45 protein-coding genes are annotated in these 54,219 nt (G+C 71.2%); 15 read left to right on the top strand and 30 right to left on the bottom strand.

Annotated elements, in window-relative coordinates; all coding sequences use genetic code 11:
• Positions 1-286 precede the first annotated feature (286 nt).
• Positions 287-1,408, top strand: a complete 1,122-nt coding sequence (locus tag ABZ635_RS09165; RefSeq protein ID WP_357761298.1) for a PLP-dependent cysteine synthase family protein — start codon at positions 287-289, stop codon at positions 1,406-1,408.
• 66 nt (positions 1,409-1,474) lie between these two features.
• On the opposite strand, the gene ABZ635_RS09160 is transcribed toward ABZ635_RS09165, so the two are convergent.
• Positions 1,475-3,580 carry a DNA topoisomerase IV subunit B gene (locus ABZ635_RS09160; protein WP_357761295.1) on the bottom strand — a complete coding sequence of 702 codons (2,106 nt, stop codon included), beginning with the start codon at positions 3,578-3,580 and terminating at the stop codon, positions 1,475-1,477.
• Between the two features lie 494 nt (positions 3,581-4,074).
• On the opposite strand from ABZ635_RS09160, the gene ABZ635_RS09155 reads away from it, so the two are divergent.
• On the top strand, positions 4,075-4,299 hold the full coding sequence (locus ABZ635_RS09155; protein WP_026129396.1) for a hypothetical protein: 225 nt from the start codon (positions 4,075-4,077) through the stop codon (positions 4,297-4,299).
• 106 nt (positions 4,300-4,405) lie between these two features.
• On the opposite strand, the gene ABZ635_RS09150 is transcribed toward ABZ635_RS09155, so the two are convergent.
• Positions 4,406-5,098, bottom strand: a complete 693-nt coding sequence (locus tag ABZ635_RS09150; protein WP_357761292.1) for a GNAT family N-acetyltransferase — start codon at positions 5,096-5,098, stop codon at positions 4,406-4,408.
• 105 nt (positions 5,099-5,203) lie between these two features.
• Here ABZ635_RS09150 and yaaA point away from each other — a divergent pair, with 105 nt between their 5' ends.
• Positions 5,204-5,998 (top strand): peroxide stress protein YaaA, encoded by a 795-nt coding sequence (gene yaaA / locus ABZ635_RS09145; protein WP_357761290.1) that lies wholly within the window; start codon positions 5,204-5,206, stop codon positions 5,996-5,998.
• A 318-nt stretch (positions 5,999-6,316) separates the two neighbouring features.
• On the opposite strand, the gene ABZ635_RS09140 is transcribed toward yaaA, so the two are convergent.
• On the bottom strand, positions 6,317-7,987 hold the full coding sequence (locus tag ABZ635_RS09140; protein ID WP_357761287.1) for an RNA polymerase sigma factor: 1,671 nt from the start codon (positions 7,985-7,987) through the stop codon (positions 6,317-6,319).
• 196 nt (positions 7,988-8,183) lie between these two features.
• Positions 8,184-10,247 (bottom strand): SpoIIE family protein phosphatase, encoded by a 2,064-nt coding sequence (locus ABZ635_RS09135; protein WP_357761284.1) that lies wholly within the window; start codon positions 10,245-10,247, stop codon positions 8,184-8,186.
• A 579-nt stretch (positions 10,248-10,826) separates the two neighbouring features.
• Here ABZ635_RS09135 and ABZ635_RS09130 point away from each other — a divergent pair.
• Together ABZ635_RS09130 and ABZ635_RS09125 are read left to right on the top strand one after the other, a co-directional pair.
• On the top strand, positions 10,827-11,111 hold the full coding sequence (locus ABZ635_RS09130; protein WP_357761282.1) for a three-helix bundle dimerization domain-containing protein: 285 nt from the start codon (positions 10,827-10,829) through the stop codon (positions 11,109-11,111).
• A gap of 274 nt (positions 11,112-11,385) precedes the next feature.
• The gene (locus ABZ635_RS09125; protein WP_357761485.1) at positions 11,386-12,999 is read left to right on the top strand and encodes a hypothetical protein; all 1,614 of its coding nucleotides are present in this window, start codon (positions 11,386-11,388) and stop codon (positions 12,997-12,999) included.
• 6 nt (positions 13,000-13,005) lie between these two features.
• Here the strand turns inward: ABZ635_RS09125 and ABZ635_RS09120 are convergent, their stop codons facing one another.
• The 4 genes from ABZ635_RS09120 to ABZ635_RS09105 form a co-directional block, all read right to left on the bottom strand.
• Positions 13,006-13,803, bottom strand: a complete 798-nt coding sequence (locus ABZ635_RS09120) for a tyrosine-protein phosphatase (RefSeq protein ID WP_357761279.1) — start codon at positions 13,801-13,803, stop codon at positions 13,006-13,008.
• Positions 13,804-13,847: 44 nt separating this feature from the next.
• Positions 13,848-14,582: a nucleotidyltransferase family protein gene (locus tag ABZ635_RS09115; RefSeq protein ID WP_357761278.1), complete on the bottom strand. Its 735-nt coding sequence runs from the start codon at positions 14,580-14,582 to the stop codon at positions 13,848-13,850.
• Between the two features lie 35 nt (positions 14,583-14,617).
• Positions 14,618-17,119, bottom strand: coding sequence for an AAA family ATPase (locus ABZ635_RS09110; protein ID WP_357761275.1), 2,502 nt, complete (start codon positions 17,117-17,119; stop codon positions 14,618-14,620).
• Positions 17,120-17,333: 214 nt separating this feature from the next.
• Entirely contained in the window at positions 17,334-18,050 is a 717-nt protein-coding gene (locus ABZ635_RS09105; RefSeq protein ID WP_357761272.1) for a ribonuclease HII, read from the bottom strand.
• A 173-nt stretch (positions 18,051-18,223) separates the two neighbouring features.
• On the opposite strand from ABZ635_RS09105, the gene ABZ635_RS09100 reads away from it, so the two are divergent.
• The 3 genes from ABZ635_RS09100 to ABZ635_RS09090 all read left to right on the top strand — a co-directional run bounded on the left by ABZ635_RS09100 (position 18,224) and on the right by ABZ635_RS09090 (position 19,936).
• Positions 18,224-18,850 (top strand): DoxX family protein, encoded by a 627-nt coding sequence (locus ABZ635_RS09100; protein ID WP_357761269.1) that lies wholly within the window; start codon positions 18,224-18,226, stop codon positions 18,848-18,850.
• 74 nt (positions 18,851-18,924) lie between these two features.
• Complete coding sequence (locus ABZ635_RS09095; RefSeq protein ID WP_357761267.1) at positions 18,925-19,581, top strand: hypothetical protein; 657 nt, start codon at positions 18,925-18,927, stop codon at positions 19,579-19,581.
• A gap of 148 nt (positions 19,582-19,729) precedes the next feature.
• Positions 19,730-19,936, top strand: a complete 207-nt coding sequence (locus tag ABZ635_RS09090; protein WP_357761265.1) for a hypothetical protein — start codon at positions 19,730-19,732, stop codon at positions 19,934-19,936.
• Positions 19,937-20,041: 105 nt separating this feature from the next.
• Here the strand turns inward: ABZ635_RS09090 and ABZ635_RS09085 are convergent, their stop codons facing one another.
• Together ABZ635_RS09085 and ABZ635_RS09080 are read right to left on the bottom strand one after the other, a co-directional pair.
• On the bottom strand, positions 20,042-21,511 hold the full coding sequence (locus tag ABZ635_RS09085) for an SPFH domain-containing protein (protein WP_357761262.1): 1,470 nt from the start codon (positions 21,509-21,511) through the stop codon (positions 20,042-20,044).
• Positions 21,512-23,335, bottom strand: coding sequence for an SPFH domain-containing protein (locus ABZ635_RS09080; protein WP_357761259.1), 1,824 nt, complete (start codon positions 23,333-23,335; stop codon positions 21,512-21,514).
• Between the two features lie 309 nt (positions 23,336-23,644).
• Here ABZ635_RS09080 and ABZ635_RS09075 point away from each other — a divergent pair, with 309 nt between their 5' ends.
• Positions 23,645-23,950, top strand: coding sequence for a hypothetical protein (locus tag ABZ635_RS09075; RefSeq protein WP_357761256.1), 306 nt, complete (start codon positions 23,645-23,647; stop codon positions 23,948-23,950).
• A gap of 4 nt (positions 23,951-23,954) precedes the next feature.
• Here the strand turns inward: ABZ635_RS09075 and ABZ635_RS09070 are convergent, their stop codons facing one another.
• The 8 genes from ABZ635_RS09070 to ABZ635_RS09035 all read right to left on the bottom strand — a co-directional run bounded on the left by ABZ635_RS09070 (position 23,955) and on the right by ABZ635_RS09035 (position 31,432).
• A complete protein-coding gene (locus tag ABZ635_RS09070; protein ID WP_357761253.1) occupies positions 23,955-24,398 on the bottom strand; it encodes a CBS domain-containing protein in 444 nt (147 codons plus the stop codon).
• A gap of 96 nt (positions 24,399-24,494) precedes the next feature.
• Positions 24,495-25,691: a TetR/AcrR family transcriptional regulator gene (locus ABZ635_RS09065; protein ID WP_357761250.1), complete on the bottom strand. Its 1,197-nt coding sequence runs from the start codon at positions 25,689-25,691 to the stop codon at positions 24,495-24,497.
• Positions 25,672-27,267 (bottom strand): long-chain-fatty-acid--CoA ligase, encoded by a 1,596-nt coding sequence (locus ABZ635_RS09060; RefSeq protein ID WP_357761248.1) that lies wholly within the window; start codon positions 27,265-27,267, stop codon positions 25,672-25,674. Before ABZ635_RS09060 ends, ABZ635_RS09065 begins: the two co-directional genes overlap by 20 nt.
• Before the next feature lie 97 nt (positions 27,268-27,364).
• Complete coding sequence (locus tag ABZ635_RS09055; RefSeq protein ID WP_357761245.1) at positions 27,365-28,513, bottom strand: acyl-CoA dehydrogenase family protein; 1,149 nt, start codon at positions 28,511-28,513, stop codon at positions 27,365-27,367.
• Positions 28,514-28,527: 14 nt separating this feature from the next.
• Complete coding sequence (locus tag ABZ635_RS09050) at positions 28,528-29,358, bottom strand: SDR family oxidoreductase (RefSeq protein WP_357761242.1); 831 nt, start codon at positions 29,356-29,358, stop codon at positions 28,528-28,530.
• A complete protein-coding gene (locus ABZ635_RS09045; RefSeq protein WP_357761240.1) occupies positions 29,339-29,791 on the bottom strand; it encodes a MaoC/PaaZ C-terminal domain-containing protein in 453 nt (150 codons plus the stop codon). The genes ABZ635_RS09050 and ABZ635_RS09045 overlap by 20 nt, the downstream gene beginning before the upstream one ends.
• A complete protein-coding gene (locus tag ABZ635_RS09040) occupies positions 29,788-30,246 on the bottom strand; it encodes a MaoC family dehydratase N-terminal domain-containing protein (protein WP_357761237.1) in 459 nt (152 codons plus the stop codon). The genes ABZ635_RS09045 and ABZ635_RS09040 overlap by 4 nt, the downstream gene beginning before the upstream one ends.
• Position 30,247: 1 nt before the next feature.
• Complete coding sequence (locus tag ABZ635_RS09035; protein ID WP_357761234.1) at positions 30,248-31,432, bottom strand: lipid-transfer protein; 1,185 nt, start codon at positions 31,430-31,432, stop codon at positions 30,248-30,250.
• A 124-nt stretch (positions 31,433-31,556) separates the two neighbouring features.
• Here ABZ635_RS09035 and ABZ635_RS09030 point away from each other — a divergent pair, with 124 nt between their 5' ends.
• Both ABZ635_RS09030 and ABZ635_RS09025 read left to right on the top strand, forming a co-directional pair.
• Positions 31,557-32,435, top strand: a complete 879-nt coding sequence (locus ABZ635_RS09030) for an SMP-30/gluconolactonase/LRE family protein (RefSeq protein ID WP_357761231.1) — start codon at positions 31,557-31,559, stop codon at positions 32,433-32,435.
• A 12-nt stretch (positions 32,436-32,447) separates the two neighbouring features.
• Entirely contained in the window at positions 32,448-33,788 is a 1,341-nt protein-coding gene (locus ABZ635_RS09025; RefSeq protein WP_357761228.1) for a cytochrome P450, read from the top strand.
• Between the two features lie 69 nt (positions 33,789-33,857).
• Here the strand turns inward: ABZ635_RS09025 and ABZ635_RS09020 are convergent, their stop codons facing one another.
• Positions 33,858-36,605: a vitamin B12-dependent ribonucleotide reductase gene (locus tag ABZ635_RS09020; protein WP_357761226.1), complete on the bottom strand. Its 2,748-nt coding sequence runs from the start codon at positions 36,603-36,605 to the stop codon at positions 33,858-33,860.
• Positions 36,606-36,746: 141 nt separating this feature from the next.
• The gene (gene nrdR / locus ABZ635_RS09015) at positions 36,747-37,223 is read right to left on the bottom strand and encodes a transcriptional regulator NrdR (protein WP_357761223.1); all 477 of its coding nucleotides are present in this window, start codon (positions 37,221-37,223) and stop codon (positions 36,747-36,749) included.
• Between the two features lie 660 nt (positions 37,224-37,883).
• Here nrdR and lexA point away from each other — a divergent pair.
• Both lexA and ABZ635_RS09005 read left to right on the top strand, forming a co-directional pair.
• A complete protein-coding gene (gene lexA / locus ABZ635_RS09010) occupies positions 37,884-38,558 on the top strand; it encodes a transcriptional repressor LexA (protein ID WP_357761483.1) in 675 nt (224 codons plus the stop codon).
• 137 nt (positions 38,559-38,695) lie between these two features.
• A complete protein-coding gene (locus ABZ635_RS09005; RefSeq protein ID WP_357761480.1) occupies positions 38,696-39,697 on the top strand; it encodes an alpha/beta fold hydrolase in 1,002 nt (333 codons plus the stop codon).
• Positions 39,698-39,712: 15 nt separating this feature from the next.
• Here the strand turns inward: ABZ635_RS09005 and ABZ635_RS09000 are convergent, their stop codons facing one another.
• The 3 genes from ABZ635_RS09000 to leuS form a co-directional block, all read right to left on the bottom strand.
• Complete coding sequence (locus tag ABZ635_RS09000; RefSeq protein WP_357761220.1) at positions 39,713-40,384, bottom strand: hypothetical protein; 672 nt, start codon at positions 40,382-40,384, stop codon at positions 39,713-39,715.
• Entirely contained in the window at positions 40,381-41,016 is a 636-nt protein-coding gene (locus ABZ635_RS08995) for a hypothetical protein (protein WP_357761217.1), read from the bottom strand. The genes ABZ635_RS09000 and ABZ635_RS08995 overlap by 4 nt, the downstream gene beginning before the upstream one ends.
• Before the next feature lie 63 nt (positions 41,017-41,079).
• Positions 41,080-43,575 carry a leucine--tRNA ligase gene (gene leuS, locus ABZ635_RS08990; RefSeq protein WP_357761214.1) on the bottom strand — a complete coding sequence of 832 codons (2,496 nt, stop codon included), beginning with the start codon at positions 43,573-43,575 and terminating at the stop codon, positions 41,080-41,082.
• 277 nt (positions 43,576-43,852) lie between these two features.
• Between leuS and ABZ635_RS08985 the strand changes: the two genes are divergently transcribed.
• Positions 43,853-45,436: a long-chain fatty acid--CoA ligase gene (locus ABZ635_RS08985; protein ID WP_357761212.1), complete on the top strand. Its 1,584-nt coding sequence runs from the start codon at positions 43,853-43,855 to the stop codon at positions 45,434-45,436.
• A 32-nt stretch (positions 45,437-45,468) separates the two neighbouring features.
• Here ABZ635_RS08985 and ABZ635_RS08980 read toward each other — a convergent pair whose 3' ends face one another.
• The 7 genes from ABZ635_RS08980 to ABZ635_RS08950 form a co-directional block, all read right to left on the bottom strand.
• The gene (locus tag ABZ635_RS08980; protein WP_357761209.1) at positions 45,469-45,984 is read right to left on the bottom strand and encodes a histidine phosphatase family protein; all 516 of its coding nucleotides are present in this window, start codon (positions 45,982-45,984) and stop codon (positions 45,469-45,471) included.
• A 60-nt stretch (positions 45,985-46,044) separates the two neighbouring features.
• Positions 46,045-46,941, bottom strand: a complete 897-nt coding sequence (locus tag ABZ635_RS08975; protein WP_357761207.1) for a carbohydrate ABC transporter permease — start codon at positions 46,939-46,941, stop codon at positions 46,045-46,047.
• Positions 46,942-46,995: 54 nt separating this feature from the next.
• A complete protein-coding gene (locus tag ABZ635_RS08970) occupies positions 46,996-47,895 on the bottom strand; it encodes a sugar ABC transporter permease (protein WP_357761477.1) in 900 nt (299 codons plus the stop codon).
• 61 nt (positions 47,896-47,956) lie between these two features.
• Entirely contained in the window at positions 47,957-49,255 is a 1,299-nt protein-coding gene (locus ABZ635_RS08965; protein ID WP_357761205.1) for a sugar ABC transporter substrate-binding protein, read from the bottom strand.
• A 152-nt stretch (positions 49,256-49,407) separates the two neighbouring features.
• On the bottom strand, positions 49,408-49,893 hold the full coding sequence (locus tag ABZ635_RS08960) for a hypothetical protein (RefSeq protein WP_357761202.1): 486 nt from the start codon (positions 49,891-49,893) through the stop codon (positions 49,408-49,410).
• 122 nt (positions 49,894-50,015) lie between these two features.
• A complete protein-coding gene (locus ABZ635_RS08955) occupies positions 50,016-51,302 on the bottom strand; it encodes a cyclopropane-fatty-acyl-phospholipid synthase family protein (protein ID WP_357761200.1) in 1,287 nt (428 codons plus the stop codon).
• Between the two features lie 82 nt (positions 51,303-51,384).
• Entirely contained in the window at positions 51,385-52,869 is a 1,485-nt protein-coding gene (locus ABZ635_RS08950; RefSeq protein WP_357761197.1) for an FAD-binding oxidoreductase, read from the bottom strand.
• A gap of 257 nt (positions 52,870-53,126) precedes the next feature.
• Here ABZ635_RS08950 and ABZ635_RS08945 point away from each other — a divergent pair, with 257 nt between their 5' ends.
• A complete protein-coding gene (locus ABZ635_RS08945) occupies positions 53,127-53,912 on the top strand; it encodes an aspartate/glutamate racemase family protein (RefSeq protein WP_357761194.1) in 786 nt (261 codons plus the stop codon).
• Positions 53,913-54,219 lie beyond the last annotated feature (307 nt).

Genomic DNA, 54,219 nt, shown 5'->3' with positions numbered 1-54,219 from the left:
GGCCAAAGCGAAGCGGAGGCCCACAAAGGCACGACCGAGGCGCCGGAGAGGGTTCTGCAAGAGGAGTCAAGCCGCCAGCGAGGAACGAGCCAGGCACAGACGACGACGAAGAATCCCCCTGCAAAAACGCCGAACCCGGGCCAAAGCGAAGCGGAGGCCCACAAAGGCACGACCGAGGCGCCGGAGAGGGTTCTGCAAGAGGAGTCAAGCCGCCAGCGAGGAACGAGCCAGGCGCAGACGACGATGAAGAATCCCTCTGCAAGGGCGCCGAGGTACCCTCCTCACCATGGCTCCCAATCCTGACCCGCCCTGGGTCGACCGGTGTTCCGACAGTGCCCGCGCCTGGGCGGACGAGGCGGTCCGCAGGGTCGTGGCCGACGACACGCGTTCGGCCGACACGCATCTGCACGTGTTTCCGCTGCCCCCGGAATGGGGCATCGACCTGTACCTCAAGGACGAGTCGGTGCATCCGACGGGCAGCCTGAAGCACCGGTTGGCGCGGTCGCTGTTCCTGTACGGGCTGGCCAACGGGTGGATCACGGAGGGCACGACGATCGTGGAGGCGAGTTCGGGTTCCACCGCGGTGTCGGAGGCCTACTTCGCCCAGTTGGTGGGGTTGGACTTCGTCACGGTGGTACCGCGCCGGACGAGTCCGGAGAAGATCGCCCTGATCGAGCGTTACGGCGGGCGCTGCCACTTCGTGGACCACCCGCCGGACATGTACGGGGAGGCCGAACGTCTGGCGGCCGAGTCGGGCGGCCACTACATGGACCAGTTCACGTACGCGGAGCGGGCCACGGACTGGCGCGGCAACAACAACATCGCGGAGTCGGTCTTCGAGCAGCTGGCCATGGAGCGGCACCCCGACCCGGACTGGATCGTGGTGGGCGCCGGTACGGGGGGCACGTCGGCGACGATCGGCCGGTACCTGAGGTACCGGCGCCTGCACACGCGGTTGGCCGTGGTGGACCCGGAGAACTCGGCGTTCTTCCCGGGGTGGGTGACCGGTGCCGCGGACTACTCCACGGGGATGCCGTCGCGGATCGAGGGCATCGGCCGCCCGCGGATGGAGCCGAGTTTCGTTCCGTCGGTGATCGACCTCATGATGCCCGTGCCGGATGCCGCGAGCATCGCGGCGATGCGGCACCTCCACGACGTGACCGGGCGGTGCGCGGGCGGTTCGACCGGCACCAACCTGTGGGGGGTGTGGCACCTGGTCGCCAGGATGCTCCGTGAGGGCCGCAGGGGCAGCGTGGTCACCCTGATCTGCGACGGCGGGGAACGGTACCAGCACAGCTACTACAACGACGCCTGGGTGTCGGAGCGCGGGCTGGACCCCGCTCCCTTCCGTGCGGCGATCGACCGGTTCCTGGCGGACGGGGTGTGGGAGCCGCCGCGGACGCCGTGAGGCGGCAGCAGACGGGAGGGGGCCCGCACCGGTCGGTGCGGGCCCCCTCCCGTGCGCGGTGCCGGGTCAGGCGTCGATGCGCTCCAGGTCCAGTTCCTGCGCGCCCTCCTGGATGAACTTGCGGCGCGGCGCGACCTCGTTGCCCATGAGCAGGTTGAAGACGGCGGCCGCCTCCTCGGCCTGCTCCACCCGGATGCGGCGCAGGGTGCGGTGGCGCGGGTCCATGGTGGTCTCCGCGAGCTGGTCGGCGTCCATCTCGCCCAGGCCCTTGTACCGCTGCACCGGCTCCTTCCAAGAGATCTTGCGCTTCTCCAGGTCGAGCAGGGTGCGCCGGAGTTCGGCGTCGGAGTAGGTGTAGACGTACCGGTCCTCGGGCTTGGCCCCGCGCTTGCGCCGCACGTTGGTGAGTTCGATGCGGTGCAGCGGCGGCACGGCCGCGTACACGCGCCCGGCCTCCAGCATGGGGCGCATGTACCGGTAGATGAGGGTGAGCAGCAGGCACCGGATGTGCGCGCCGTCCACGTCGGCGTCGGCCATGAGGATGACCCGGCCGTAGCGGGCGGCGTCGAGGTCGAAGGTACGGCCCGAGCCCGCGCCGATGACCTGGAGGATGGCGGCGCACTCGGCGTTCTTGAGCATGTCCGCGACCGAGGACTTCTGCACGTTGAGGATCTTGCCCCGGATGGGCAGCAGTGCCTGGAACTCGGAGTCGCGGGCCAGCTTGGCGGTGCCCAGAGCCGAGTCTCCCTCGACGATGAACAGCTCGCTGTGCTCCAGGCCCTCGCTGCGGCAGTCCACCAGCTTGGCGGGGAGCGCGGAACTCTCCAGGGCGTTCTTGCGGCGCTGGGTCTCACGCTGCTGGCGGGCGGCCAGCCGGGCCTTGGCGGCGCCGACGACCTTCTCCATGACCGTGCGGGCGCGGGCCTTCTCGGCCTTCTTGGTGGAGGTGAGGAACTCGCGGAGTTCCTTGCCGACCACCTGGGAGACGATCCGGGAGGCGGCCGAGGTGCCGAGGATCTCCTTGGTCTGCCCCTCGAACTGCGGTTCGGGCAGGCGCACGGTGACGACGGCGGTCAGGCCCTCCTGGGTGTCGTCCTTGGTGACCGGGTCGTCGCTGTTCTTGAGGAGTTTGGTGGCGCGCAGCTGGTCGTTGATCACCCGGACCAGGGCGCGCTCGAACCCGTTGAGGTGGGTGCCGCCCTTGGGGGTGGAGATGACGTTGACGAAGGTGCGCACGGTGGTGTCGTATCCGGTGCCCCAGCGCAGGGCCACGTCGACGTCCAGGCGGCGCTCGACGTCGGCGGGGACCATGTGGCCGGACTCGTCCAGGACGGGGACGGTCTCGGTGAAGTGGCCCGCCCCCTGGATGCGCAGGACGTCGCTGATCGGTTCGTCGGGGGCCAGGAAGGTGCAGAACTCGCCGATGCCGCCGTCGAAGCGGAACTCCTCGGTGAAGGCGGGCTCGCCCTCGGCGCGCTCGTCGCGGACGGCGATGGTCAGCCCGGGGATGAGGAAGGCGGTCTGACGCGCCCGGTCGAGCAGGTTGTCCCGGGTGATCTCCGCGTCCTTGAGGAAGATCTGCATGTCCGGCCAGAACCGGATGCGGGTGCCCGTGATCTTCTTGGCGATCTTGCGGACCTGTTCGAGGCCGGACACCGGGGTGAACTCGGCGTCGGGGCCCGCTCCGGCGAAGCGTCCGGCGATGCCCCGGCGGAAACTGAGGGCGTGGGTGTGCCCCTGGCGGTCGATCTCCACGTCCACGCGGGCCGAGAGGGCGTTGACGACGGAGGCGCCGACGCCGTGCAGGCCGCCGGAGGCGGTGTAGGAGCCGGAGCCGAACTTGCCGCCCGCGTGGAGCTTGGTCATGACCAGTTCCACTCCGGAGAGCCCGGACTTGGGCTCGGTGTCCACGGGGATGCCGCGCCCGTCGTCGCTGACCGAGACGGAGCCGTCGCCGTGCAGGGTCACGTCGATGCGCCCGCAGTGGCCGCCCAGGGCCTCGTCGACGGAGTTGTCGATGATCTCCCACATGCAGTGGGTGAGGCCACGGCTGTCGGTGGACCCGATGTACATGCCCGGCCGCTTGCGCACCGCTTCGAGGCCCTCCAGGACCGACAGGTGCCGAGCGGAGTAATCCTCGGGATCGTGGACGGCTGCGGTCAAGGCGGTCACTCGGACATCTCCTGCGTCTTGAGGGCCATCGTGGCTGTGCGGTGCGTGCCCTTTGTACCGCGCCGCACCGACTGTTGAGGGGGTCAGGCTACGGCGAGCCGGGGACTTTGCCGTGGCACGGCCGTGTGTGGGCGGGGTCGTGTCCCCCGGGTGCGGTCTGCCGGAGTCGACACCGGGTCCGCCGTGACGGGGCTCACGCACCCGTGTGCGGGTGGGAGACCGGCCGGCACGGGGGCGGACGGGGCCTGCCCGCGCGAGACTACCACCTCTGGTGGATGCGACCTGGATACTCCCGTTTTCCGGGGATAGCCGGGCCTTCCCCAGGGGTACAACACCTACGAGGATGCGTGTCCGACGAACATGACCCATTGAGTGCCAGACGGACACGAACCGGGCGGATTCCGCTGTCGGCGTACACGGGAGCCGGTTGGGAACGTCTGGGTCGGGTTAGATGTTGTCAGAGGTGACTAACGCCGAGTATTGAGGATGGCGAAGTGACTGGAACCCTTGCCCCCACTCAGCCGCTGACGGCTGCTGACCGCTGCGACCGCTGTGGTGCACAGGCGTACGTCCGGGTGCTGCTGAACTCCGGCGGCGAACTCCTGTTCTGCGCGCACCACATGCGCAAGCACGACGACTCACTCCGCAAGATCGCCTCGGACATCCAGGACGAGACGGACAAGCTCACCAAGAGTGACAAGGACGCGGAAGAGCGTTAGCCACGACGACCACGAAACGTCGACGGCGGTCCCCGGATTCCGGGGGCCGCCGTCCTCGTTCCCGGCGGGTCGCACGCGACCGCCCGTCCCCTCCGCGGGACGGCGGTCAGCCCGCGAGGACCCGGTTGTGGTAGCGGGCGACCTCGGCGAACCCGGCCCGCCGGTAGAGCCGGAGCGCGGGCCCGTTCTCCGCCACCACGCACAGGTACGCCCGCCGGGCCCCCTTGTCGTGCGCCCACGCGAGGAGGTCCGCGAGCAGGGCCCCCGCGACACCGCGTCCGCGCGCGGCCCGGGCGGTGACCATCGAGCAGATCGCCACCGACTCCCCGTCCAGCACCGCGCAACCCCGCCCGTCGCCGTCCTCGTGGACGCCGTAGGCGGCGGTGACCCGCCCCAGGATGCGGACCACGCCCTCGGCCCACTCCGGAGCCGCACCGGTCTCCGCGAACAGCTCGGTCCAGCGCGGGGTCGGGGCGTCCGAGACCAGGGTGCGGCCCGGCCCCTCGGGTCGCTCCGCGAGCTCCCTGGCCAGGACCAGGGTGGGCTCCACCAGCGCGTAGCCGTGCTCGGCCAGTCGGGCGTCCACCGCCTCCTCACCGGGCCACACCTGCACACAGGGGTTCAGGCCGTGCTCGCGGTAGAACCGGGTGACCTCCACGACGTCGGCCCCCGGGTCCTCCACCAGGGCGCAGTTGGCCCGCTTGGTGAACCCGTCCGCGAGGCCGAACCGCCATCCCGCCCGGGACTCGGTCCGGAAGGCGGGCCAGTCCCTGGACACCCGTTCCGCCCACGTGTGCATGATCGTCCCCTCACTGTCCCGGCTGTCGGAAGCCGCACATCCTATCCGGCCGCGCACGCCCTACCATGGGCACGGTCCCGACCTCACCCCTGACCTGGAGAGTCCATGTTCATCCTGCTCCCGCCCTCCGAGGGCAAGGCCACCTCCGGCGAGGGGCCCGCCCTGGACACCGGGACACTGACCCTGCCGGAGCTGACCGGCGCCCGGGAGCGGGTCGCGGCCGCCCTGACCGACCTCTGCTCGGGGCCCGAGGACACCGCGCGCGAGGTGCTCGGGCTGTCGGTAACCCAGACCGACGCCCTCAAGCGCAACCTGGACCTGGCCACGGCACCCACGCTGCGCGCCGCCGACCTGTACACCGGCGTGCTCTACGACCGCCTCGGACTGCCCGGCCTGCTCGCCGAGCACGGCCGCGCGGTGCGCGACCGGGTCCTGGTCTTCTCGGGCCTGTGGGGCGTGGTGGGGCCGGACGACCGGCTGCCGCCGTACCGGCTGTCCATGGGCGTGAAGCTTCCGCCGTTGGGCGCCCTGGGCGCCTACTGGCGCCGGGCGATGACCGGGCCCCTCGGTGAGCTCACCCGGGACCACCTGCTCGTGGACTGCCGGTCGGCGGCCTACGCGGCGGCGTTCCGGCCGACCGGCGAGGCGGCCGAACGCACCGTGGCGGTACGGGTGCTGCGCGAGCGCGAGGTCGGCGGGCAGACCCGGAGGTCGGTGGTCAGCCACATGGCGAAGGCGACCCGGGGCGACATCGCGCGGTCGCTGGTGAGCGAGGGCGTCGGGGCGCGCACCCCCGAGGAACTGGTGGGGGCCCTGCGCGACCTGGGGCACACGGCGGAGCTGCCGCCGGCGGCGAAGCCGGGGACCGCCCGCACGATGGACGTCGTCGTCCGCGACTGACGCACCGGCCGCCCCGGGTGAGGGAACCCGGGGCCCGGTCCTGACCGGGACCAACGGGACGAACCACGACGGAACCGGGACCAGCTCGCCTTTATCCCACACCTACAGCGCGTGGGGCAGCATGGTGCGCGTCGGAGGGAGATCGGACTCCGTGCGGGGACAGTGAGTACCCGATGCCATGAGGGACACGCGGGCGTCGCCACACCCGTGGGCATGACGGGGGTACGAACACCGGGCGCGCCCTCCCGACTCACCTCGGGGGGACGCGCCCGTTCGTCTTCTCAGCCTGAAGCGTGGGTCCGCTCCTGGACCGGCTGACTAGTCCAGGTAGTCGCGGAGCACCTGGGAGCGCGACGGGTGACGGAGCTTCGACATCGTCTTGCTCTCGATCTGCCGGATGCGCTCACGGGTGACCCCGTAGACCTTGCCGATCTCGTCTAAAGTCTTCGGCTGACCGTCGGTGAGCCCGAAGCGCATGGAGACCACACCGGCCTCGCGCTCGGACAGGGTGTCGAGCACCGAGTGCAGCTGCTCCTGGAGCAGGGTGAAGCTAACCGCCTCGCCCGGCTGGATCGCCTCGGAGTCCTCGATGAGGTCGCCGAACTCGCTGTCGCCGTCCTCGCCCAGCGGAGTGTGCAGGGAGATCGGCTCGCGGCCGTACTTCTGCACCTCGACGACCTTCTCCGGGGTCATGTCGAGTTCCTTGGCCAGCTCCTCCGGGGTGGGCTCGCGGCCCAGGTCCTGGAGCATCTGGCGCTGCACGCGGGCCAGCTTGTTGATGACCTCGACCATGTGCACCGGGATACGGATGGTGCGGGCCTGGTCGGCCATCGCCCGGGTGATCGCCTGCCGAATCCACCACGTGGCGTACGTGGAGAACTTGAAGCCCTTGGTGTAGTCGAACTTCTCCACCGCGCGGATCAGACCCAGGTTGCCCTCCTGGATCAGGTCCAGGAACAGCATGCCGCGGCCGGTGTAGCGCTTGGCCAGGGAGACGACCAGACGGAGGTTGGCCTCCAGCAGGTGCTTCTTGGCGCGGCCGCCGTCCTCGGAGATCCACTCCAGCTCGTCGCGGAGCTCGAAGGTGAGGACGTCGCTCTCCTCGGAGAGCTTCTCCTCCGCGAACAGGCCGGCCTCGATGCGCTTGGCGAGCTCGACCTCCTGCTCGGCGTTGAGGAGCGGGACCTTGCCGATCTGCTTCAGGTAGTCCTTGACCGGGTCCGCGGTGGCGCCGGCCGCGACCACCTGGGCGGCGGGGGCGTCGTCGTCATCGTCGTACAGGACGAAGGAGTCGTCGTCCTTGCTGGGCTTGACGGGCGCGCCGACCGTCTCGGGCTTGGCGGGCTTGGTCTCCTTCTCCGGCTCGGCCGTGTCCTCGACCAGCTCCAGCTCGGCGCCGGTGTGCTCGAGGTCGTCGTCCAGGCCGTCCTCGGCGAAGTCGCCCTCGCCCGAACCCGAAGCGAGTTCGAGGTCCTTCTTCGTGGACTTCTTGGTCGCCGCCGCCTTCTTGGCCGGGGCCTTGGCCGCGGGCTTCTTCGCCGCGGCCTTCTTGGGGGCGGCCGCCTTCTTCGCGGTCGCCGCCTTCTTGGCCGGGGCCTTCTTCGCGGTCGTGCCCTCCGAGGCGTCGACGACGGCGGTGACCGTCTCCGGCTGGTCCTGGGCGGCCGCCGCACGGGCGGGTTTGGCGGCCCGGCTCGTGGTGGTGGTCGAGCGGGTGGTGGTGCTGGACCGAGGGGTCGCCGACTTGCGCCGCGTGGTCTTGCGCCGCGAGGAGGCCGACTCGGGAACGAGTACGGTCACGCCCTCCTTGGCGAGGCTGCGGAGCACGGACTGCGCCTGCGACATCGGGATTTCGGCCTCTTCGAAGGCACGGCGCACGTCCTCGGGCTCAAGAAAGCCCTGGGACCGCCCACGCTCGATCAGCTGCTGAATGACGGGCTCTTGCAGTGACTCGGACTGCTTCGAGCGAGTCGAACTGGCAGATGACACAAACACCTCTCGAACGGACGTGTGGCGAGAATTGATCGGACCCGGTGGTCCGGTTCGGCCGGGACCGGGCACTGCACCCTCTCCCACCTGCGGCCTGGGATCGTCCCCACTGGGCGGGGAAGCCGTGGTCACCTCCGCTTCGCGGGGCGCGGTGGCTTCTTCACTGTAGGCAAGGCAATGGACTTGTTCGTACGGTCTACCGCTCCGACGCGGAATCGATCACCGGAAGCTGAACGGCGAGCAGAGTGACATCATCGTCCTGCTCATACCCATCGAGCATGCTCTCAACAAGGTACTCCAGCATCTGCTGTGGATCGCCCACCACCTCGGGACGCGCCTGCAGGGCGGACGCGACCCTGACGAGCTCGTCCAGACCGGCGTCGACGGATCGTCTGCGGTTCTCAACCAGTCCATCGGAGTAGAGGGCCACGGTGTTACCGGGTTGCACGAAGAATTTGTGGTGGCCCCTCGGAGAGCTGACGCCGAGCGGGGTGTCCGGCTCGGTCTCCAGCAGCGAGGGCCCCGCGTTCCCGGCCACCACGAGCGGCGGGAGGTGGCCCGCGTTGCTGAGGTCGAGCTGTCCGGTGACCGGGTCCAGGACGAAGTAGACCAGGGTCGTCACCTGGTCCCACGTCTCCGTGGCCGAGAACATGCGGTCGAGCCCGGTCAGCACGTCGGCCGGCTCGGGCATCGAGAACGCCAGCCCGCGCAACGCGTTGCGGATGCGGCTCATTCCCGCCGCGGCGTGGATGCCCTTGCCCATGACGTCGCCGAGGACCCCGGCGACCCGGCCGTCGGGCAGGGGGAAGGCGTCGTACCAGTCGCCGCCCACCTGCACGTGCTGGGAGCCCGACCGGTAGTAGGCGGCCAGTCGTACGCCCGGGACCTCGGGGAGCTCCTCGGGCAGGAGGCTGCGCTGGAGCTCCTCGGCGGTGTCGTGCTCGCGTTCGTAGACGATGGCCCGACCGATGGCCAGGGCGCACTGTCCGGCGAGCGCCTCCAGGAAGACCCGCTCCTCGTCGGTCACGTCCCGCTGGGAGCGGAAGGAGAAGCGCAGGGCGCCGATGGGGCGGCCCGCGACCATCATCGGCAGCGCGACCCAGGCGCGTTCGGCCGTGCGCTCCAGCAGCTCCTCGACCTCGGGGGCGTGCTCCATCAGCTCGCGCAGGTCGGCGGGGCTGGCTGCCAGACGGGGCGCCCGGGAGGCCACGGCGCGGGCCGCGACGTCGGGGTAGTCCAGGGAGAAGCCGCGTTCGGGCAGGCCCGCGCAGCCGTCCGCGGAGAGGATACGCAGGCGCAGCCGGTCGCGGTCGTACAGGGCCACGGAGGTGTGGTCGGCGCCCACGCCGGAGCGGCCGATCTCGGACATGGCCTGGACGACCTCGTCCGCGGTGAGCGCCTCCGCGAGGTCGGAGGTCGCCTTCTGGAGGCGGGCGGTGCGCATGGCCGCCTCGCTGAGCTGCTGGTTGAGGCGTTGGCGGAGTTCGTCGGCCTCGCGCTCGTTGGTGACGTCCACCAGGGTGCCGAGCCACTCGGCGGCCCCGGAGCCGTCCGTGACCGGGTTGGCCCGGGCCCGGTAGTGGACGTGCCCGCCCGCGCGGCTGCGCACGCGGAACATGGCGTCGAAGGGGGTGACGTCCAGGACGGCGTCGTCCCAGGCGCGTTCCACACCGGGCCGGTCGTCGGGGTGCAGGGCGTCCAGCCAGCCGCGCCCCAGGTAGGCGTCGAGGTCCTGGCCGGTGACGGAGCGCCACTGGGGGCAGTCCTCGCTGACGTCGCCGTCGGCCCCGGCCGACCAGACGATCTGGTTGCCCGCCTGGAGGAGGGCGCGCAGCCGCCGTTCCTCGCGGTGGGCCGCGCCGCCCTCGTGGTCGTGGGCGGCGATGAGGGCGACGTGCCGGGCCCCGTCGGAGGGGTCGTCGACCGGGAACCAGGTGAGGTCCCAGACCTGGCCCGAGGCGGTGCGGTGGCTGCCGCGCACGGAGTGTCCGGTCTCGCGGACCCTGGCCGCGGAGGCGAGGTGGGCGGCCGCCCCCGCCGGGCCGTCGGTCCGCTCCCCCACCTCGGCGGGGGTACGGCCCAGACAGTGGTCGGGGGTGCCGCCGAGGACGGAGGCCATCCGGGTGTTGATCGAGACGAAGACGTCGTCGGGGTCCAGGAGGGCGAAACCGATGGGGGCGTCGGCGAGGAGGGACTTCACCGCGTCCGGCAGTTCCGCCGCGTTGATCCTGGGCGGGGGAATGGACGTCTCGGCGCTCAACTGCTCGACACCTCCGGAACCTTCGGATTCCCCAGCCGGGTTTCGATGGGGGGTTGGTGGACCGTGTGGTCCCCTGCGCACCGTGCCCGCCACCCGTGCGCGGTGGCGTTCCGGCGCGGGACGCGCGGCGCTGATTCCGGTCGGGGGGCTCCGCGGCTCCCAGGAGTCACGCTCCATGACTCCTCTCGGCCGCTGTCACGGCTCAAGCATAAGACACACCCGCCGACGCGCAACGGCCACCGGGGAGCGGCCGGTACCGCGGGTGGAAGGTAAATGTTAGGCCACGGCACCGTCCCGGCACAGGCGACCGGGGGCTTTGCGGGCGTGTTTTCCCATAATTGCCGATGGAGGACGAGGGGGCACGGTTTGCGGGTAACCGTTCGGAACGGGAACGTTATATGTCCGAAACGCCCATTTCGCATCGGCGACCCCCGGTGACCGGGCCCTCCGGGTAAACGGCGCCCCCTCCAGGTTTTATCAACAGCGTGCCGCGACGAGGGTTGACTGTCCGCTCAGAACAAGTGGAATAGGTGGAGGTCACCGTCCCGACCCATCCATCAGCCAGGAGTGTGAGCGAGAATGCTCCAGACCTTCCCGGTCCAGGATCTCAGACAGATCTCGGCACGGCTTCACGACGAGTTCAGCGGGCTGTCCCCCCGCCGCGTCGAGCGCTGTGTCACCGATACCTGGCACTGCGCCGAACACCTGGGCATCACGGTCACACCGCACCTCGTCGAGCGGGTCGCGCGCGAGCACCTGGAGGCCATGGTGAACTCCGTGCCGCCCTCCGCCGTCCGCAGGGCCGCCCGCCGCTCGGGGACGACGCTGTTCACCGGCCACCGCGCGGTCCCGGAACCGCGCTGAGCCCGGTGGCGTGACGGCCGGGCACGGACCCTCACGGGAGCCGCGCCCGGCCGTCGCGCCGCCCGGTCCGGGCCGCGTCCGTACCCGCTCTCCGGGGCGCGGCCTCCTCCGGGGCCCGGTCGCCACGTGAGGCGGACCGAGGACCCCGCGCCCCGCCGACCGGTTGCGCACAAGCGGGAGCGGACCCGCCGCCCCCTGGCATACGCTTCAGTTCGTGCCATCCCCTTCGCCCTCACCCACAGGCCCCGACGTCCCCGCAGCCGCCTTCGAGGAGATGCTGCGCGCGGCCAGAGCCCTGCTCGCCATGCGGCACCCGCTCGACGCGGAGCTGGCCTTCAGCGCCCTCCTGGGCTCCTGGTGGGGTGAACGACTGCCCGGTGTGGACGTGGAGCGGCTGCTCGGCGAGGGGCTGATCACGCACGCCACCGCCTCCGGCCGACCGGCGGGGCTGGGAGTGCTGGCCGCGATCACGGCGCTGGGCACCTCCCCGTCCCAGCGCGAGCTGGCCGAACAGGGCATGATCGCCCTGCGCGAGCGGGGGCTCCAGGCCCCGGCGTGGGCCTCGCAGCTGGGCGCCGTCTCCCCCGTGGCCGTCTACGTGAACGGCGACCGGTTCGGCGACACCGACGACGTCGTGTGCGTGTTCAGCCGGGACGCGCCCGACCGCACCGGATCGATGCCGGCCGAACACGCGCTCATCCTGGTCCTGGACCACAACAGCGGCGGGCTGCTGCGGGACGCCTGGGTCACGACCAAGGTCGACCTGCTGCTGGAGCAGTGCCGCGAACGCGCGGACGGCGACGACCTGGCCCGCTTCGACCGCCTGGAGCTGACCGAGGCGCGGGCCCTGCTCTCACGTGCGCTCGAACGCACCGAACGGGTGGTCACCGGGGTCCGCGCGGACCCCTCCGCCGGACCGACCGTGGAGCCGGTGGGGATCTCCTCCGCCGACCTCACCGGGGGCTCGCTGGCCTCGCTCTTCGCTCTGGCCGCGGCCCGGGTGCAGCGGCTCCCCCTCCCTCCGGACGGGGTCGTGCTCTCCCCGGTCCCCGTGTGGCGGCGCGACCGGCGCGCGGTCCTGGCCGCGCGCTTCCTCGCCTCGGACCAGGCGGCCGAGCTGTCGGACTCCTACGCGGCCAGCCGTTGCGTGGACCACATCATCGCGCACGGCTGCGACGTCGACTCGGGGCGGCCGCTGCGGGTGAGTCCCCGCAAGGTGGAGTCGTTCCTGCTGCACTGGCTGCCAGGCCGGGTCGTGCTGCTGCCCGAGGAACAGGAGGCCATGCCGCACGTACTCGCCGCGTGGGTGCGCTGGGCCGGGGCCCGTTCACAGCTCCCGGAGGTGGCGGTGGCCGCCACCCTGGACGCGGTGTGGGAGACCATCTCGGCCTTCGCCGCGACCTACCGCGACCCGGCCCGGCCCCTGGGGCTGCGCCAGGAGGCGGTGCGGCGCCTGCTGCCGGACGGCGACTTCGCCTCCCTGGCCCGGCGGATGTTCGCCTTCCCGCTGCTGGCCAGCGAGATCGTCACCGGCGCACCGGAGGAGTTCGCCCCGGACACCTCCCGGGGGCGTCGCGCCCTGTTGAGACTGGACCACTACGGCGAGTACGAGGCCGCCACCCCGCACAGCGGCCGCCACCACTCCACCGGCCAGGACCGCTGGTACCGGCCGGTCACCGGTACGGACGCCCAGCGGGAACGGGAACTGGACCGGCACGAGCGGCTGGCGAAGCGGCTCTGGGACGGCCGCCCCGCCAACCTGTGGGCGGCCGCCCGCCGGATGCTCGACCGGGGACAGGACCGCCCGACCGTGCTGGCCGTGCTCACCGAGGTGTTGTTCAGCGCCACCAGCGAGAGCGACCTGCGGCGCCGCCTCGACGCCCTGTAGCCGCGGTCAGTCGAGCATGCGGGTCCGCAGTGCCTCCAGGGTGCCCTCGGACAGTTTGAGGCCCTGGGCCACGTACGCGTCGAAGGAGCCGTACACCTCGTCGACGCGGTCGAACGCGGTGTCCAGGTAGGCGGCGCGGACCCGGGTCATGGGCTCCACGTCCTCCCACGGGAGCTGGCTGTCCTTGGACAACTGGCGCATCCAGCGGTCGGTGTTGGCCTGGCGCGCGTTGCTGACCAGGAAGTCCTCGGTGACCGCCGCACGGTCGACGCCGAGGAGGGTGAGCAGCAGCGCCGCGCCCCAACCGGTGCGGTCCTTGCCCGCGCTGCAGTGGAAGACCAGGGACGTCGGCCCCTTGGCGGCGCGCTCGACCAGTTCGCGGTAGCCGTCCAGGGCCTCGGTGTCGGAGACCAGGGCCCGGTAGACCTCCCGCATGAACCGTTCGGCGGCCCCACCGCCGAACACGGCCCTGGCGCGGTCCGGGTCGGAGAGCAGGTCGACGAAGTTGGCGCCCGCCGCCTCGGCGTTCTGGACGCCCACGACGGCGTACTCGGCCCCTTCCGGGACCACGTCGGGCAGGCGGTCGCGCTCGTGGTGGGTGCGCAGGTCCACCAGCTGGCGGAGGCCGAGGCCCTGGTAGACGTCCAGGTCCGGCCCGGTGATGGTGTGCAGGGCGTCGGAGCGGTAGATGAGGCCGCTCCGAACGGTACGGCCTTCCCTCGTGCGGTGGCCGCCGAGGTCACGGAAGTTGGGGGCACTGGGGAGGAGGAAACCGTCATTCGTCACGACGCAGACGATACCCACCGACCCGGCGCCCCGTCACCACGTGGCCGGCACCGGACGCGCCCTCAGCCCGCGTCCCCCCGCAGGGCCTCGATCTCGGCACCGGCCTCCTTGACGTCCTTGGCGGTGTCGACCCCGCGCCAGAACCCGTCGATGCGGTAGGCGGCGAGCCGCCCCGCCGCGGCCAGGTCGGGGAAGGTCGAGGACTCGTGGTCGCCCTTGACGGGCAGCAGCGGGGTCAGGCCGGGCTCGAACAGGTAGACGCCCGCGTTGATCCACACCGGCAGCAGCGGGCTCTGGGTGAACCCCTCCACCCGGTCGTCGGCGTCGACGTCGACGATGCCCCAGGTGGTACGGAACTGGGCCAGGGCCAGGGTGCCGAGCCCGCCCTTGGCGCGGTGGTGGTCGGTGAGCTCGTCCAGCGGGAACCAGGTCAGCACGTCGCCGTTGAGCGCGAAGTACGGCGCCTCGGGGTCGCGGAGCCCGGTCGCGGCGTAGCGCAGCGCTCCGCCCCGGCCCAGCGGCTCGTCCTCGACCAGAAGAATGATCTCGGGCCCCTCCCGCCGCTGGTCCAGGTGCTCGCGCAGGACCTCGGCCTTGTAACCGCAGGAGACGACGACCTGCTCGACACCGTGCGAGGCCAACCACTCCATCTGGTAGTCGACGATGGGCCGTCCGGCCACCTCCACCATCGCCTTGGGGCGGGTGTCGGTGTAGGGCCGCAGCCGGGTGGCCTGTCCTCCAGCGAGGATCAACGCCTGTCTGACGGGGGACTCGGAGGATGTGCTCGCAGCGGTCATGTACTGGACAGTAGCAGGAGGGGGACGGGGATTCCCTAGCGCTGCTGGGTGGCGTCGGCGTAGGCCAGGCGCACGTCTTCGCTGGTGACCACGGTCAGCTCGGCGGCGGTGGCCGACTCCCCCACCTCCTGGGAGACCCGCAGGTCGCGGTGGGAGCAGGCCCGCTCGTAGAGGGAGCGCGCGAAGCGGCCGTTGCCCAGCTCGTCGATCCACCCGGTCTCGCACACGTGCGTGAAGATGCTGTGGAGGTCCTCGCGCGCCGTGTCGTCGAAGACGTCCCCCGTACGCGCCGCCACCGCGTCCGCGATCTCGGACAGCTCTCCCGGCTCGTAGGACGGGAACCGCACGCGGACGTTGAACCGCGAGGACAGCCCTGCGTTGGAGGCCAGGAACCGGTCCATCTCGTCGGTGTAGCCCGCCAGGACCACCACGAGCCGGTCGCGGTCGTCCTCGGCGCGCTTGAGCAGGGTCTGGATGGCCTCGGCGCCGAACGCGTCACCACCGCTGTATCCGGGGTTGACCAGGGAGTAGGCCTCGTCCACGAACAGCACACCGCCCATGGCGCGGTCCACCAGGCGGTTGGTCTTGACGGCGGTGGCGCCCAGGTGCTCACCCACCAGGTCCGCGCGCTGGGCCTCCACCACCTCGGAGCGGCCCAGCATGCCGAGCGCGGAGAAGACCCGGCCGAGCACGCGCGCGACCGTGGTCTTGCCGGTGCCGGGCGGGCCGGTGAAGACGAAGTGGCGCATCGGCGGCTGGTGCGGCAGGCCCTGTTCCTCGCGCAGCCGCGCCACGCGCAGCTGCGCGACCAGCGAGCGCACCTGCTCCTTGACCGGTTCCAGACCGATCATGCCGTCGAGTTCGGCCATCGCCTCCTCCAGACCGGGGGACTCCCCGAAGCCGGGGAGGCGGGAGGTGAGTTCGGCGTAGGCGGTCTCGACGTCCGCGGCGAGCACGGTGACCAGGGCGTCCGCGCTGGGGCGCAGGGCGGGCGCGTCGCCGTCGGTCCCGGAGGTGACGACGCGGACGTCGCGGGCCTGGGAGGCCTTCTCCACCAGGGAGCGGGCGAAGCGGCCGTTGCCGAGCTCGTCCACAGCCTCGCGCTGCACCGCCTGGTCGAAGCGGCGGCGCAGGGTGCGGGCGGCCTCGGGGTCGAGGTAGTCGCCGCGCTGTCCCACGAGGTTCTCGGCGATGCGCAGGAGTTCGGCGGAGGAGTAGCTGGGGAAGCTGATGCGGGTGGAGAACCGGGACGCCAGGCCGGGGTTGGTGGCCAGGAAGGCGTCCATCTCCTTCTCGTATCCCGCCAGGATGACGACCAGCTGGTCACGGTCGTCCTCGGCGCGCTTGAGCAGGGTCTGCACGGCCTCGTTGCCGAACCGGTCGGCCTGTCCGTCGCCTTCGTTGACCAGCGAGTACGCCTCGTCGACGAAGAGCACGCCGCCCAGGGCCCCGTCGATGAGCTCGTTGGTCTTGATGGCGGTGGCGCCGAGGTACTCGCCGACGAGGTCGGCGCGCTGGGCCTCCACCACCCGTGAGCTGGGCAGGAGGCCGAACGAGTGGAAAATGGTGGCGAGGGTGCGGGCGACGCTGGTCTTGCCGGTGCCGGGAGGCCCGGAGAAGACCAGGTGGCGCAGGGGCCGCTCCACGGAGAGCCCGGCGTCCGCCCGCAGCCGGGCGGCCTCGATGGAGGCGGCGATCCCCCGGACCTGCTGCTTGACGGGTTCCAGCCCGATCATGTTCTCCAGCTCGGCCAGGGCCACGTCGACGGGGACGGGCTCCTCCTCGGTGTCGTCGCCCCCGGGGGCGCCGCCCCCGCGCGTCCCGTCGGAGCCCCGGCCGCGCAAGCCCTGGCGTCCGCCCTGGTTCCCGGCCCGGTCGGCGCCGGCGGGCGCGTTCCGCCCCGTCCCCGCCGAGGGCTCGCCGGACCCGGGCCCGGATCTGGTGCCGTTCCCGCGCTTCTCGTCGTTCTCCCGGCTCTCCCTGGCCACCTGTCCGGAGGCGAGCAGCCGCCACAGCAGGCAGGCCCCGGCCGCGGCGTAGAGCACCGCGATCCCGGCCCCGGCGGGGAAGGATTCGACGATCATGCCGACCAGCGCCACGGAGAACCCGGAGACCAGACCGGCGGTGAGCGAGAGCAGCGCGGTGTGCCAGGCGGGGAACTCCCGGGCCCGCCCCGCGGCCAGCACCACGAGCAGGGGCAGCGGCAGGACGAGCAGGGTGACCGGTTCTCCGGTGAGCGGGATCTGGAACAGCGGGACGGCGACGGCCAGCCACACCACCGAGACCACCACGGTGAGGAAGGAGTCGAAGGAACGCATCAGCGCGGCGAACGCCACCAGCACGAGCAGTGTGCCGACCAGGACGTTGACCACCGGCAGGCTCAGCACGAAGGCCGCGACCGCGGCCACGGTGAGCACCACCAGCCCCGCCGCCAGGCGCTGCCCGAGGGGGAGCCCGCGGTGGACGGCGCGCAGGCGGTCCAGCGCGGAGGCCCGTTCGGGTGGCGCGGCGGCGGCGGAACGCGTCTGGCGCGTCATCCCTAGCCCCTTCCTGCGTGGGGGTCGCGTGGTCGGCCCGGGGGCGGGCCGGGGTCGGAGGGGAACGGCGCCCGGGCTCCGGCGGTCGGGCCGGGGCGTCGTCCCGGAGTCGGGTCGAAGGGAGCGGTCCAGGGAACAGCCTTGCCCCAAGGGGGGTCGGATGTCCAGTGCGGGGTGGCGTGTCGCGGGCCGCCCGGCGCGGATCAGAGGCGGATCAGAGCAGGGGGATCTGTCCTCCGGGGGCGGGTCGGACCCGGCGCAGGTGGCTCCAGCGGGGCAGGTCGTCGAGGTAGGACCAGCTCACGCGGTGCTGCGGGGTGGGGCCGTGCTCGGCCAGGGCGGACTTGTGCACGGGCGAGGGATAGCCCGCGGCGCGCTCGAACCCGTACCCGGGGTGCTCGTCGGCGAGTTCCGCCATGAGGGCGTCGCGCCGGACCTTGGCCAGGATCGCGGCGGCGGCCACGCTCACGCAGTGCAGGTCGCCCTTGACCTGGGTGCGCACCCGCCAGGGCCGACCGATGAAGTCGTGGCGGCCGTCGAGGATCACGGCGTCGGGGCGGGGGTCGAGGGCGTCCAGGGCCCTGCGGGCGGCGCGGTGCAGGGCCTCGGTCATCCCGACCTCGTCGATCTCGGCCGCCTCGGACCAACCGAAGGCGTGGTCGGCGACCCAGGGCTCGATCCGGGCGGCGAGTTCGCGGCGCCGTTGGGGGGTCAGTCGCTTGGAGTCGGTGAGTCCGGCGGGCGGCGCGTCCTCGCCGGGGATCGCGGCGCAGACCAGGAGGGGTCCGGCCCAGGCACCGCGGCCCACCTCGTCGACGCCCGCCACCACGCGCGCGCCGTGGGAGCGGAGCTCGTTCTCGACCTCCAGGGTCGGGGCGGGGGTCGGGTCGCCCTTCGGGGCGCTGTTCTTCGGGGTTGTCGTCGTCGGCACGCCACAACCCTAGGGCGGCCGGGGGACCTCCGGGGCCGGTTCCGCACCCCTTCCGGACGCCCCTCTGATGGGTATTGTGCGACTCACCGTGCGTGACAACCAGTCATGGAGCGTGACTTTCGGTAGTTTCCGCTTGTTGGGACCGCCGTGCCGGGCCGCCGGAAGGAATGGACATGCAGCACACCAGGCCGAGAACACGGCCCGTACCCCCGCCGCGCACTCCGGCCCGCCCCGCGTCACGGCACCGGCCCGGTCCCCCGTTCCTGCACGGTCGCCTCTACGACGTCATCGCCGCCGCCACCCGGGTGGGGGTGGGCTGGGTGTTCGCCGAGTACGGACTGGCGCTGCGCGGCCGGGAGGCCCTGGTCACCGAGCGGCTGGCCGACTCCGGGGTGCCCGCCGCCTCCCTGGTCGCGCCCGTGGTCCCCGCGCTGCTCGTCGCGCTCTCGGTCTCCTTCGCCGTGGGTCTGCTCACATGGCTGACCGGGCCGCTCCTGGCCCTGTCAGCCGTGGTCGGCACGCTCGCCACCGCGGCCTCCGAGTCCTCCCCGTTCGGCTCCTGGGGAGCGACCGCGCTGGTCACGGCGGTGTGCGTGCTCATGGCGGTCGGCGGGGGCCGGTGGTCGTGGGACTACCTCGTCCTCACTCCCCGGCCCCGCGGACACCGCCAGGTCAGCCGCCGTGGCGTCTCCGCCAGGCGGGGACGGACGTCCGCTCTTTCCCCCCGTCGCCCCGAACACGCCCCTCCTCTGCTCTATCCTGTGGAGCAGGCCGCACCGCGTCGGCCGAATCGACTGTGACGCGGCCCGTTCGAGCCCCTCGGCCGCCCATCGGGCCCGCGTCGCCGTGACCCGGATTCGATGGAAGGATCGCCATGTCCGCCTCGGCTTCCGGCCCGAACCCCGACGGGTCCGTGGCCAAGCTGATCGAGATCGCCGAGAAGCCGACGCTGGGCCAGCGGCTGATCAGCTGGGCCTCCCGTCCCCCCGGCCGGCTCTACATCCCCGCCTGCGCGGTGATCGGGCTGGCCCTGCTCTTCGAGGACAGCGTGCCCGCCGGGCACCTGCCCACGTTCGTGATCGGCCTCGGCGGCGGGCTCCTCCTGGCCGGGATGGGCGCGCTGCGCCTCGGGATCGCGCTGGCCGTGGCCCGGCCGATGATCCGCCACTACTGGCTGCGCTGGATCTCCGCCCCGCTCATCGCCTTCCTGGCGCTGGGCCTGGCCGTCGCCGACGTGCCGCTCAAGACACGCGTGGCGGGTTCCTCCGAGCAGCTCCTGGAACTACGCGACGAGGTGGCCGACCCCACGACCATCCCCCGCAACGGGGAGTGGACCGGCCTCTACCCGTTGCGCAGCGTGTCCGTCACCGGCGACGTCACCCACTACGAGGTGGAGAAGGCCGGGCTGTTCTACCCGGCCGGACTGGCGCACAGCACCGAGGAGATCCCCGTGGGGGTCTTCGTTCCCGGCCAGGGGTCGCGGATCTACGAACACGTCTCCGGCGACTGGTACGTGTGGGTGGACCACTAGGACGGGGAGCGGGTGGGACCGGCGCTTTACCCGGCGCTGTCCCGCTCCAACCCGGCTCTCACCCTCGGCGTGTAGACAGGGACGGTCCCCCGGGAGACACCCTCACGGTTCTCCCCCACCGCAGTCTCGTCACCCGAGAAGAGGAACCATGCGCGAGTTCGCGCTCACCCTTCACCTGCGTCTGCACGACTCCCTCACCGCGCTGCGCCGCGCCCACGCCGTCGGAGACGACGACCTCGCCAAGGCGCAGGCCGGAGAGGTCGAGGACCTCGTCGAGATCGCCGCACGGCACGGCATCGACATCGCCGGATACTCGGGGCTGACCCTGCACCCGGCCCTGACGACCGCGAGCTGAGTTCGCGCACGGTACGCGCGCGACGGGGGCCCCGCCACCCCCCCGGAGTCCGGGAGGGCGGCGGGGCCCCGTGCGTTCCGTCGGCGGTGGCCGGCCGGTCCGGGATCAGCGACCCCGGCGACCGCCCTGGCCGCCCCGGTACCCGTCACCGCGCTCGAACTGCTGGCGCATCGCGGTGTCCTGCTGGCTCTGGTACTCCTCGGCCATCTGCTGCTGGCGGGCCGCGGCCGCCGCCACCGAACCCTGCACGCCCTCGAAGGCCTCGTGCGCGGCGGAGGCTCCCAGCGAGCGGGACGCGCCGCCGCCGTTGTCGAGCACCTGGGGCAGCAGCTGTGCGGTGAGCAGGGTGGACAGCGCGGAGCCGTCCCCGGAACCGCCCTCCGTCTGCACCACGACCGGACGCGGGGCCCGCTCGGCCAGCGCGGCGCCGACGTCGAGGCGGCGTCGGGCCAGCTCGTACTCCAGCACGGCCCGGTTGTCCCGGTAGGCCGTGGCCAGCCGGTGCTGCGCCTTGGCCTCGTTCTCGGCGGCGACCAGGTCTGCCCGCCCGCGCGTCTCGATCTCGTACCGCACCCGCTGGGCCTCGGTCTCCTGCTCCTCCAACATCTGGGCCACGTCCTTGCGCGCCTTGTTCAGGGAGGCGTTGACCTCGACGATCTTCGCGTCACGGGTCTTCTTGGAGCGCTCGATGTCCATCAGCAGGGTGTCGATGCGGCGCTTGCGCGTGAGCTCCCACTCCTGCTCGTAGGCGACCAGTTCCTTGGCGACCCTCTCCCGGGTGGCCAGGTGCTGCTGGTACTGGCTGGGCAGCTGCACGTCCGGGATGTTGCAGCCGGTGATGGTCACGCCGTACTTGTGCAGCTGCGTGTTGAGCAGGCTGCGCATGTCCTCGACGTTGGAGCCGCGCAGGTCGTAGGCGGACTCGGTGTTCACCATGCGGCTGCGCTGGCGGATGGCGTCCTGCACCGCGCTGGACAGCACCAGGTCGAAGTTGCTCGCGCCGATCGAGGTGACGAACCGGTACGGCTCCTCGATCCGGAACTTCAGGAAGAACTCGATCGACTTCAGCGGCACGTTCTCCCGCGTGGGGCAGGCCAGTACGGGCGCCGTGTAGGGGATCTCCGTGCGCGTGTCGACCACGAAGTCCACCCGCGCCCACGGGTGCCACAGGTAGTGGCGGCCCGGGCCGATGCTCTTGGCGAAGGCGCCGTACTTGGTGAGGATGCCGGTGGTGCCCTCCTCGATCTCCACGATCGAGCCGCGCCACCACCACAGGCCCGCCGCCAGCACGCTGAGCACGCCGACGAGCAGGGTCGGCACGGCCAGGGTCCCGTAGGCGAGACCGGCCACGGCCCCGCCGAAGGCGACGTGCAGCGACATCATCAGGGCGGAGGTGATGGCGAACAGGCCGAACCAGACCAGGATGGTCCAGCGCAGGCCGCGGGTGTCGCGCGGGATGACGACGGGGACGATCGCGCCCTGGTCGCCGCCGCGCAACAGGCCCGCGAGGTCTCCCCACGAGGCCAGGGACTCCTTGATGTTGGAGCCACCGCCGGGGTTGAAGGACTCACTCATCTACTGACCTCCCGGGAACTGGCCCTGCGAACCGCCCTGCGACCACGGGGGCAGCGGCGGGTCCTGCGGGTTCTGGAACGGGGCGCCGGTCGGCGGCGGGGCGTCGGACGGGGACCGCGTCGCGGACGTCGGAGCCGTGGTGTCGGCGGGGGCGTCGGCGGGCGCGGCCTCGGAGATGCGTTCGTCGATGGCGTCGTCGCTCACCGACTGGCGGATCTCCTCCACGAGGTCCTCACCCGGGTCCTCCGCTGTGGGGCGGCGGCGCTCGCCCGCCTCGTCCTCGACGATCGCGTCGATCTCCTGTTGGCGCTCGGCGATGCGGGAGTTGATGTCCCCCAGGCGCTCACGGATCGCGGCCATGTCGGCGTCGGAGAACAGGGCCGCGTCGGTCTGGCCGATGATCTCCTGGGCGATGCGCAGGTAGTCGACGCTGGCGCCGTCACCGGAGCCGATCCTCAACACCTGCGGCAGGCTGTCGGCGACCGACTCCAGCTTGTCCAGGAGGTTCTCCCGGAACCGGTAGTTGAGGATCTCGGGGGCCTCGGCGGCGCTGACCGCGCGGATGTCCAGGGCCTGGGCCTGGAGGAGCGCCGCGTTGGCGTTGGCCTCGGACTCGGCCTCCACGAAGCGCTGCCGGGCGGTGGCGCGGGCGCGGTTGGTCTCACGCTCGAGAGCGGTGTCCATCTGCGCCTGGTACTGGGCGATGTCGGCCTGGATCGCGGAGAGCGTCTCGTTGAGGGTGGCGAGCTCCTTGTTCAGGTCACCCTCGTTCTGTTCCTTGCGGAGCTGGAGCTCGTACTCGAACGTGTAGGCGTCCTTGGCCACGCGGACCATCTCCGGCGCCGCCAGGTCCATCCGGTACTCCTGGCTGGAGGGCTCGGCATGGGTGATGTTGGCGCTGGTCAGGACGACGATGCCGCCGAACTGGCGGTTCAGGGAGTCCAGCAGCGCCTGGGTGCTCTCGCCGACCATGTCGTAGATCGCCGAGGCCTCCTGCTCGTAGATGAGGCTGCGGGTGGTCTCGCTGATGGCGTTGTTGAGCTTCTCCTGGAAGCCCGGGACGCCGCCGAGGGTGTAGACGAAGTCGGTGGCGTTCTCGATCTTGAACTGCACGAAGAGGTCGACCGAGGCCTGGACGCCGCTCTTGGTGGGGGCGGAGCGGATCGGGGCGTTGAACGGGTACTCGCGCGTGGTGTTGACGATGTAGGAGACGCGCTTCCAGGGGTTGAACAGGGTGACCCTGCCCGGCTGGTAGAGGTTCTCCATCTTGCCGAAGCGGGTGACGATGGCCTGGCAGCCCTCCGGCACCATGACCATGCCCTGGCGCCACCACATGAAGCCGGTGACGGCCGCGGTGATGATCCAGTAGTGGACGCCGAAGAAGGGGTTGAGCAGGGGGTTGGCTCCGGTGACCATCGCCGTGGCGGCGGCGGTCGAGAAGCCGATGACGCCGATGACGACCAGGGCGATCGCGGGGAGCATCGTCACGAAGGTGCGTCCCCGGGGGATGACCATCGGGCAGATGACGTGGACGGGGCCGCCCCGGCCGCGCTCGTAGTAGCTGCGGTTGAGGGCCTCGCCCGCGGTGCTCAGCGAGGTGGTCTTCTGTTCGATCCGGGTGTCGACGGAGGCGCCCTGTTCGCGTGCCGCCACGAAGTCCCGGGGATCGAGACCGCCCTCCGAACTCTGACCGGCCCGCTGACCGGAACCCGGTCCGGTCATCTGGCCCGCGGCCTGTTGGACTGCGTCGGTCACGGCCTGGCGCGGGTCGCCCCCCTGGGCTACCGCGCTGGCCGCGCCGCGCACCGTTTGCGCGAACGACATAGGCATGCACTTCCTTCGACGAATCAGCGGGAACTATCGGGTTCGACGTGGCGTACCGAGATCTGGTTCCAGGTCGGGACGGGTTCATCGCCGGACAAACCGGTAGTGGTCTGCACCTAGCTTGTCACGGGGGCAAGCCGAAACCCATCGGTCGTGTCCCGAGCGTGACGCGAAACGGGCCGCACGGTGACCCCGCGCCGATCCGCCCGCTGACCAGGGCGCCCTCCGCCGCACGCGTGCCGGATGGCGCCGCCCCGGGGGCGGGGCTAGCCTCGACGTGACCGCATCGCGCAGAACGGGGAGCCCTCGATGTCCGCAGTACCCAGTGCCGTCCTGACCACCGCCGGACTGATCGGCGGATACTCGGTGGCCCGCGCCACCGGCAACCGGCCGCTCGGTGGCGCGGTACTGGCCGGTTTCGGCGCGGCGGCCTTCGAGACCACGCGCCGCGGTTCCGGGATGGGCGCCGCGGGCGTCCTCACCGCCGTGTACGTCGCGGCCTTCGGCCTGTCGCACCCGCTGGCCAAGAGGGTCGGGGCCTGGCCCGCCGTACTGGGCGTGACCGCGGCGACCGCCGCCGTCGCCGTGGCCGCCGGAGACCGCTCCGAGGCCTGAACCCTCAGCGCGGGGGGCGGTGGCGGCCGTGGATGTAGGCCTCCAGCTGCTCCCGGTCGTCCTCCAGGACCCGCACACGGCTCTTGACCAGGTCCCCGATGCTGACGATCCCGGCCAGCCGACCCTCGGAGGTCACCGGGACGTGCCGGAACCGGCGTACGGTCATGCGTTCGCTGACCTCCTCCACGGTGTCCTCGGGAGTGCACGTGACGACGTCGGCGGTCATGATGTCGGAGACCGGCGCGGACAGCACGGCGGGCCCCCGGCGTTCCAGGTGACGGACCACGTCCCGCTCGGAGACGATCCCCACGAGGGTGTCGTCCTCGGCCACGACGACGGCGCCGATGTTGTGACGGGCGAGTTCGGCGAGCAGGTGGGCGACGGTCGACTCGGGAGCGACGCGCACCACCTCGGACCCCTTCGCCCGCAGGATCGCGGCGATCAGCATGGGCACCACCTTCTCCCGGTCCTCGACGGGTGCCGAAGGGTTACCCGCTCCCCGCCCCCGTCAACCACGGGGTCCGCGCCGCGCACGGGCACGGGGTCACCCGCTCCTCCGCTCCGGCAGGAGGACGGCGCGCCCCAGCCGCCTCAGGGTCCGCCACGTCTCCGGGCGTTCGCGCGGGCCCGGGGTGCGGGCGATGTCGTTGGCCACGTTCAGCACGATCGCCACGCGGACCTCGGCCTCGGCCTCGGTCATCCCGGGGACACTGGCCAGCACGAGCGTCACCCACTCGCCGACGTACTCGCGCTGCGTCCGCCTGGTCCGCTCACGGTCGCTCCCCTCGCAGTGCCGGGAGTCGCACAGCAGGACGGTCACGTAGTCGTGGTGCCGGGCCACGAAGTCGACGTAGGACGCCAGCAGCCGCCGGAGTCCGTCGGCCGGGTCCCAGGCCCCGCGCAGGGCGCGGTGCATGTCGTGGCGCAGCCACTCGTCACCCCGGTGCAGCAGGGCCGCCAGCAGATCCCTCTTGGACTCGAACTCGCGGTACACGCTGGAGGTGGACAGCCCCGCCCGGTGGCGGATGTCGTCGATGCCCACCGCCGGGTACCCGTGTTCGGCGAACAGGGCCAGGGCGCCCGCGAGCAGGCGCTCGCGCCTCGCCGTCGGCACCAGCCCCGTGGGGAGCCGGGCGGGCGCGCCCTCTCCCTCCGCCGGTGCCGGGGTGAGTTCGGCGATGGAGAGCAGCACCTCCTGGAGCACCTGTTGCCGACGGGACGCCGACAGCGTCGGACGCCTGGAGGAGGTGACGGTCATCGCCGAGCACAGGCCCCGTGCCAGCAGTCGGGACCCGCGCTCGTCCAGGTCCGGCCTGCGGTCCGCGATCATCGACGCGATGAGCCGCATGCTGCGGGAGACCTCGCCCCGCAGCAGTCCGTACTGCTCGGCCGGGAGCCCCCGCGCCTCACGGACCCAGAGCACCCCGAGCCGGTCGTGTTCCGTGGCGGTGCGGGCCAGGCTCCGCGTCACCGTGTCCAGATCGGCTCCCCGGACCTCGGCGATGGTCTCCCGGAACGGTTCCATCTCGTTCGTCACCGCGGCGGTGAGCAGCTGCGGTTTGCCGCGGAAGTGCCGGTAGAGCGCCGAGGGGCTCACGTTGACGGCGTCGGCGACCATGTTCATGGACACGGCCTCGTAGCCGTGCCGGTGGAACAGGTCGGTCGCCGCCGCGATGATCAGTTCGCGGCGGTTGCGGGGCCGGGTGCCGCGCTCGGGTCCCTCAGCCACCTCGTCTGCCATGGTCCTCCCCACTCACCGGCCGCGCCGCCTCGCCCGGGGCCCCGTGGGCCCCCTCCCGGTGAGCCCTGCGGAGCTCGCGTTTGAGGATCTTACCGGTGCCTGCCAGCGGCATCTCGGAAACGAGCTCGGAACTCCGGGGCGACTTGTAGGACGCGATGTGCGCCAGGCAGTGCTCGCGCAGTTCTTTCGTGGAGGGCTGGTGCCCCGGCCGCGGCACCACCACGGCGTGCACGCGTTCCCCCCAGACGGGGTCGGGGACGCCGATCACCGCGCACGAGGCCACCCCGGGGTGGCCGGCCAGCACCGACTCGACCTCGGCCGAGTACACGTTCTCCCCGCCCGTGATGATCATGTCCTTGATGCGGTCCACCACGTGGACGTACCCGCGACCGTCCATGAACCCGGCGTCCCCGGTGTGCATCCACCCGCCGCGCAGGGCCCGTTCCGTCTCTTCCGGGCGTTGCCAGTAGCCCACCATCACGTGGTCGCCGCGCACGACGATCTCCCCGACCGTGCCCCGTTCCACCTCCCGGTCCCGCTCGTCGACCACCCGGACCTCGGAGTGCGGCGCCGCCCGCCCGGCCGAACGGCGCAGCTCCTCGTGTTCGTGGTCGGCGGGGAGCAGGACCGTGGCGATGGGGGCCAGCTCGGTCATGCCGTAGGCCTGGGCGAACCCGGCTCGGGGGAAGAGCTGGCGCACGCGCTCCAGCAGGGCGTCGGAGATCGGCGAGGTCCCGTAGGTCACGTGCCGGACCCCGGACAGGTCGCGCCGCTCCGCGTCGGGGTGGTCGACCATCATCTGGAGCATGGTCGGCACCAGGAGCACGTCGGTGACCTGTTCGCGCTCCAGGACCTCCAGGACCTCGCCCGGGTCGAAGGACGGCAGGAACAGGTGCGTCGCCCCCCGGATGAGTCCGGTGAGCCAGATGAAGGCCCCGGCCAGGTGGAACATGGGTGCCACGTGCAGCGCGCGGCCGCCGGTGCCGGTCGTGTCCCCGGACGCCAGGAAGCCCAGCGCGCTCACGGCGACGTTGTCGTGGCTGAGCATGACCCCCTTGGGGGTGCCGGTCGTTCCTCCCGTGTAGAAGATCCCGAACAGGTCGTCGCCGCCCCTGCGTGAGTCGGGGACCGGCCCCGCCCCCGCGACCAACTGCTCGTGGTCGACCATGTCACTGGGGCAGGGCCGGCTTCCGGAGTGGACGAGTTCCCGCAGGTCGGGGCAGCGGTCGAGGAGTTCGCGGCCCGCCTCTCGTGTGTGGTCGTCCACGAACAGGACCCCGACCCCCGACTCGTCCACGGCGTGGGCCAGCTCGGGCACGCTCCACCGGAAGTTCAGCGGGACGAGCACGGCGTCGGCCCAGGGCACCGCGAGCAGCACCTCGTGGAAGTGCTCGGAGTTGAGTGCCAGGACACCCACCCGGTCACCGGACGACACCCCCCGCTCGCGCAGTGCTCCGGCCAGGCGGGCCACCCGGTTGACCGACCGGGCCACGGTGAGGTCGCCGTCGCGGTGCCGTACCAGCGGGCGGCCGGGGTCCTGCTGGAGGGCGTTGTGCAGGTACTGCGTCAGGTACATGGCGTGCTCCGTCACGGTGTTCGGGGGGCGGCGACCGCGGCGGGCGGCGCGCTCGGTGGTCGAGAGGTCGGGGGGCGGCGGACCAAGGGGGCGGGGGTCAGAGCTGGCGGGAGATCACCTCCTTCATGATCTCGGTGGTGCCCCCGTAGATGCGCTGGACCCGCTGGTCCACCCACAGGTGCGAGATCGGGTACTCGGCCATGTAGCCGTAGCCCCCGTGCAGCTGGAGGCACTGGTCGACCACCCGCGACGCGCGCTCGGTGGTCCAGTACTTGGCCATGGCCGCCGTGGCGGCGTCCAGTTCCCCACGCAGGTGCCGGGCGAGGCAGTCGTCGAGGAACGTGCGCGCCACCCTGGCCTCGGTGGCCGCCTCGGCCAGGGTGAACCGCGTGTTCTGGAAGTCGAAGACCCGACGGCCGAAGGCGGTCCTCTCCTTGGTGTAGGCGAGCGTGCTCTCCACGGCGGTCTCCATCGCCACGACCGCGGTGATGGCGATGGTGAGCCTCTCCTGGGGCAGCTGTTCCATCAGCTGGGCGAACCCCCGGCCGGGTTCGCCGCCCAGCACGCGGTCGGCGGGCACCCGCACCTCGTCCAGGAACAGCTCGGAGGCGTCCTGGCCGCGCTGGCCGATCTTCTCCAGGACGCGACCGCGCCGGAATCCGGGCCGGTCGGACTCCACGAGGATCAGTGACAGACCGTGCGCTCCCTCCCCGGGCCCGGTCCGGGCCACCACGATCACGAGATCCGCCTGGGTGGCGTTGGTGATGAACGTCTTGGACCCGCTGATCACGTACTCGTCACCCTCGCGACGGGCCCGTGTGGCCACCGCCTTCAGGTCCGAACCCGTCCCGGGCTCGGTCATCGCGATCGCCGCCACCACCTCGCCGGTGGCCATCGGCGGCAGCCAGGCGCGCCGCTGCTCCGGCGTTCCGTAGGCCAGCAGGTAGGGGGCCGCGACGGTGGAGTGCACCGCCACTCCCCACGCGGTGTCGCCCGCGCGCGCCTGTTCCTCCACGAGCACGGCCTCGTGCGCGTAGGTGCCGCCGCCACCGCCGTACTCCTCGGGGATGGACAGGCACAGCAGTCCCGCCCGCCCCGCCCGGTGCCACAGCTCGCGGTCCACCCGGTGCTGTTCACGCCAGCGCTCCTGGTGCGGCACCAGCTCCCGCTCGCAGAAGACGCGCGCCAGCTCGCGCAGTGCGGCCAGGTCCGCCGCGTCGGTCCCCGTCTCCTCGGTTCCCCGCATGTGTCCGTTCCCTCCTAGACCATGAACCCGCCGCCGCAGACCAGGGTCTGTCCGCTGACGTAGTCCGACTCGGGCGCGCAGAGCAGGTAGACGGCACCCGCCGCCTCCTCCGGGGTACCGCCCCGTCCCAGGGGGATCGAGGACTCCATGTGCCGCAGCAGCTCGGGGTTCAGACCGACCCTGAGGTCTCGGCCCTGGATGTTGACGGTGGTGTCGCCGTCGGCGGAGGCCGCCGTCAGCCGGGTGTGGATCATGCCGAAGGCGACGGCGTTGACGGTCACGTTGTAGCGCCCCCACTCCTTGGCCAGGGTGCGGGTGAGTCCCTCCACCCCGGCCTTGGCCGAGGCGTAGTTGGCCTGCCCCGCGTTACCGCCCACCCCCGCGATGGACGAGATGTTGACGACCTTGCGGCACGGCACGGTCGCTCCGGCGGCCCGTTCGGCCTTCACGGCGGCCGAGATCACCGGCTGCGCGGCGCGCAGGAGCCGGAACGGTGCCTTCAGGTGCACGTCCAGGATCGCGTCCCACTGTTCGTCACTCATGCGCTGGATCACGTTGTCCCAGGTGAAGCCGGCGTTGTTGACGATGATGTCGATTCCGCCGCAGGCCTCCACGGCCGTGTCGACGAAGGCTTCGGGGAAGGAGGGGTCGCTCACGCTCCCCACGTGGGCGGTCGCCCGACCACCCCGTTCACCGATGAGCTCCACCGTCTCCCTCGCGGGGCCCTCGTCCAGGTCGTTGAGCACCACGTGGGCGCCTTCGGAGGCCAGCTTGAGGGCGATCGCGCGGCCGATGCCACGCCCGCCCCCGGTCACCAGCGCGGACCTACCGTCCAACTTCGTCATCGTTCTCCGTGCCCTTCGTCAGTGGGTCGAGTGCCACGGTCGCCTCGCCCGTCAGTGTGGTGGTGCCGTCGGCGAGCCGGACCGTCAGCCGGATCGTGGCCCGCCGTTCGCCGTCCCCGTCCTCGATCGCGCTGACCGTTCCCGAACAGACGGGACGCGCGTGGACCGGGGTGATGGCGGTGAACCGCACGCGCAACGACCGCAGGCGCTCCTGCGGCGCCCAGGCCGTCAGGAACCGCCCCACGTAGGCCATGCTGAGCATGCCGTGGGCGAACACGTCGTCCATGCCCGCCCCGCGCGCGGCGTCGAGGTCGATGTGCACGGGGTTGTGGTCGCCGGACCCGCCCGCGAAGAGGGCGAGCGTGGTCCGTGAGACCGGTTCCAGGCGCAGGGGCGGCAGTTCGTCTCCGACACGGAGTTCCGTCCCCGTCACCGGTCGGCCTCCGTACCCCTGACGACCACGACGTCCTCCAGTTCGGCGACGGTTCCGCCCGTCTCGTCGGTGACGACGAAGGAACGGGTGAGCAGTTCCATGGCCCCGCCCTTCTTGACCGTGTGGCCGGTGACGCTCCCGCGGAGCGTGACCGTCTGGCCCGCGTGCACCATGCGGTGGTAGGTGAAGGCCTGCTCCCCGTGCAGGACGCGGCGCGGATCGGCGCCCAGTTCCTCGATCCAGCGGAGGGGCTGGGGGACCTCGTGCTGGATCGCGGCCAGGAAGGTCGGGGGGACGGGCAGGTCGGGGTGGCCGGCGGCCCGGGCGGCCGCCACGTCCAGGTACACGGGGGAGGTCTCTCCGATCGCCTCGCAGAACAACCGCAGTCGGCCCCGTTCCAGCAGAAGGGACGCGTCCGGCATCGGGGTGCCGACCACCTCGGCGGAGAGCGGCATGTCAGTCCTCCCGCTGGTAGAGCGTGACCACGCAGGCTCCGCCCAGGCCGATGTTGTGCTGGAGGCCCACACGCGCCCCCTCCACCTGGCGGTCACCGGCACGGCCCTCCAGCTGCCACACGAGCTCCGCGCACTGGGCCAGTCCGCTCGCCCCCAGCGGATGGCCCTTCGAGAGCAGCCCTCCGGAGGGGTTGGTGACCACGCGCCCGCCGTAGGTGTTCTCCCCGTCCAGGACGAACCGCTCGGCGGTCCCCTCCCCGGTCAGGCCCAGGGCCTCGTAGGTGAGCACCTCGTTGGTGGTGAAGCAGTCGTGCAGCTCCACCACGGGGATGTCCTCCGGTCCGATCCCGGCCGCCTCGTAGACCCGCGCGGCGGCCCTTCGGGTCATGTCCGCGCCCACCAGGTCGATCGGGTCGCCCTCGAAGGACACGGGCCGGTCGGTGGTCATGGACTGCGCCACCACACCCACTCGGGCGTCCAGTCCCCGTTCCCGGGCGAACCCGGCGTCGCACACCAGCACCGCCGCCGCCCCGCAGGTCGGGGGACAGCACTGCGACCTGGTCAGTGGTCCGAACACCGCGGGCGCGGCCATGACCTCCTCGACCGTGACGGGATCGCGCAGAACCGCGTTGGGGTTGGCCGCGGCGTGCAGACGGGCCTTCACCGCGATCCGTGCGAACAGGTCCGGGCGGGTGTCGTAGCGCTCGGCGTAGGCCGCGCCCGCGCCGCCGAAGAGCCGGGCCGCGAGCGGGGCACCGGGGTCCGACCCCGGCACCGTGTCCAGCGCCGCGGTGAAGCGGTCGAAGGGGCTGGGGCGGTCGTCCCAGACCGTGCCCAGTGCCCCGGGGCGCATCTGTTCGAAGCCGAACGCGAGCACGCACCGGGCCGCCCCGCTCTCCACCGCCTGTCGCGCGAGCCACAGCGCGGTCGAGCCCGTCGAGCAGTTGTTGTTCACGTTGACCACAGGGACTCCCGGGAGTCCGACCTGGTAGAGGCTGTTCTGACCAGAAGTGGAATCACCATACACATAGCCCGCATAGGCCTGATCAATGTCGGCCAGCTCCACGCCGCTGTCAGTCAGCGCCGCCGTGATCGCCTCTACCGCGAGGACGTCGTAATTTTCACTTCTTCTTGGCATCGAGAATCGGGACATGCCGACCCCCGCGATGCGCACACGCGACACCATCTTCACCCTCCCGCAGAATCCCCGGCTACACATATTGTGCTTCTCTGAGAACGCTGATTCACTTACTGTGTACACGAAAGTCGGGGCCCTGCCAATGGTCCCCCCAAGAGAAGGACGGTCCACGGTGACGAAGCAGCAGACCGCAGCGGTGGTGAAGGACGGCTTCCAGTACCTCGAAGGGGCGCGCTGGTACAAGGGAGAACTCTGGTGCTCCGACATCCCCCGAGGCCTCGTCCACCGCCTGGACCCGCGCACCGGCGAGTCCCACGTGGTCGCCGACCTTCCCGACGCCAAGCCCTCGGGCCTCGGCTTCCTCCCGGACGGCACCCCCCTGGTGGTCACCCAGGCCGACTCCGTCCTGCGCCGCATCACCCCCGGCGGCACCACCGAGGTGGTCGCGGAACTCGGCGACGTCGCCGTCGCCGCCAACGACATGTGGGTGGACGACCAGGGCCGGGCCTACATCACCCAGATCGGCTACGACCTGTTCAACGGGGGCGAGGTCGCCCCCGCTCCGGTCGTGGTGGTCAGCCCCGAGGGCGAGGTCTCCACGGCGGGCGAGGGGCTGGTCTGCCCCAACGGCGTCGGCCTCAGCCCGGACGGCGGCACCCTCTACGTGGCGGAGACCTTCGGGTTCCGGCTGAGCGCCTTCGACGTCGACGCGGGCGGCGCGCTGTCGAACCAGCGGGTCCTGCGCCAGTTCGACAGCCTGGAGCGCGACGCCCTGGACGGGCTCTGCGTGGACTCCGAGGGAGGGGTCTGGGTCACCGCGCCGTTCTCCAGCCAGGTCCGTCGGCTCTCACCCGAGGGCGAGGTCACCGAGGTCGTGAACACCGCCACCGCTGGCCACTGGGTGGTCTCCTGCGCACTGGGCGGCCCGGACGGGCGGACCCTCTACCTCTGCGCGGCCGAGACCGACATGGGGCGGATGGCCAACAACTTCGAGGGCTCCTCCCGTCTGGAGGCCGCCACCGTACGCATACCCGGCCCCCTCGTCGGCTGAGGAACGACACCCATGCCCACGTCCCACCGCGCCCCCTCGGCGCGTCCCCCCGTCCGACTGTACGAACCCATACCCGACGACCGCGACGCGTTCTGGCGGCAGCTCAGGCAGACCTACGGAGAGGTCGCCCCGGTCTACCTGGAACCGGGGGTGCCCGCGTGGCTCCTGCTCTCCTACGAGGTCAACTACCGGGTGATGTCCGACAACGCCACCTACCGGTGCGACCGCGACTACTGGCACGACCTCGCGAAGGGGGTGATCCCCGCGGACTCCGGGGTCCGGGCCATCAACGAGAAGCGCGAGTCCGTGCTCTACGTCGACGGAGAGGAACACCGCTTTCTCTCCGAGGGTATGCAGAAGGCCTTCAGCGCACTGGACGAGCGGCGCGTGATCGGCCAGATCCAGGAGGTGGCCGAAGACCTCGTGGACTCCTTCTGCGAGCGCGGCCGGGCCGACCTGATCGGCGAGTACGCGCGGCTCCTCCCCCTGCACGTCCTGGGCCGCCTCCTGAACCTGGGGCCGGAGGACGTGAACGAGCTCGCCACGTCCATGGGCAAGCTCTGGGGAGGCGGCGCGGACTCCCCCGAGGGCGCCCGCGAGCTGAAGGTCCTCCTGACCCAGTTGGCCAGGAGCCGGCGGGCCGCCCCCGGCGAGGACCTGCCCTCGTACCTGATCGCCAACGGGCAGAGCGACTCCCAGGTCTGTGACCAGCTCACCCTCATCGTCGCGGGAACCAACGACCTCGTCACCAACTCCATCGGGGCGTCCCTGCGTCGGCTCCTGATGGACCAGTGGCTGGCCTCCCACCACACCGGCTCCCAGATGCTGATCTCGGAGACCGTGAACTACGTGTTGCTGCACTCCACCCCCATGGAGGTGCTGGTGGGCCGGTTCCCCACCCGTGACGTACGCCTGGGTGACTACCACATCAAGGCCGGGGACTGTCTGCTGCTGGGCTTCGCCGCGGCCAACACCGACCTGCTCGACCGCACCCCCCACGCGCAGACCGCCTTCACCCGGGCGCACCTGACCTTCGGAACCGGGGCGCACCGCTGCCCCCGGTACGGCCGGGACCTCGGGCAGTCGATGGCGGAGATCGCCCTGAGCACGATCACCAGTCGACTCCCCGACCTGCGTCTGGCCGAGCCACCCGAACGGCACCGCTGGGTGCCCCACGTCAACGTGCGGGCCCTGGTGGACCTGCCGGTGCTGTTCACCCCCGCGCACCCCAGGTCGGCCCCCAGCCCCCTGCGGCACCGGCACTCCCAGCCGAGGAACCGGCCCGAGACCCCCGGGCCCGAGAGCCGCTCGGAACCCACCCCCTGGTGGCGGCGGTTCGGGCTCTGGGGCTGACGCCGGAGCCTCCCCGACCGCACGCCGCCCCGGAGCCTCCTCCCATCCCCTTCGGGGTGGCGTGCCCCCTCAGCTGCAACCGCTGGTGGCGCCGCAGCCCTCGCACGCGTAGCAGCTGCCGGCCGGGCGCATCCTGGTCCCGCACGTGGTGCACAGGGGCGCGTCGGCCACGAACCCCTCGGAGAAGTGCTCGCTGGGGTGGCCCTCCCCCGCCGGGGCCTCGCTCGGGGCGGCCGACTGCGCGTACGACTCCACCTGCACGGCCGCCTGGGCCGGGTCCTCGGCGTGGAGCCGGGCCTCGCGCTCCGAGGCGGAGAGGACCCCCAGAGCCGCCCGCTCCTCGTGTGGAAGGTGGTCCAGGGCCAGGCGGCGGAAGATGTAGTCCACCACCGACTGCGCCATCCGGATGTCCGGATCGTCCGTCATGCCCGCCGGGTCGAACCGCATGTTGGTGAACTTCTCCACGTAGGTCTCCAGCGGCACCCCGTACTGGAGGGCGATGGAGATCGCGATGGAGAAGGCGTCCATCACCCCGGCCAGGGTGGAGCCCTGCTTGCCGAGCTTGAGGAACACCTCTCCGAGCCCGCTGTCCGGGTAGGAGCCCGCCGTGATGTAGCCCTCGGCTCCGCCCACGGAGAACGAGGTGGTCTCACTCGGCCGCTTCTTGGGCAGGCGCCGCCGCACCGGTTGGGGCGCCTCGCCCGCCTCCCCCGACGTCCCCGAGGCGGACAGCGGCTGCCCCACCTTGCAGTTGTCCCGGTAGACCGCCAGTGCCTTGAGTCCCAGCCGCCAACCCTCGTGGTAGATCTCCTCGAAGTCGGTGACGGTCGCGGCCTCCGGAACGTTCACCGTCTTGGAGATCGCCCCCGACAGGAACGGCTGGGTGGCCGCCATCATGCGCACGTGCCCCATGGGCTGGATGTAGCGGCGCCCCATCGCGCAGTCGAACACCTCGTAGTGTTCCCGCCGCAGCCCGGGCGCGTCGACCACGTGCCCGTGCTCCGCCACGTGGTCGACGATCGGTGTGATCTGCTCGTCCGGGTACCCCAGGTTGCGCAGTGCGCGGGGGATCGCCTGGTTCACGATCCGCATGGAGCCGCCGCCGACCAGCTTCTTGTACTTGACCAGGGAGAAGTCGGGTTCGATTCCGGTCGTGTCGCAGTCCATCATGAACCCGATGGTGCCCGTGGGGGCGAGGAGGCTGGCCTGGGCGTTGCGCCATCCGTGGCGTCGACCGACCTCCAGGCACCGGGCCCACTCCTCGGTGGCGGCCGCGTGGACGGGTTCCTCCAGGGTCCCGACGGGGCGCAGGTCGTCGTTGGCCGCCGCGTGTTTGAGCACGACCCGTTCGTGGGCCTTCGCGTTGCGCCCGTAGCCCTCGTAGGGGCCGACCACCCCGGCGAGTTCGGCCCCGCGCCGGTAGGCGGCGGCGGTCATCAGCGAGGTGACCGAGGCGGCCACGGCCCGTCCGCCCTCCGAGTCGTAGGCGTGGCCGGTGGCCATGAGCAGGGCGCCCAGGTTCGCGTAGCCGATCCCCAGCTGCCGGTAGGCGCGGGTGGTCTCACCGATCCGCTCCGTGGGGAAGTCGGCGAAGGTGATGGAGACGTCCATCGCCGTGATCACCAGTTCGACGAGGCGGGTGAGGCCCTCGGCGTCGAACGTGTCGTCCTCGCGCAGGAACTTGAGCAGGTTGACGGAGGCCAGGTTGCAGGACGAGTCGTCCAGGCTGAGGTACTCGCTACACGGGTTGCTCGCGGTGATGCGGCCGCTCTCGGGGGTGGTGTGCCAGTCCTGGATGGTGCCGTCGTACTGGATGCCGGGGTCGGCGCACTCCCAGGCGGCCCGGGCCATGCGGTGGAAGAGGTCCCGGGCGTCGACGGTGGCGATGACCTCGCCGGTGGTGCGGGAGGTCAGGCCGAACTCGGAGCCGGTCTCCACGGCGCGCATGAAGGCGTCCGTCACCCGCACGGAGTTGTTGGCGTTCTGGTACTGGACGCTGAACATGTCGTCGCCGCCCAGGTCGACGTCGAAGCCCGCGTCGCGCAGGGCGCGGATCTTGTGCTCCTCGCGGGCCTTGGTCTCGACGAACTCCTCGATGTCGGGGTGGTCCACGTCGAGCACCACCATCTTGGCCGCCCGCCGGGTGGCGCCGCCGGACTTGATGGTCCCGGCGGAGGCGTCGGCGCCCCTCATGAACGAGACCGGGCCCGAGGCGGAACCGCCGGAGGACAGGAGCTCCTTGCTGGAACGGATGCGCGACAGGTTCACTCCGGCACCGGAGCCGCCCTTGAAGATCAGCCCCTCCTCCTTGTACCAGTCCAGGATCGACTCCATGGTGTCGTCCACGGACAGGATGAAGCAGGCGGAGACCTGGGCCTTCGAGGTGGTTCCGACGTTGAACCAGACCGGGGAGTTGAAGCTGAACAGCTGGTGGGCCAGGGCGTACTTGAGCTCGTGGTCGAAGACCTCGGCGTCCTTGTCGGTGGCGAAGTAGCCGTGGGAGCGGCCGGTCTCGGTGTAGACGCCCACGACGCGGTCGATGAGCTGCTTGAGGCTCCACTCGCGTTCGGGGGTGCCCACGGTGCCCCGGAAGTACTTGCTCGCGACGATCTGGGTGGCGTTCACGGACCAGCTGGCGGGGAACTCGACGCCGCGCTGCTCGAAGTTGACGGACCCGTCGCGCCAGTTGGTGATGACGACGTCGCGGAGTTCCCACTCCAGGGTGTCGTACGGGTGGACGCCCTCGGTGGTGTTGAACCGGTCGATCGTCAGCCCCCCGGCCGCGCGCCCCGTCGTACCGCTGCTCTTGCGTGCCATGGCGGTGTCTCCCCCCGAAGGTCATGCGCGGACCCGGCGTTGACCGCGCGGACGTCTCATGTGTGTTCGGGGTGGCGCGGAGGGCGCGGCGTTCGCCGTGCTCCCGCCCACCTCGCGGTGGCCGTACCGGCGCGGCCCGTGCTACCCGGTGGTGTCGACCACGGGCTCCCCCTCGCGGTCCTGTCGCAGGCTGGCGATCTCGGCCTCGAAGTCGGCGAGGCTCTCGAACCCACGGTAGACGCTGGCGAAGTGCAGGTAGGCGACCTCGTCCAGGTCGCGCATGGGGCCCAGGATGGCCAGGCCGATCTCGTGCGCGGGCACCTCGGCCACTCCCCGGCCGCGGATCTCCTCCTCGACCTGCTGGCCGAGTTTGGCGAGGGCGTCCTCGGACACGGGGCGGCCCTGGCAGGCGCGGCGCACTCCGGCGATGATCTTGGTGCGGCTGAAGGGTTCGGTCACCCCGGAGCGCTTGGCCACCATCAGCAGGACGGTCTCCTGGGTGGTGAAGCGGCGCTCGCAGACGGGGCAGGTCCGTCTGCGGCGGATGGCCGCGCCGTCGTCTGTGGACCTGCTGTCGATCACCCTGGTGTCCGGATGACGGCAGAACGGACAGTGCATCCCGGTTCACCTGGCTTTCTCTACCCGACCAACAACCCTAGGCTTCTACTTAACCACAACTTGTTGACCACAGCCCCCATGCCAACACCAGATGTTGTGGTCGAACCTAGGTGTTGAGACGGACGCCCGCAACCCTGGCACCGGCGTGTCCCCAATCCCGGGACAGGGGGCGCCGAAGCACACGGTTCGGGGAGGTGGAAACGGGGATGTGCGGCCCTGGGAGCCGTTTCCCAGGATAAGGGGGCGCGGGCGCGCGGCCCGCCGGACGCCACACCGTGACGCGTCCGAATTCCCCCGCGCCCGTCCGGCGCGCGACGCGGACGCGGCGACGCGAGACGAACCCCATACGGAGGTCGCGCATTCGGACGACAACGGCCCCCCTCGTGTCCGCGCATATGTGCGACCCGGAAAATCGGCGCGCGAAAACACAATGGGAAATCGCCGGGACCCGTCCACGGCTTCTCGAACGCTTGTTTGATATCACCGTGTGCAACGACTAAAGTTGACCTTGATTTCACACCGGCTTCGCCGTCCGGTCCGCGTGGCCCGTGACCGGCCGCACACGCGGGCCCTGACCGAACCGAACACCGAGGAGGCCCGGCCGTGCCGGAGGACAAGCCCGGAGCCGTCGGCTCAGGACCCACCACCGTTCTTTCGCCCGTGGGCGACCCGGGCGCGTCCGCGCCCGACACCCCCAGACTCACCGCACGCCAGCAGAGCGTCCTCAACTGCATCCAGAAGTACGTCCGCGAGCGGGGGTACCCGCCGTCCATCCGGGAGATCGGCGACACGGTCGGCCTGTCCAGCCCCTCCAGCGTGGCGCATCAGCTCAAGGTGCTCCAGCGCAAGGGGTACCTGCACCGGGACCAGAACCGGCCGCGCGCCGTGGAGCTGCGCACCCCCGGCCGCGGGGCCTCCCAGACCCTCACCCAGGAGGAGCTCACCGCCGACTCCACCCGCGCGGCGTCCGTCCCGCTGGTCGGCCGGATCGCCGCCGGCGGCCCGATCCTGGCCGAGGAGGCGGTCGAGGACGTCCTGGCGCTCCCCCGGCAGCTGGTCGGTGAGGGGCGCCTGTTCATGCTCACCGTGGTCGGCGACTCCATGATCGACGCCGCGATCACCGACGGCGACCTGGTCGTGGTGCGCCAGCAGCAGACCGCCGAGAACGGCGACATCGTCGCGGCGCTGCTCGACGACGAGGCGACCGTCAAGGTGCTGCGCCGGGAGCCGGACGGGCACGTGTGGCTGATGCCGCGCAACGACGCCTACGAGCCCATCCAGGGCGACCAGGCCACCATCCTCGGCAAGGTCGTCACGGTCATGCGCCGCGTCTGAGCTACTGGTCCCGGAGCCGGGGGCGCGGGGCGGGCCGCTACGCTGAGGGCGTGTCGACACCTGCCTGCGCTCCCGTTCCTCCCGCCCCGCACCGGCTCCGGGCCGCCCTGGCCGCCTCCGTGGCCGCCGCGGTCCTGATGGTCAGCGCGTGCGCGCCCGACGACGGCGCCGACCCGGTGCTGCCCGGCGCCCCCGGGCGGGAACGCGAGGTCTCCTTCGAGGGCGGCGGCTTCACGGTGCCCGGAACCTTCACCGCGCCCGCCGACACCGGCGGCACCGTCCCCGGGGTACTCATCATCTCGGGCAGCGGCCCCACCGACCGCGACGGCAACGGCAGTGTGCGCCCCGACGCCGACACCAACCTCAACCTCGCCCGCGTGCTGACCAGCGCCGGGGCGGCGTCCCTGCGCTACGACAAGTTCGGCAGCGCCGACCCGGACCGGATGAGCGAGGCCGAGGAGGAGGCCCTCGACCAACCGGTGGACCCGCTGGTCTTCGACCGGCAGATGGCCGCCGCCTACGCCGAGCTGGTCGCCCAGCCCGAGGTGGACCCCGAGCGCACCCTCGTCCTGGGGCACAGCGAGGGGGCCCTGTTCGCACTGCGCGCCCATGAGGTCCTCGACGCGGAACCCGCCCTGGTACTGGCCGCCCCGCCGGGTACGCGCATGCTCGACCTGATCGACCGGCAGGTCTCCGAGCAGGTGCGCGTCGCCGAGGCCCAGGGCGGCATCGACGAGGCGGGCGCCGCGCGGATGCTGTCCGACCTGCGGGCGGGGCGGGCCTCGGTCCGCTCCGGCCGCGCCCTGCCCGAGACCGACGCCACCGGCCTGTTCGACGAGAACGGCGCCGACTACCTGGCCTGGATCGACGCCTTCGACCCGGTGGAGCTGGCCGAGGACCTGCCCGAGAACACCCCGGTGCTGGTCCTGTGGGGCGAGCGGGACGCGCAGGTGAACCAGGAGGAGGTCGACCGGCTCATGACCGGTCTGCCCGGCGCCGAGCGGGTGGACCTGGCCGGGGCCGACCACATCCTGCGGGAGTACGACGACTCCCCCGGGGCCGTCGCACCCGACGCGGACCGCGCGTTCTCCCCCGACGTGGCCCCGGCGCTGGAGCGCTTCCTCGACGGCCTCTGGTAACGGGGCGGAGCCGCCCTAGTCGTCCTCGGGGGCGGGCAGCTGGTCCACGACGGAGCGGGCGAGGAGCTGGGCCCTCTCCTGCGCCGTCGCGCCGTCCAGGGAGTCGAGTGCGTCGTAGTCGGTGGCGGCGGTGTAGCAGGACTCCAGGTACAGGTTGGAGACCCGCACCCCCACGCAGCCCACCTCGAAGGCGCCCTCCTCCACCCAGGTGAGGGCCTCGTCTCCGAGACCGTCGACCGGGCTGGCGTCGTTGCCGTCCGCCGTGGCGCGCAGGGTGTCGGCGGCGGTGTCCTCGCCTCCCTCGACGGGGGCCGCGACCAGGACGAGGGTGGCGGCGGAGGGCACGGAGCCGCCGGTGCCCTCGGGCGTGGCCCAGCGGCACTGCCATCCGGTGCCGAACGCGTCCTGGGCGGTGCCCACGGTCTCCTCGAGCTCGTTCTCGTAATCGGGCACCAGATCGGCGAGGGTATCGGTCTCCCCAACCCCGCACTCGGGGGCCGCCTCGAACTCTCCGCGTTCCACGCGGTCGCCGAGCAGGTACCAGGCGAGCCAGCCCGCCAGGGCGAGGACGGCCGCGACGAGCACGACCAGCAGGGTGACGGCCAGCGCCCGGCTCTGCGGCGGGGTGGCCCCGGGGTCCTCGCGGGGACCGGAGACGGGCGGGGGGCCGGGGTGCGGGGAACTCACAGGACCTCCCCCAGCTGTTCGGCGAAGCCCACCACGGTCTCTCGGGCACGGTCGAAGGGCACGGGATCGTCCTCCTCCACCGCGCTGTAGGACACGCGGACCAGGAGGTTGTCGTGGTGGAAGGCGAGTTCGGCGGTGCCGGGGACCTGACCGCGCCAGACCTCGGCCCGGCCTCCGGAGCCCAGCTCCACCGGCCGACCGCGCTGCGGGACCACGTCCTCCTGGGCGCGGGCCGCGGCCTCGTCACCGGTGACGACGGGTTCGGCCGAGGCGTCGGTGAAGCGCGCCGACAGGTCCACCCGCAGCACACCCTGGGGGTCGGTGTCGAGCCCGGCGGTGGTCCACACGCACGCCGTGCCCTCTCCACCCGCCACGGGACCCCCGGTGTCGGTCTCCAGGACCGCGCCGGGCAGTGCCCGGGCGACGGCGTCCTCGGGGACCACCCCGCACGGTGGCGCCGAGGTGTGGGCGTCGCCGCCGTGCGGCTGGTCGGGGTCGTCCCCCGTGAGCCAGAGGCCACCGCCGACCGCGGCGGTGGAGACCACCACGGTGCCCGTCACCACGACAGCCGCCCGTACCCAGGGCCGGGGTCCAGCACCCGTCGCAGAGCCCACCGGCCACCGCCTCCCCATCAGTTGTCACACCCAAGGTAGAGGGCGGTGGTCGCGGCCGCGACCACCGCCCCGCACGACGGATCAGCCGACGACGATGTTCACCAGCTTGGGCGCGCGGACGATGACCTTGCGCACGGTCTTGTCCCCGATGAAGCCCTGGGCCTTCTCCGAGGCCAGGGCCAGCCGCTCGAGCTCGGCGGGGTCGATGTCGGGAGAGACCGACAGCTTGTCCCGGACCTTGCTCTGGACCTGCACCACGCAGGTGACGGACTCCTGGACCAGCAGGGCCGGGTCGGCCTCGGGCCAGTTGCCGACCGCGACCGAACCGGTGCGGCCGAGCTTCTCCCAGCCCTCCTCGCCGATGTAGGGCGCGAAGAGGGACAGGGCGACGGCCACGAACTCGGCGGCCTCGCGGACGGCCGGGTCGGCGGCGCCGGGGCCGGAGTCGATCGCCTTGCGGGCGGCCGAGACCAGTTCCATGCAGCGCGCGATGGCGACGTTGAAGCGCTTGTCCTCGACCAGGGCGGTGACCTGGTCGATGGTGCGGTGGGTGAAGCGGCGCAGATCGGTGTCGCCCCGGGCGGGGTCGGCACTCGGGGCGCTGCCCGCGCCCGCCTCGCTCATCACCCGGTAGGCGCGGTTGAGGAACTTCTGGGCGGCCACGACGGACACGTCAGCCCAGTCCACGTCCTCCTCGGGCGGGGAGGCGAACAGCATGGTGAGCCGGACCGCGTCGACACCGTAGGCGTCGATCTCCCTGCCCAGGTCCACGCCGTTGCCCAGTGACTTCGACATCGCCCGGCCCTCGTTGATGACCTGGCCCTGGTTGGTGAGCCGCCGGAAGGGCTCGGTGAAGCCGACCATGCCCATGTCGTACAGGACCTTGGTGAAGAAGCGCGCGTACATCAGGTGCAGCGTCGCGTGCTCCTTACCGCCGATGTAGTGGTCGACGGGCCCCCACTTGTTCACCTCGTCGGTGTCGAAGGGGGCGGTGTCCAGGTGCGAGGAGACATAGCGCAGGAAGTACCAGGACGAGTCCACGAAGGTGTCCATGGTGTCGGTGTCCCGCTCGGCCGGACCGCCGCAGGACGGGCAGTCCACGTGCAGCCACTCCTTGGCGGCGGCCAGCGGCGAGATGCCCTTGGGCGCCAGCTCGGCGCCCTGGAGGTCGGGCAGGGTGACCGGCAGCTGCTCGTCGGGGACGGCGACCTCGCCGCAGGACGGGCAGTGGATGATCGGGATCGGGGTGCCCCAGTAGCGCTGGCGGGACAGCAGCCAGTCGCGCAGGCGGTAGTTGACCGTGGCGTCTCCGGTGCCGCGCTCGCGCAGGATACCGATGATGCGCTCGATGGCGTCGGTCTTGCTGAGGCCGTCCAGCGGACCGGAGTCACGCAGGAGGCCCTCGCCCGCGGTGGCCACCCCGGTCTCGGACGGGTCGGCCTCGCCGGTCTCGACGACCACCCGCACGGGCAGGTCGAAGGCCAGGGCGAAGTCGAGGTCGCGCTGGTCGTGGGCGGGCACCGCCATGATGGCGCCGTGGCCGTACCCGGCGAGCACGTAGTCGGCGGCCCAGACGGGCATGCGCTCGCCGTTGACCGGGTTGATCGCGTAGCGGCCCAGGAACACGCCGGTCTTGGGGCGCTCGGTGGTCTGGCGCTCGATGTCGGAGAGCTTGGCGACGTCGGACCGGTAGTTCTCGAACGCCTCGCGCCGCTCGGGCGCGCACAGCTCCTCGGCCAGGTCGGCGTCGGCGGCGACCACGAAGAAGGTGGCCCCGTACAGGGTGTCGGGCCGGGTCGTGTAGACGGTGACCGGCTCGTCGCGGCCCTCGATCTCGAAGTGCACGTCGGCACCGGTGGAGCGGCCGATCCAGTTACGCTGCATGGCCAGGATCTCGTCGGGCCAGCGCCCGTTGTCGAGCTGGTCCATGTCGTCCAGCAGCCGCTGGGCGTAGTCGGTGATCTTGAAGTACCACTGGTTGAGGGCGCGGCGCTCGACCTCGGAGCCGCAGCGCTCGCACCGGCCCTGCACGACCTGCTCGTTGGCGAGCACGGTCTGGTCCTGCGGGCACCAGTTGACCAGGCCGTCCTTGCGGTAGGCCAGCCCGCGCTCGAAGAAGCGGGTGAACAGCCACTGGTTCCACTTGAAGTACTCGGGGTCGCTGGTGTGCAGGCGGTGCGACCAGTCCAGGGCCAGCCCGTAGCGGCGCATCGAGGACGCCTGGGTCTCGATGTTGGCGTACGTCCACTTGTAGGGGTGGTCGTTGTTCTTGATGGCCGCGTTCTCCGCGGGCAGGCCGAAGGAGTCCCAGCCGACCGGGTGCAGGACGTTGTCGCCGCGCTGGAGGCGGTAGCGGCCGATGACGTCGCCGATGGCGTACGCCTCCGCGTGGCCCATGTGGAGGTCGCCGGAGGGGTAGGAGAACATGTCGACGACATAGGAGCGGGGCCGGGTGTCGCCCGGGTCCATGTCGGCCTCGAACGGAAGCTCGGCGGCCCAGCGCGCCTGCCACTTGTCCTGGAGGGCGCGGGCGTCGTAGGTGTCGCCCGTCGTCTGGTCGCCGTCTACCGCTGTCATCGCTGAGTGTTCCTTAGCCGGTTCTGGGTGTGTCGCCTTCAGGTTAGCGGCTGGGCCGCCCGCGCGAAGACCGGTTTCCCGCCATCCGGGACGGGCCCGGGAACCAGCCCCCGTCACGGAGGGTGAGCGCCGTGCCGGAGGCCAGGGAGCCCAGCGCCCCTCCCCACCGACCGCCCGGTTTGTTACTCTGCCGTCAAAGTGGCGCAGAACACGCGATACAGGTCACACCTGTCTCTCGTTTCACCTGTCCGGATTCACTTGTCTGCGGGAGGCCCCCATGTTCAACCTGTCTGTTCTCCTTGAGGACGGCGCGCGTTCCGCGCCCGAGAAGGAGTGCCTGGTCTTCGGCGACACCCGGCTCAACTACGCGGTCACCGACATGATCGCCAACCAGGTGGCCAACCTGTTGGTCGCCCGGGGCGTGCGCCCCGGCGACAGGGTGGCGCTGGCCAGCCCCAACCTCCCGTACTTCCCGTTCGTGTACTTCGGCGTCCTCAAGGCGGGGGCCGTGGTGGTGCCCCTGAACGTCCTGCTCACCCCGAGGGAGATCGCCTACCACCTGGAGGACTCGGGTGCCCGGGCCCTGTTCGCCTTCACGGGAACCCCCGAACTCCCGCTGGGAGAGCGCGCCTTCGAGGCGTTCGGCCAGGTGGAGGGCTGCGAGATCTTCGTGGACATGCCCGCGTCGGCGGGGGCCACCGAGTCGGCGATCGACGGCGCCGAGACCCTCTGGTCGGCGCTGGCCGGCCAGCCCGGCACCTTCGAGTCCGCGCAGTCCGGGGCGGACGACACCGCCGTCATCATCTACACGAGCGGCACCACCGGTAAGCCCAAGGGCGCCGAGCTCAGCCACCACAACCTGATGATGAACGCTGTGGTCGCCTCCAGCCTGGTCAACGCGCATCCGGACGGCCGCGACGTCTCCCTGACCGTCCTCCCCCTGTTCCACATCTTCGGCCAGACGGTGATGCTCAACGCCTCCCTGTACCGGCACGGCACCATGGTGCTCATGCCGCGCTTCGACGGCGACCAGGCGCTGGAGCTCATGCAGAAGGAGGGCGTCACCGGATTCGCGGGCGTGCCCACCATGTACTGGGGCCTGCTGAACGCCGCGCGCGGCGCCGAGCCCGGCCGGTACGACCTGGAGGGCATCGCCGCCAACGTGGTCGACGCCGTCTCCGGGGGTTCGGCCCTGCCCGCCCAGCTCGCGGAGGACTTCACCAAGCTGTTCGGCGTGGGCATCAAGGAGGGGTACGGCCTGTCGGAGACCTCACCGGTGGCCTCCTTCAACAACCCCGCCACCGGCGCCAAGACCGGCTCCATCGGCCGTCCGGTCTGGGGCGTGGAGATGAAGCTGATCGACCCCGAGTGGAACGAGGTCGTCAGGGAGGGCGAGCGGGAGCCGGTCGGCGAGATCGCGGTCCGGGGCCACCTGGTCATGAAGGGCTACCACAACCGCCCCGAGGTCAACGCCGAGGTCATCAGGGACGGCTGGTTCCGTACCGGCGACATCGCCCGCCGCGACGACGACGGCTTCTACTTCATCATCGACCGTTCCAAGGACATGATCATCCGGGGCGGTTACAACGTGTACCCGCGCGAGGTCGAGGAGGTCCTGATGACCCACCCGGGCGTGAGCCTGGCCGCGGTCGTGGGCATCGCGCACGAGACGCACGGCGAGGAGGTGAAGGCGTTCGTGATCCCCAAGGAGGGCGCGGAGGTCTCCTCCGAGGAACTGACCGCCTTCGCACGCGAGCGGCTGGCCGCCTACAAGTACCCGCGTGAGATCGAGTTCCGTACCGAACTGCCGATGACCTCCACCGGCAAGATCCTCAAGCGCGAACTGCGCGCCGACGGCTGAGCCGTCCCGTCCGCCTCCCTGGACCCCGCCGCTCAGGCGTGCGGGGTCCAGAAGGCGGCCAGGTGGGCCGTCCCGTGTTCCAGGGACTTCCAGGAGCCGGTGAACGTCAGCACCGCGACGGAGGAGGTCGGGAAGCCGGAGCGGTTCGTCCGGGCCAGCAGCTCGCCCTCGGCTCCACCCGCGAGGGCGTCGGCCACGGCGTGCAGTCCGGGGTTGTGTCCGACCACGACCAGGTCCGCGACGTCGTCGTCCGTCTCGTTGAGCACGGCGATCAGGTCACCGGTGGTGGCCTCGTACAGGCGCTCGTCGTACACGGTCCGTGGTCGCCGCGCCAGTTCCGGGACGACGAGCTTCCAGGTCTCGCGGCAGCGGGTGGCCGTGGAGCACAGGGCGAGGTCGGGGGTGATCCCCGACCCCGCCAGCCAGCGCCCGACCGCGGGAGCGTCCCGGCGCCCGCGGTCCGCGAGGGGGCGTTCGTGGTCGTCGGTGTCGGGCCACTCGGCCTTGGCGTGGCGGAGGAGGACGATGCGGTGCGGTGTGTTGGTCACGCGGTCTTCCTGCCACCGGGGGCCGCCGGTCAAACACCCTCCGCCGGTCCGGTGCGGCCGCTACCCCTTGACCGCTCCCTGGACCAGACCGGAGACCATCCAGCGCTGCACCAGGACGAAGAACACCATCACCGGGATGGTGATGATCGTGGAGGCCGCCATGACGTGCCCCCAGTCGTTCGCGTACTGGCCGAAGAACTGGCGCAGGCCCACGGCCACCGTGTAGTTGGAGCTCTGCGTCATGAAGGTGAACGCCAGCACGAACTCGTTCCAGGCGACGATGAACGAGAAGATCGCCGTGGCCACCAGCCCCGGGGCCACCAGGGGGAACAGCACCTTCCAGAACATCTGGGGCCAGGTGGCGCCGTCGATGTAGGCGGCCTCCTCGACCTCCTTGGGGACCGCGGCGACGAAGCCGCGCATCATCCACACCGCCAGGGGCAGGGACAGCGCCACGTACACGATGCTCAGCCCGATCACCGTGTTGAGCATCTGGAGGTCGCGGACCTGGATGAACAGCGGGATGACCAGCGCTTCCAGGGGCACCATCTGCACGATGAGGATCATCACCAGCACCGCGGTGCGGAACCGGAAGCGGAACCGCGCCACCGCCACGGCCGCCAGCATTGACAGCACGCACGCGAAGGCCACGGTGATGGCGGCGACCGTCAGCGAGTTGCGCAGGTAGGTACCGAAGTTGCCCTCGGTCATGACGTACGTGAAGTTGTCCAGCGTGAACGAGGTGGGCAGCAGCGCCCCGGTCCCCGAGGTGGTGCTGTCCGAGAACGCGCTCATCAGCATGAAGTACACGGGGAACAGGGTGAAGAGCAGCAGCACGCTCACCCCGGCGGCCTTGCCGACCACCCGCCAGGCCCGGAGCGCGCCGCCCCGGCGCCGGGAGGCCAGGACCCGCGCCTCCCACGCGTCGGAGGGCGTCTCAGCGGTGTGCGTGTCCATCGGACCTCCTCGAACGGGCGGGGCGCTGACGGTGGCGGGCGAACGGGTCGGGGATCATCTGAGTTCGTCCTCCCGGAACAGCGCGCGCAGGTAGACGACGGTGATCCCGAGCAGGAGCAGGGTGAGCAGGGCCGCGATGGCCGAACCCGTGCCGAAGTCGTTCTGCCCGAAGGAGCGCACGTAGGCCCACACGCCCAGGTTGAGCATCTGGGAACCCCCGACGTCGCCGCCGGGCATCAGGTAGATCTGGGCGAACACCTTGAAGTCCCAGATAGTGGACAGGACCGTCACCACGGCGAACACCGGGCGCAGTGTCGGGAACGTGACGTGCCAGAAGCGCTTCCACGCCCCGGCTCCGTCGATCCGGGCGGCCTCGTGCAGTTCCTTGGGCACCGTGAGCAGCCCCGCCAGGACCGTGACGGCCACGAACGGGAACCCGCTGTGCACGATGTTGAGCGTCACGATGGCGTAGAACCAGAACCGGTCGGCGAACCAGTTGTAGCCGGAGGGGTCGATCAGGCCCAGTGACTTCAGCGCCTGCGCCACCACCCCGTGGTCCACGTCGAAGATCCAGATCCACACGTAGGTCCCGCTCACGGCGGGCATCGCCCAGGCCACCATGACGCACGAGACCACGACCACCCGCGTGATCGGCCGGAGGTTGGCCAGCAACAGGGCGACGAGCGTCCCCAGGACCACGGTCGCCACCACCGCCACCAGGGCGAACACCACCGTGTTGACCAGCACGACCCGCCACAGGTACGGGTCCGTCAGCAGGGAGAGGTAGTTGTCCAGCCCGATGAAGTCGGACTCCCCCGAGACCAGGTTGCGCAGCTTGAAGTCCCGGAAGGACAGCCACACGATCCGGCCGATGGGGAACAGCAGCAGGAGACCGATGACCCCCAGCGGGGGTACCAGGAGCACCCAGGGCAGGAGGGCGCGCCGCCCCCGCATTCCCAGGAGCGGCGCGCGTCGGCCGCCCCTGGGCGGCCGGACCGGTGTTGCGGGTTGCAACCTAGTTTCCTCCGTTGAGGATGGTCTCGATGGACTCGGCGGCGCGGTCGGTCGCCTCCTCCACGGTCGCTTCGCCGTTGAGGATGTCCTGCTGCATGCCGACGATGATCCCCTCGGCCTCCACCTGCGACCAGGCGGGGACGGCCGGGGTGCTCTTGCCCGCCTCCAGCAGCTGGGTGGCGAAGGGCTCGACCAGCGGGTCACCGGACTCGGCGTAGGCCTGGATCTGGTCGACACCGGCCGGGAAGAAGCCGCTCTCCTCGCCCCAGCGGTCGAAGAACTCGCCGTTGGTCAGGAGGTCGACGTACTCCCAGCCCGCCTCCTCGTTGCCGGTGCCCTCGAACACCGACAGCAGGGAACCCCCGGCGAAGGAGTCCGTGTACCCCTCGTCCTGACCGGGCAGCACGAACGCGCCGAGCTTGCCCTCCAGGTCGGGGTTGGACTCGACGATGGCCTTGGGGTTGGAGCTGTTGGAGATCGCCATGATGGCGTTCTCGTCGGCGAGCGACTCCATGACGTCGATCTCGTTCCAGTTCACCGCGCCCGTGGTGGACAGGCCGTCCTCCAGGGACAGGTTGGTGAAGAACTCGACTCCGGCGCGGCCCTCCGGCGTGTTGATGGTGGAGGTCCAGGTGCCGTCGGACTCCTGGACGGCGACCTCGCCGCCTCCGCCCCAGATCCACGGCATGACCGAGTACTGGGCCTGGCCGGGCACGGGGAAGCCGATCATGCCGTCCTCGGCCTCGGCGAGGTCCATCGCGGTCTCGCGGAGCTCCTCCCACGAGGTCGGCTCCTCGTGACCGTGCTCCTCGAAGATGTCCTTGCGGTAGATGATCGAACGGATCGACGCGTACCAGGGCACACCGTAGACGGCGTCGTCGATGACGCCCATGGAGTACATGTCCTGTTGGAACCGGGAGGGGTCGTCGACGTAGCCGGAGAGGTCGTGCAGGGCTCCCGCGTCGGCGAACTCCGGTGTGAAGGTGGTGCCCAGCTCGACGACGTCGGGCATGGTGCCGCCCGCGATGGCCGTGCTGATCTTGTTCTGGGCGTCGGACCAGGGCACGAACTCGACCTCGACGTCGGTACCGGTCTGCTCGGTGTAGGCCTCGTTGACCTCGTCGAAGAAGGCGCTGGCGTCCGGGTTGGTGCCCTCCATGATCCACACCTTGAGGGCGTCGGTGGAGCCGCCGCCGTCACCGTTCCCGCCACCGCCGCCACCGCAGGCGGTCGCCGCAAGCACCAGGGTCAGTGTGGCTGCGGGGAGGGTGACGTACTCGTGTACTCGTCTGCGGGCCATCGGCTCGCCTCCCGTTCCTTTCGAGGGTCCCCTGAGGGTTGGTAGGAAACCTACGTAAAGAACGACGACTTGTGAAGTAAACCACTGCGACTTGTGTCTGACCTGTTAGCGGGCGAATCCGACCGGGGTTCCCGGCCGGTCGACCCGGCCGGTCAGTCGCCGAGGCCGGTCACCTGACGCAGGGTCGGGACCAGTTCGGCACGCTTGTAGACGGCCAGGCCGATGGCGGCGCAGAACGCGGCGAGCATGTGCGCGAACACCATGCGGTCGCCCTGCGCGAGACGCTCGGCCGTCTCCTCCTCACCGATGGAGTGGGCCTCCCAGGCCGTGGAGACGGCGAACTCCAGCTCCGGCGGGAGCATCTCGGCGACGGTGCGGGCCACGGCCTCGCGCGAGTCGGCCGGTTTCCACACCACACCGGTCTCCTGCACGCGGCGGCCCAGGAAGGCGGCGATCACCCTGAGTTCGGACAGGACGTCGTCGACGTCGTCCGCCGCGCGGGGGACGGCCCGGTCGAGTTCCTCCCGGTTGTGGTCCGCGTAGGCGCCGATCAGGTCGATCGCGGTCCGCCGGACGTGCTCGGGCAGGTCGTGCGCGGGGGTCGGGTCGCCCTGGGGCGGGTTGTCGTCGGAGGACACGGGGTGGGTCCCTTCACGGCTGCTGGGTGTGACGGCTCCATGATGCCGCCTCGGGGCCCCCGCGTCGCGCAGGCCGGGGCCGGACACCGGGGTGTCCGCGCAGCGCGAACACCCCGGCGCGGTCAGAAGTCCGGACGCAGCGGCATGTGCGCGTCGGTACCGTCGAGCCGGACCCCGAGGATCTGGTGGAGTTGGACCACGTCCCGCTCGAAGCCCAGGACGCACCCGGCCATGTAGAGCCGCCACACCCGCGCGGTCCCCTCCCCCACCTCGGCGACCGCCTCGTCCCAGTGGCGTTCGAGGTTGGCGCCCCAGTGACGCAGGGTGAGGGCGTAGTGCTCGCGCAGGTTCTCCTGGTGGCGGATCTCGAAACCGGCGTCGTTCATGGCGGTCTGGATCTGGGCCGGGCCCTCCAGCTCGCCGTCGGGGAACACGTACCTGTTGATGACACCCTTGGTGTTCATGGGCTTGAGGTTGTTGCTGGGCCGCGTGATGCAGTGGTTGAGCAGTCGGCCTCCCGGCACCAGCTTCGCGTGCAGCGAGGCGAAGTACGGGTCCAGGTTCCGGGCGCCGATGTGCTCGGTCAGCCCGATCGAACTGATCCGGTCGAAGCTGGCGTCCGGCACGTCGCGGTAGTCCATGTGGCGGATCTCGGCGAGGCCGGTCAGCCCCTCCTGGGCGATCCGTTTGGCTCCCCACTCCGCCTGCTCCTTGGACAGGGTCACCCCGACCGCGCGCACGCCCAGCTCACGGGCGGCGTGGCGCACCATGCCGCCCCACCCGCAGCCGACGTCCAGCAGACGCATGCCCTTCTCCAGCCCCAGCTTGCGCGCGACCAGGTCGTACTTGCGGAACTGGGCGGACTCCAGGGCCCCGTCGAAGGAACCCACCCGGTCCAGGGCCCCGTCCTCCTCGTCGAAGACCGCGCAGGTGTAGGTCATCGACGGCCCCAGGACCAGCTCGTAGAACTCGTTGGAGACGTCGTAGTGGTGGTGGATGACCTCGGCGTCGCGTTGTCTGGAGTGTCTGGGCCCCCGTCCGAGCAGGGCGCCCCTGCGCATCTCCTGCGGCGGGGGCGCCACCCGGTTCACGAACTTCACCCACCCCACCGACCCCACGATCGCGAACAGGTCCCGGACGGTGACGTTGACCCCCTCGGCGAAGGTGAAGTCCGCCATGTGCCTCAGCGCCGTGTACATGTCGCCCTCCAGCTCCAGGTGTCCGGAGACGTAGGCGCGGGTCAGGCCCACCGCGTTGGGCGACTGGGCCAGGTAGTTGACGGCCACCGGGGTCCGCACGTTCACGGTGACCTCGCTGTTCGGGTCGCCCGCGCGGCTCCCGTCGTAGGCGGTGAACCGGATGGGCGCGTCGGGTCCCACGACACGCTCGAAGATCTCTGCAAGCCGCATGCTCTTGTCCTTTCCGTCCCGTGTGCGGCCCCTGCCTCGGGCCACCGCCCGGTGGAGCCGTCAGTGCTCGGCGATGGGTGCTTCAGCGGTTACGCACGCACTTGGCGTACAGGTCCAGGAGTCGGCCCCGGGGGTCGTAGGTCTCCTTGAGGTCCTGGTAGTCGGCGCCGTTGTAGAGCGCCCAGAAGTCGTCCTTCGAATAGAAGGAGTCGGAGTACAGGGACTTGTGGCCGCCCAGCCGGGTGACCTCCTCCTCGACCCTGCGGTTGTGGTGGGCGCGACGCTGCCCGGGGACGGTGTCGACCAGGCCCCAGAACCCGAAGTTCACGTACAGGCGGTCGTTCTCCAGGGGGTAGAGCGGCCACACGTGCTGGTCGGCGGCGAGCCCGGCGCGACGGGGTTCGCGAAGCCTGAGCGGGCACATCCACAGGGGGGTCATGCCGATCTCGGCGTGGTAGAAGTCGAGGAACTCCGCCCCCCGCTCCACTCCCACCTCGACGTCCTGGATGAGGGGCTCCTGCTGGGGGCGGCCGCGGTAGTGGTTCAACAGCCGGGAGAAGTCGGTGCGCCGGTCCCACGCGACCAGCCTGCGGTAGACGTCGGACCTTTTCAGGGACCGGGGCCACAACGGGCGCACGAACCGGTTCTGGGTGCCGAACGCGCGGGAGCACCAGAACCAGTCGGTGTCCCAGCGCCACAGGTAGTCGTGCACGGTGAGGTAGTCGCCGGGCCCGACGGCTCCCCCCACCGGGTCGGCGTAGCGCGGGATGGACCGGTAGTAGACGTCGTTCCCCGTGTAGTCGCTGGTCCAGGGGGCGTGGTCGGTGAAGCGGGCCAGCGTGAGGTACAGCTCGTCGGGGCCGAACACCACACCGTCCGCGAAGTCCACCGGCTGGCCCTCGTGGGAGGCCTCGGCGCAGATCAGGGCGAGCGCGTCCATCGCGGTCGCCGCGTCGCGGAACCGCAGGTGGCGCAGGTGCACGTAGGGGGAGACGGGGTCGAGTTCCACACGCAGCCGGAGGGCGTACCCGAGGGTGCCGTAGGAGTTGGGGAACCCGTGGAAGAGGTCGGCGTGCGCGTTGTCACGGGTGGCGGTGACGACCTCGCCGGAGCCCGTGAGGATCTCCATCTCCTGGACGGCCTCGTGCGGGAGGCCGTTACGGAAGGAGGAGGACTCGATTCCGAGGCCGGTGACGGCCCCGCCCAGGGTGATGGTGCGCAGCTGCGGGACGACGGTGGGCATGAGGCCGTGCGGAAGGGTCGCGGCGACCAGTTCCTCGTAGGTCGTCATGCCGCCGACGTCGGCCAGGCGCTCGACCGGATCGATGGAGATGACGCCGGAGAAGGCCGACACGTCCAGGGCGGGCGCGGAGGAGCGTTCACGGAACCGGAAGAGGTTGGAGGTCGGCTTAGCCAGTCTGACCGGTGCGCCCTCCGGAAGGGCCCGGTAGTCGCGCAGTAGGCGCTGGACGGCCGCGACGTGTCCGGCGTGCCCCGAACCGGAGGACGGCCCCCGTGGGGACCGGGGGCCGGGGCTGGAGGTCGTACCGGGCTGTTTCGGAGTCATACCGGGTTCCCCTGACTGTCGGCGACACGGTGTGGGTCGGCCAGGACCGGTGGTGGCATGCCGCGGCAGGCCGATCCCCTCAGTTCTACCTACCGGTATCCGTCCACGGCCACCCCATTTCGGTACGTGTCTTACCCGCTCTCGGGCGGGGACGCTCGGCGCGGGGGCGGTGGAATCCGCGAGACCGAAACCCTCGTCACGGCCGCCACCTGGAGTGACGCCGGTGTTACCGCACGGTCCGCATAGGATGCCGTTCTGTGCGCATCGCTCTCGTTGACTCCGGTATCGGCATGCTGTCCACGGCCTCGGCCCTGCACGCGGCCCGCCCCGACGCCGACCTGTACCTGTCCATGGACCCCGACCACATGCCGTGGGGCCCCCGCACCCCGGAACAGGTGATCGACCGGGCCCTGGCCGGGGCCCGCGCCGCCCTGGAGGCGGCGGGCGACCTGGACGCCGTGGTCGTCCCCTGCAACACCGCGTCGGTGCACGGACTGGAACGGCTGCGTACCGAGCTGGAGCCGGGTATCCCGGTGATCGGGACGGTCCCCGCGATCAAACCGGCGGCCGCCTCGGGCACCCCCATCGCGGTGTGGTCCACCGAGGCCACCACTCGGAGCTCCTACCAGCAACGGCTCGTGGCCGACTTCGCGCGGGGCGTGGACGTGACGCAGGTCGCGTGTCGGGGGCTGGCCGAGGCCGTGGAGTCCGCCGACCCGTCGCTGATCGACACCGCGGTGGCGTACGCGGCCTCACTCACCCCGCCCGAGGTCAGGGGTGTGGTGCTGGGGTGCACGCACTACGACCTCGTGGACGCCGAGATCTCCGGGGCCCTCTCCGGGCGGGCCGAACTGTTCACCGCGGCCCGGGCGGTGGCCGCCCAGACCCTGCGCAGGGTGGGCGGAGCCGAACACACCGACGGGCGCGGTACCCCGGCCCCCGACCGGGTCGGCCGGGTCACCGTCCTGACCAGTGGTCGGGCGGCCGAGCTGCCCCGGGCCGCTCTGGCCTACCCGGCGGGCCGGTCACTCCTGCCCCGCTGAGCACAGGACCGGCCGCGCGTCATCTGCTCCGGTGTTCTAGGGCGTGTTCTGTGGATGCTTTCGCCTTCTGGCGGCGGAGCCGCCAGCACCGCGAGCGGCCGCCAGGCCATCTCTCGCAAGACGATGAGCGAAAGTCAGCCCGGGTTTGGCTGTCCGAGCTCCATCGGCGCAGCGAGAGGCAGCCTGGCCACGCGAGCGCGGAATGATCCACAGAACACGCCCTAGTGTTCTGAGTCGTTAATTCGATGAAGATATGCGGCGATGGTCTCGAAGATCTCCTCGGCCGTCTTGGTCCATACGAACGGCC

It is taken from the genome of Nocardiopsis sp. NPDC007018 (assembly GCF_040635075.1).
GTDB lineage: Bacteria > Actinomycetota > Actinomycetes > Streptosporangiales > Streptosporangiaceae > Nocardiopsis.
Note: the sequence above shows the minus strand (reverse complement) of the source record. Positions and strands in the feature narration are given on the sequence as shown.

Bases quoted from the DNA above. Each gene is read 5' to 3' on its own strand.
- ABZ635_RS09165 (WP_357761298.1), top strand. From the start codon at position 287: ATGGCTCCCAATCCTGACCCGCCCTGGGTCGACCGGTGTTCCGACAGT.
- ABZ635_RS09150 (WP_357761292.1), bottom strand. From the start codon at position 5,098: ATGCACACGTGGGCGGAACGGGTGTCCAGGGACTGGCCCGCCTTCCGG.
- yaaA (WP_357761290.1), top strand. From the start codon at position 5,204: ATGTTCATCCTGCTCCCGCCCTCCGAGGGCAAGGCCACCTCCGGCGAG.
- ABZ635_RS09130 (WP_357761282.1), top strand. From the start codon at position 10,827: ATGCTCCAGACCTTCCCGGTCCAGGATCTCAGACAGATCTCGGCACGG.
- ABZ635_RS09125 (WP_357761485.1), top strand. From the start codon at position 11,386: ATGCTGCGCGCGGCCAGAGCCCTGCTCGCCATGCGGCACCCGCTCGAC.
- ABZ635_RS09115 (WP_357761278.1), bottom strand. From the start codon at position 14,582: ATGACCGCTGCGAGCACATCCTCCGAGTCCCCCGTCAGACAGGCGTTG.
- ABZ635_RS09110 (WP_357761275.1), bottom strand. From the start codon at position 17,119: ATGACGCGCCAGACGCGTTCCGCCGCCGCCGCGCCACCCGAACGGGCC.
- ABZ635_RS09100 (WP_357761269.1), top strand. From the start codon at position 18,224: ATGCAGCACACCAGGCCGAGAACACGGCCCGTACCCCCGCCGCGCACT.
- ABZ635_RS09095 (WP_357761267.1), top strand. From the start codon at position 18,925: ATGTCCGCCTCGGCTTCCGGCCCGAACCCCGACGGGTCCGTGGCCAAG.
- ABZ635_RS09090 (WP_357761265.1), top strand. From the start codon at position 19,730: ATGCGCGAGTTCGCGCTCACCCTTCACCTGCGTCTGCACGACTCCCTC.
- ABZ635_RS09085 (WP_357761262.1), bottom strand. From the start codon at position 21,511: ATGAGTGAGTCCTTCAACCCCGGCGGTGGCTCCAACATCAAGGAGTCC.
- ABZ635_RS09080 (WP_357761259.1), bottom strand. From the start codon at position 23,335: ATGTCGTTCGCGCAAACGGTGCGCGGCGCGGCCAGCGCGGTAGCCCAG.
- ABZ635_RS09075 (WP_357761256.1), top strand. From the start codon at position 23,645: ATGTCCGCAGTACCCAGTGCCGTCCTGACCACCGCCGGACTGATCGGC.
- ABZ635_RS09070 (WP_357761253.1), bottom strand. From the start codon at position 24,398: ATGCTGATCGCCGCGATCCTGCGGGCGAAGGGGTCCGAGGTGGTGCGC.
- ABZ635_RS09065 (WP_357761250.1), bottom strand. From the start codon at position 25,691: ATGGCAGACGAGGTGGCTGAGGGACCCGAGCGCGGCACCCGGCCCCGC.
- ABZ635_RS09060 (WP_357761248.1), bottom strand. From the start codon at position 27,267: ATGTACCTGACGCAGTACCTGCACAACGCCCTCCAGCAGGACCCCGGC.
- ABZ635_RS09055 (WP_357761245.1), bottom strand. From the start codon at position 28,513: ATGCGGGGAACCGAGGAGACGGGGACCGACGCGGCGGACCTGGCCGCA.
- ABZ635_RS09050 (WP_357761242.1), bottom strand. From the start codon at position 29,358: ATGACGAAGTTGGACGGTAGGTCCGCGCTGGTGACCGGGGGCGGGCGT.
- ABZ635_RS09040 (WP_357761237.1), bottom strand. From the start codon at position 30,246: ATGCCGCTCTCCGCCGAGGTGGTCGGCACCCCGATGCCGGACGCGTCC.
- ABZ635_RS09035 (WP_357761234.1), bottom strand. From the start codon at position 31,432: ATGGTGTCGCGTGTGCGCATCGCGGGGGTCGGCATGTCCCGATTCTCG.
- ABZ635_RS09025 (WP_357761228.1), top strand. From the start codon at position 32,448: ATGCCCACGTCCCACCGCGCCCCCTCGGCGCGTCCCCCCGTCCGACTG.
- ABZ635_RS09020 (WP_357761226.1), bottom strand. From the start codon at position 36,605: ATGGCACGCAAGAGCAGCGGTACGACGGGGCGCGCGGCCGGGGGGCTG.
- nrdR (WP_357761223.1), bottom strand. From the start codon at position 37,223: ATGCACTGTCCGTTCTGCCGTCATCCGGACACCAGGGTGATCGACAGC.
- ABZ635_RS09005 (WP_357761480.1), top strand. From the start codon at position 38,696: ATGGTCAGCGCGTGCGCGCCCGACGACGGCGCCGACCCGGTGCTGCCC.
- ABZ635_RS08995 (WP_357761217.1), bottom strand. From the start codon at position 41,016: ATGGGGAGGCGGTGGCCGGTGGGCTCTGCGACGGGTGCTGGACCCCGG.
- leuS (WP_357761214.1), bottom strand. From the start codon at position 43,575: ATGACAGCGGTAGACGGCGACCAGACGACGGGCGACACCTACGACGCC.
- ABZ635_RS08985 (WP_357761212.1), top strand. From the start codon at position 43,853: ATGTTCAACCTGTCTGTTCTCCTTGAGGACGGCGCGCGTTCCGCGCCC.
- ABZ635_RS08975 (WP_357761207.1), bottom strand. From the start codon at position 46,941: ATGGACACGCACACCGCTGAGACGCCCTCCGACGCGTGGGAGGCGCGG.
- ABZ635_RS08970 (WP_357761477.1), bottom strand. From the start codon at position 47,895: ATGCGGGGGCGGCGCGCCCTCCTGCCCTGGGTGCTCCTGGTACCCCCG.
- ABZ635_RS08965 (WP_357761205.1), bottom strand. From the start codon at position 49,255: ATGGCCCGCAGACGAGTACACGAGTACGTCACCCTCCCCGCAGCCACA.
- ABZ635_RS08955 (WP_357761200.1), bottom strand. From the start codon at position 51,302: ATGCGGCTTGCAGAGATCTTCGAGCGTGTCGTGGGACCCGACGCGCCC.
- ABZ635_RS08950 (WP_357761197.1), bottom strand. From the start codon at position 52,869: ATGACTCCGAAACAGCCCGGTACGACCTCCAGCCCCGGCCCCCGGTCC.